Consider the following 52,771-nt stretch of genomic DNA (forward strand, 5'->3'; position numbering starts at 1 on the left):
ATTAACCCCCGACTTTTCCCTGAGCAAATATCTTACATTATTGAGCATGCCGCAGATCGATGGCTGTTTATTGATCCGCTATTTATGCCCCTAATCGAATCCCTGGCAGAATATCTAGATTCGATTGAAGGCATCATTGTGCTAACTGATAAAGCACATATGCCCACCACAAGCCTGAGCAATGTTTACTGCTATGAAACATTGATTGCAGCAGAGCCCACTGAATTTCACTGGCCTGAATTAGAGGAAGAGAGTGCAGCAGCTCTCTGTTATACATCAGGCACAACAGGTAATCCCAAAGGGGTGCTTTATTCCCATCGCTCTCTGATGCTGCATACCTACGGCGTATTGATGCCAGATTTTTTTGCGATTAGAAGGGACGAAGCCATACTGCCTGTTGTCCCCATGTTTCACGTCAACGCCTGGTCAATACCCTATGCGGCGCCTGCTGTTGGAGCAAAACTCGTGTTACCTGGCCCCAAAATGGGGTGTGGAAAAACACTCAGTCAATTAATTCAAAAGGAAGCCGTTACTATCGCTGCCGGCGTTCCAACTGTTTGGCTCGCCCTGCTCAAGTACCTGCGGGAAAGTGAAGAGACCCTACCCAGCTTGAATCGAGTAGTCGTGGGTGGATCGGCTTGCCCCTGGAGTATTATGGATGAATTCGAGCAAAAGCATGGCGTATATACCCATCACGCCTGGGGCATGACTGAAATGAGCCCACTGGGAACCTACAATGCCCGCATACCTGAGAACCTCTCTAAAGACGAAGCAAAGACCCTCAGGCTTAAGCAGGGCCGAGCGGGCTTTGGGGTCGAGATGCGTATTGTAGACCCAGAGGGAAATACCTTGGCACAAGACGGGCTGGCTTTTGGAGCCCTACAAGTGCGTGGTCCCTGGGTCTGTGAGCGCTACTATCAATCCAAAGAGTCAGCACTTACCGAAGACGGCTGGTTTGATACTGGTGACGTTGCCACGATCGATGCTGACGGCTACCTGACAATCACTGATCGTACTAAGGATGTTATAAAGTCCGGTGGCGAGTGGATTTCCTCTATTGAGCTGGAGAATTTTGCTATGACACAGGCGGGAGTAGCCGAAGCCGCTGTTATTGGGGTTGCCCATGAAAAGTGGGCTGAGCGGCCTCTCCTGATCATTGTTCCCGCTGAAGGCAAAACACTAAAAACTAAGGAGATTCTGGCATCCTTTAAAGGGCATTTTGCCAACTGGTGGATTCCCGATGACTGTGTCATTGCCAAGGAAATCCCCCATACGGCTACAGGCAAAGTCAGCAAAAAAGACCTTCGGGAAATCTATGCCGACTATTTATGGTCACACGAAGCCACAGTGTGAAGAGGATTAAGACGCTTTTGGCAGGCATCATCGCGGCATAGCAAAGCGTTGCACTGTAATAACGCAATTTTACCTGCCTCAAGTCTTGATTAAATTTTGACGGCGCTGAAATAGCGCCGTTTTAGAATACTTAACTTTCTACTAATACTTAAACCAGCGGTCCAAGACGATACACCAATTTATAATCAAGCCCTTTTTAGAGTGCTACTCCTTACCCTCTATTCCACCGGTTCCTCTGTAGGCGACAATCTTTGCTTGCTGACTATTAACCCTCATCGATTCATGGTTTCCGGGCTGACTGGATATCGGTTTATCTTCTATTGACTTACCTAGGCGCACTAGCCATCCAGAATTGTCTAGAATTATCTTGAGTAGAAGTATCTGACTGTGGATATCCTGGAATATCTCAGTCCATGTGAGGGGGAATAGGGAATTTACACTTCCTTGCGTTGGATGGCACTGGCTTACAATCTAGCCTTTATCATACTCCTCACAGCAACGGCATTTACTCATTAACGAGAAAGTCACAATGAAGAAATTATTCAGTTTGGTAATCGCTGCAATAATTGCCATTTCTGCAAATACCCTAGTTTGGGCAGATAATGACCATGCCGCACAACTTGCGGAGCGTTTAGAGGCAACGAAAGCCAAGCTTAACCTCTCTGATGAGCAGGTAGGAAAAGTAAAGCCAATCCTGGAATCAGCCAATGAACAACGCCGCCAAGTGCTTGCAAAATACGGCGTTAACATAGAAAGTCCCTCTGGCGCGATCCAAAAGATGAGCTTTCGCGAGAAGCGCCAGTTAGGCAAAGAAATGGCCGCTATCAGAAAATCTACACTCAGTGAAATGTCTACCGTACTGACGGATCAACAATTATCAGAGTTCAAAAAACTTCAAAAAGAAAATCGAGAAGCCTTCAAAGCTAAGCTTCAAGAGAGACAAAATTAGAATTACCTGGGTTCATAATGCCTATAAGATAGAGGAAACCGTGCTGAATAGCTCTACGCTCGCTCTGCGAAAGCCTCACCCAGCGAGGCTTTCGTATTCAGTTATATCCCTGTCATATTTCTCTGCTAGAAAGTGCCCCACAATTCATCACGGGCCTTTATCACATGTTAAAAAACATTCTATCAGTAGTGTTGATTGGCTTTTCTATAGCCGCAACACTAACCTGCGCGGACAACTTTGATCAGAGAAATAAACAAACTATTGTGGTAGCTCATAGAGGTGCCTCAGCCTACCTACCTGAACACACCCTCGAATCCAAAGCGCTGGCTTACGGTATGCGTCCAGACTATATCGAGCAAGATTTGGTACTCAGCAAAGATGATCACTTGATCGTAATGCACGATATTTATCTAGATAGCGTAACTAATGTCGCCAACGTTTTTCCCCAGCGCGCTCGCGATGATGGTCACTTTTACACTATCGATTTTACCCTGGCCGAACTTAAACAGCTTCAGGTATCAGAGCCCTTCATAGATAGTGAGGATGGACTTCAAGCAAAATACCCTGAGAGATTTCCAATATGGAAATCTAGCTTTAAGCTATCCACCTTTGAGGAAGAACTGGAATTGATCCAGGGGCTTAACCGATCCCTGGGCTACGATATTGGCATCTACCCGGAGATTAAAAAACCCTACTTCCATCACTGGGAAGGAAAAGATATTGCCTCTATAGCTTTGCAATCACTCAAGAAATATGGCTATACCGATCGCGATCACAAAGTTTTCTTCCAGTGCTTTGACGCAGAAGAGCTCCAGCGAATTAAATTTGAACTAATGCCCTCCATGGGGATGGATCTATCATTAGTTCAATTGATCGCCGCCACCGACTGGGGGGAAAAATTGGTCGAAGTGAATGGAGAAATTGAAAAGTACAATTATGACTGGATGCTGCAACAGGAGGGCTTGCACAAAATCGCCACCTACGCAGATGGGATTGGCCCCTGGTATCCTATGTTAATGGAAGTGACGGATGGCCAACCAAGGGCTAACAGTGTTGTCCGCCGGGCACACCGCAGACAACTAGAGGTTCACCCCTACACCTTCCGCGCCGATACAGGCAAGGTTCCCGAAGAATTTGAAAGCTTCGAGGACTTCCTGCATTTCGCTGTATATCAACTGCGCATTGACGGTCTCTTTACCGACCACCCCGACAGAGCCGTTAATTATCTTTCCCGGGGACATAGGGATCGTTAAAAATGAAATCAAAAAAAGGCCGCATAGCGCGGCCTTTTTTACTTAATCAAACTTGGAGAAGTCCGCTGGTCTCTTCTCCATAAAGGCCATAGCAGCCTCTTTAAACTCATCAGAGGCGAGGCGCTCCTTAAAGTAGCGGCCTTCCTCTTGAATAAACTCTAACCCTTTCTCTTGAGTTGCTCTGCGCAAAAGCTGCTTAGTTAAACGCAGGGCGGCCGGAGCTTTCCTCGCTAACTCAGCTGCGGCTTCACGTGCTCGAACTATGGCCTGTTCTGGCGCCACTGCGGCATTACAGATACCAATCTCAACGGCTTCCTGAGCACTAAAACGCTTGCTCAACAGTAATAGTTCAGAAGCTTTAGCATGGCCGGCGATCCTGGGCAATAAGTAGCTGGAGCCATACTCTGGACACAGCCCCAGGTCCACAAACGGCATCTGGAACATGGCGTCGTCTCCAGCAAAAGACAGGTCGCAATGCAACAGCATGGTCGTACCAATACCTACTGCGGGGCCATTAACAGCTGCAACTACCGGCTTGGGGAAGTGGTAAAGAGCACTCATAAACTGGAAAACCGGAGACTCCTCCCCTTCGGCAGAGCCGCCCAGGAAATCTGTCAGGTCGTTACCACTGGTGAATATGCCCTCAGCACCGGTAATAATCGCGACGCGAACATCCGGGTTTGTAGCTGCGCTATTCAATAACCCTGCCATCGCGGTATACATGGCCATAGTCAGGGCATTTTTGCGCCCGGGTCGATTAATCGTAATCTCGAGGATGCGGTCCTTAAGCTGAGCCTGAATTTCAGCGCATTCGCTTTGCATATTGTTCTCCGGGGTAAGAAGTAGATTGGGCTACTTCAGTAGCCTAATTATGGAACCCCAACGGAAGCCACTTTTAATCCGCTGTAGGCCATCTATTTAGGAGATTCATATTAACCGCTACTCCCAGAGGTTCGAGTTCCTAATCAACCACTTTCGTTGACGGGATTAACCCGGTCACCAGTGACCGGGCCCTCTAGGTAACCAGCAACAGTAATCAAACTTTATTGGCTGAATCCCGGCGCAGAGGTTGGCACATGCAATGAACGCCACCGCCCCCCGGAGTGATCATAGAAATATCTGGGTCGATAACTTCCAAACCATGTGCGCGACACTTCTCCGCCAGCCCAGTATTGGTCTTAGGCAGCATCACTCGATCGTTCCCCAGGGCAACGACATTCACTCCAAGTTCCAATACCTGCGGGAAGGGAATATCGATAATCTCTATATTTCGGCTTTTAAACCACTGCACCAGCTCCGGCTCAACGGCATCAATGCAAATCGCTGCCAGCTTTTCCGCAAGCATGGCTACCATCACATCAATATGCAGGAAGAACGGATCGAACTGGTAGCCTTTAACTTCCCAGCCCTCTTTTTCCACCCAACTTTTCATCTGCTCAAACCCCTGCGGGCTGGTGCGTTCGCCGGAGTAGCCACACAGAATGACGCCGGGCTCTAACACCATAAAATCACCGCCCTCCAGAGAGCCTGCGGTGATAATGTCGTAAATAGGGATATCCAGCTCTGCATATTTCTTCACTATGGGCGCCCACTCACCACGGCGCCAAGGGCTGAACATCTGAGTCACGATAGGCCCCCAAGGGGTCATTACCGAAGAATCGCGACCGTAAATTTGGTAGGGCAATGTGCTGTCCGCTGGAATTAGGTGCGTTTTCACTCCCGCGTGGCGGTAGGCATCGAGCATTTCTCCATGCTGTGCCACTGCCACCTTGTGATCAAACTTCATCCCAAGACGCTCAGCACGTCGTGCACTCGCATTGCCAGTGCGCCAACTGAAGTTATCCACAGGTCCAATTAGAACATCCCGCAGCACACCGTATTCTGAATCCATCCCCCACTCACTCAGGGGGGCCGTACCGCCGTTATCCTGACGGTACTTCAAAGTAAAATTACCCATTCGCCTATATTCCAACTTGTTATCAATTATGCCGAAACAAAGACAGTGCATCGCCTGCAGATCGCAGAAGCACTACCTTAACTGCTACCTATACCAATTCCGCACTGTTTATCATTGCATGAAGCAACACATTACAACCTGCCTCCAGGTGATCTGGTTCAGCCGACTCCGCCTCATTGTGCGACAGCCCTCCTTTACAGGGCACAAAGATCATAGAGACAGGGGCAACTCGGGAGACGTATACAGAATCGTGCCCAGCACCTGAGACCATCTTGCGATTGCTATACCCCAAGGTCTGCACAGCACTGCTAACCGAATCAATGCAATGCGTATCAAAGGCGACTGGAGGTGAGTACCACTCTTCGCGGATATCTATTCTGGTACCCGTCTGTTCCTGCACTTTTTCAGCTGCTTTATACAAAGCTTCATGCAGGTGGTTTAGCCCTTCGGGCAAGGGGTGTCGTAGATCCAGTGCCAATACAACCTCTTCGGGAACAGTGTTGCGACTACCCGGCGCCGCCCTTAGATCCCCGCAAGTCATACGTGCATCTTCTGAATACTCTCGAACTTCGCGATACAGGCGCTCACATAAAAGAGACATTGCCTGGACTGGGTCGCGGCGATCCTCCATCGGGGTGGGGCCAGCATGACAAGGCATCCCGTAAAAAGTTACGTCATACCAACGAATGCCCTGCACGCCGGTAACAACACCAATAACTTGATCCTGCTTCTCAAGAATTGGACCCTGCTCGATATGCGCTTCAAATGAAGCCTTAATAACCCTCGGCTGAGCGGGCTCACTACCTAGATAACCGATCCGCTCCAACTCTTCACCGATGGTGATACCCGATTTGTCCGCGCGGCTGTGCCCATACTCCAAGCTAAATTCGCCAGCCCAAACCCCAGAGCCTACCATTGCAGGAGAGAAGCGTGCCCCCTCCTCATTAGTCCATACAACCACCTCTAGCGGGGCCTTGGTCCTGATGCCCTGATCTTCTACAGTGCGCAGAACTTCCAGGCCGGCAAGTACGCCATATACACCGTCAAATTTGCCACCCGTGGGTTGGGTATCCAAATGAGAACCAGTCACTACCGCAGGCAAGCTGTTATCTGCTCCCGGTCGACGGGCAAAAATGTTGCCCATCTGGTCCACTCTGACCTCACAGCCTATATCTCGGCACCAGCGCACGAAAAGGTCGCGCCCTGCACGGTCTTCATCTGTCAGTGCTTGTCGATTGCATCCACCCGCTGGGGTCGCACCTATCTCAGCAATTTCCATCAGGCTATTCCAAAGGCGAGAGCCATTGACACGTAGGTTTTGTGCAGGGTTTTCCATTCAAAGAGCTCCGGGCTTTATAATGGGTCTAATATTAATCACTTTGCCGTAATTTTTGTTTTGATCCACACCGGCTAAAGAGAGCATTATTTTGTAACTGGTCAAAACACACTCAGGAAGCAGCTGACTATGACAATAACTTATAGCTCTTACCTAAAAGTAGACGAGCTTTTGCAGTGCCAGAAACCTCTTTCCGATGGCCCCGAGCACGACGAACTACTTTTCATTACTATTCATCAAAGCTACGAGCTCTGGTTCAAGCAAATGTTGCATGAACTGGATTTCCTGGTGCGACTGTTCAATGCAGGGGATCGCAATCGCGCTTTGCATACGCTAAAGCGTGTCGACACGGTTTATCGTACATTGATTCAACAGGTCGATATCCTGGAAACCCTCACCCCACTGGAGTTTATGTCTTTCCGCGATCGGCTATCCACAGCTAGTGGTTTTCAGTCGTACCAATTTCGCGAGTTGGAATTTCTTTATGGAGCCAAGGACCCGAAAAAGCTGGAAAACTATACCCCTGGCTCAGAGCACTACCAGCGCTTGATGAAGCGTCTTGAGGCGCCGACCCTTTGGGATGCTTTCCTAAACTTTTTGGTTCACGAGGGGCATAAGGTACCTATTACTGAGCTTGAAAGGGATTTTAGCCAAGTTGCGGAGCCTTCTTCAGCCGTCCAGAAAATACTGATCGATATCTATCGAAATGATCCGCTGGTAAGTGAAATCTGTGAGGCTCTGGTAGACATCGATACTTCGTTACAACAGTGGCGTTACCGACATGTAAAAATGGTCGAGCGAACAATTGGCAGGAAAATGGGGACTGGTGGCTCAAGCGGGGTAGGCTATTTACAGGGAACCCTATTTAGACCGGTTTTCCCCGACCTCTGGGCAATTCGTTCAGAATTCTGATATCGAATTTTATTTGAGGGGCACTTAAGTACCCCAATTTATGACCAGTTCAAAATCATAATTCACAAACGAAAAAAGCCAGCAATATGCTGGCTTTTTAAGCGCAGGTAACTCACCGGGAAATTTATTCCTCGTAAGGTACCAGGGAGACCTGAATACCCAGGCTCACTTCCTTCGCAGCATCCGCAATCTGTACGTAAGTATCCGCACTGGACTTGTTGTGCGCACGCACGATCACCATTGCCTGCGGGTTCTCCGCATACATTTGAGCGATACGGGCTCGTACCGCACGGCTGTCAATACGGCTGCCATCCGCCGTGGTGATTTCATCATTTGCGCTGACCACCAACAGAATATTCTGCTTGGTAGGATCTGGGTCAGTCTGGGTAGTCTCATTCGGATCAGGCACATTCACGTCCAGCGCCTTTTCTTTAACAAATGAAGCAGTCACGATAAAGAAGATCAGCATGATAAACACAACGTCCAACATGGGCGTCAGATCGATATCCGCCTTTTCTTCTTCTACGGCCTTTCCGCGTCGTCTACTCATAAAACACCGTGCAATTTTCAAATATCAGGGGTGCCGGATTGACCGGTCTAATCTGGTGGGCAAGATTGCCGCGATTTCGCAAGCATTGCAAGTGCGAGCGATAACACAGATAAATAAACCTTAAAAATCAATCAGTTACAGAATCAAACCAATTAAAAAGATCAAATTTTAAGCAAAAATTCCGACTAACGTCCTGCTAGATAGCTGTGATAGTCAGGCACCTCATGCTCGAAGGATTGGTCCATCAAAGGTGACTGTATCACCATATCTGCACTACTCTGGTTACAAGCCACAGGGATATTCCATGCTGCGGCAATACGCAGTAGAGCCTTGACGTCCGGGTCATGGGGCATGGGTTCAAAGGGGTCCCAGAAGAAAATCAGCAAGTCCACCTGCCCCTCACTAATCCTCGCTCCGAGCTGCTGATCCCCTCCCAGGGGGCCGCTTAAGAGCTTTTCAACACTCAAACCCGTCGCATCCTCAATCTTTCCACCAGTAGTGCCCGTAGCCAATAACTGGTGTTGTTTGAGCAACTCGTGATGCCTGAGACACCACTGAATCATGGCATCTTTACGGTTGTCATGGGCTACCAGAGCCACTCGCTTTGTCGCCGGCAGTGCCTTAGCAATAAATTCCATTAGAACCTCAATATCAAGAGTCTCTTCTATAGTATCTCAAATAAGCATCTATAGATTTTATTTTCCCGTAGGTTTAGTCCCAGTTATCGCAACCTAACTTCCTTAAATAGACCTCCCAAATTACTACAAGACGATTCATTAGGTTCACAGAAATACTGTGGATTAATTCAGAGACCGCTTTATTCATTATTATCTAGAGTAAGATCCCCCTGAACGCCCCCCTCGCTATAATGCAGCAGCAAGAAACCGGACCTTTATAAGGAGTAAGTATGAGCGTAGGAGCCTGGGAGCCACAGGTAAGTGGCCCACAGAATGAAACTAGTGAAGAATTCAACAGGGAGCAGTTGCTCAGACTTATCGAAATTGCAGAGTCAGATAAACCTTTTACAGAATCAGTAGGGGCGTTTGAAAAAGTACCCTCCACACTTATTCGCCTTCCCTTCCAACACTGGATCGAAGAGAGCGAACATTGGAACAGTGCCCAGCTGTGGCAACTGATTCGCTTCTTTACCTTGGCAGAAATGAATCTGCCAGGCTGGGACGCCGGCGCTGAGTCTGCAGTAATTCCCCTCGCCAAAGTACTCAAGCAACGCTCGACGCCATTAACAAAAGAACAACTGTTATGGATTCGCCAGAATTCCAACAATCGTTATTTGCCCTACGGGCCACTATAAAGCTACACGATTGACTCCATATCACCCCAGTGACAGAGATATTCTGTTACTGGGTCAGTCCTCTCCCCCTCTCCCATTGCAAAACTCATAAGGTTGCCTTTGGTAAGAGCAGCCACTCCAAAGCAGAAGCATTGCCCATAAAAATATCATTAAGATTGTTGATCAACGTACGGATAATCAGGACTGCATTCAAATAGCTTCTGGTATTACTTGCCTCTGAATAACTGCCCTCTACTCCTTTTATGACTAGCAGGGATGTCACGTGATAGCAAAACAAATGACTGGAGACCAAGCGCTCGCTTTCTCGGTAATTAAAAAGACCTCGACTGAAGAGCACAAACTAATACAGTTCCGTCCCATTATATACATGGTTATAACTAGATTTATCACTGGTTTACTTTCCGCCATGTAAAAGTAAACCTCGCAGCAGTAATGGCAGATCCCGGCAGCCAAGCCCCCAAATACCCCAACCGGTTGGTACTTATATACGGGGCACTAGATCCCGTACATGAGTGTGAGTTCTCCCCCAGTTTTTAATTCCTTACTAAATACCAGGGTACGGCAATAGGACTCAAGCTGTCTCTGACAGCTTGACACTTGCCAACTTTCCGCAATTTGAATATCACACTTCAATACGCAAGGTTACACAACCAGCTATGGAAGTTGCCTGCTATTTGTCGCAGGCTAAAGCTCGCAGTTAAGTTTTGTTAATCCGGCTCTCTGTTAATTGATGAACAGAAACTATCTGCCACTATCAAAATCCAACTATAAAAGCCAAAACAACTAAACCAACAGGTTCATAAAGCTTACAAAATTACTCAACTATTTAACGCCACAGATACTGACTTGATACAAGGAATATTGAAGTTAAAGAATCACCAGTAATGAGTGCTTTCAAGTTCCCAAAAAGATCAAAAACACAGTTCAAACGGCCCCCATTTGAAAAATATGTAAAAAAAAGCCATTTTTTTTACATTAAATAGAAAAAAACCATCTAAAGGACTTGCAATTAGGTATACAAATAAGCTGCAATTAGCGCCGCTAGCTTGGGGGGACTCACTATCAATTGTTTTCTGCCGAAAACATGCATCTTGGACGGTGCCTAATTCCGTTAAAGATGGCTGAGAATAATTGATAGGAATGCCCCCACTTACTAAAACAATTCATTTTGCAGGGATATTTAAATGGCTACTAAAAAAGCTGCTCAAGTCGCTACCAGCGACGTCGCAAAAATGGAAGCGGAGCTACGCTCCCTTACCGCTAAACTGGAAACTGCCCGCCTTAAGCAGGAAAAAGACCTGACTGTCAAAGCCGAGAAATTGGCAAACAGTGCCAAGAAGGCTGCCGCTAAAGCAAAAACTACTCAAGATAAAGTAGCGACTGTTAGAGCTAAGAAAAAGACTGCTGCTCAACAGCAACAGCTGAAAAAAGCGCGTGAAGCCGCCGCTGCAGCTAAAACTGCCGCAACTGAAGCCAAAACTGCCGCAACTGAAGCCAAAGATGCATTGGCTGAAATCAAAGCCGCCAACAAGCTGGCTTCTCAGGTAGCTAAGATCGTCGCTAAAGAAGAAGCTGCTATAGCTAAGAAACTGGCTGCTGCTGAAAAGAAGAAAGCCGCTGCCGAAGCGAAGAAAACTGCTGCTGCCGCTAAAAAAGCCGCTGCTGCTGACAAGAAGAAAGCCACCGCAGCTAAGAAAAAGCCCGGCCGCCCAGCTAAAGCTGAAGAAGCCAAGAAAAAGCCTGGTCGTCCCGCTAAGACTGAAGAAGCCAAGAAAAAGCCCGGCCGTCCCAAAAAAGACGCCACTGAAGCCAAAAAGAAGCCCGGTCGCCCAGCAAAAGCTGAAGCCGCTAAGAAAAAGCCAGGCCGTCCCAAAAAATCAGAGACCGCAGCCGCTGCAGCAACTGATGCTGCTCCTGTAAAACGCGGTCGTGGCCGCCCACCTAAGGCAGAATCCGCACAAAAGAAGCCCGGTCGCCCAGCAAAAGCGGAAGCCGCTAAGAAAAAGCCAGGGCGCCCCAAAAAAGCAGAAACCACAGCCGCAGCAGCAACTGAAGCTGCTCCTGTAAAGCGCGGTCGCGGTCGTCCGCCCAAGGCTAAGTAAGCCAGCGCTAAAGCAAAACTGATTTATTCAGTTAGTTTAAACCCTGGCTTCGCCAGGGTTTAAACAGATCTTACTGCATCCACAAGCCCTTCACCTGATGGTCCTCCCTCAACTCAATAATACAATCTGCCCAGCCCGGCATATCCTCTAGTAAGCTCCGCGTCACTCTTTCGTAGTGTTGTACAAACTGAACAATTTGTTGATCTGTCATCCCCATTCCGGAGCGAACCCTGAGTTTATGTTCCTGTAACTTACGCCATTCAACAATACATTCCATACTCGGCGCTTTGAGCATCACCCATACATCGATAAGCGAAAAAAGATCTCGATAAGGATCTTCCAACTGTTGATTAACATAGTTTCGCCATTCGCCAGTACTATCTTCCCTGCACTCCAGTTCATTGAGCGCTCCTTCATGCTCTTCTGAAGGCTTGGCCCCTAGGCACCATCCTTCGAAGATAACAACATCAACTTGCCCCCTGAATATGGGCCACAAGTGCTTAGGGACCCGATCATCACGTCCTTTATCAAACCTAGGTAATGCGATAGCAGAATCACTACAGGCCGCACATAGGGCCTTGAGCGTGCTGATTCCCAAGCCGATATCATGGGTTCCCGGCACACCACGAGTTTCGAGTAAAGGGTGTACCTGTGTAGCCAGCTTGCGGCGCTGTTCCAGAGTTAAATAGATATCATCCAGAGACAAAACACAGCAGCGATAGCCCATCGCCTGGTAAATACATTGCCACACATCTGCCAGGGTCGACTTGCCGGTACCCTGCCCCCCGCTAACCCCAATTATTAATGGATTACTGCGCTTATGGCGAGTCAGTACCCAAACTCCGAGGGGAAGAAAAAGTTGTTCGAGTACCTGGAGGAAATCGCATGGTAATTGATGCTCACGCAACAGCTCCTTAAACGGCCCCGATAAACTCTCCTTAAGCTGTCCACTACGCTCTAAAACTTCATTCGGCCATTTATCCTTATTCATAAATTCCCCGCTATAAAAACGGGGGCCTAAGCCCCCGAATTTTGTGATCACTAATTATGATTACAGTACTTATATAACCGTCACTAACTTGCTACCGACTCAATAACCCCCTCTGGATTACCCCTCTTCTTGGAGCGGCCCGGTAGTACTAACATAATGGGTGTGACCAATAACGTCAGCAAAGTGGAAAAGGTAAGCCCGTAAACAATTGCACTGGCTAGCTTCACCCAAAAAGAGGCTATCACTCCGTCGACAACAATATTGCGTCCGACCATATCCACACTGACGCCTAGCGCCAGGGGCAACAACCCGAGGATAGTTGTTGCCGTTGTCAAAAAGACCGGTCTCAACCTCTGTGTCGATGCCTTTACTGCTGCTTCCGTTGGCGTGAGGCTCGGCTCATTCATACGCACGAAATTATAGGTATCTATCAGTACAATATTATTGTTCACCACGATTCCAGCCAGCGCCACAATACCCACCCCAGTCATAATCACACTGAAGGTGCTTTGTGTTATTAGCAGACCAAGCATCACCCCCAAAGTGGACATAATCACAGATGAAAGTACCAATAAAGACTGATAGAAACTGTTGAACTGTGTTACCAACAGGATAAACATTAAAAACAGAGCCAGGAGGAAGGCTATGCCGAGGAATTGAAAAGACTCATTCTGCTCCTCATCCGCCCCACGGAATAGCAGCTCAACCCGGTTATCCACCGGATTAGTCTGCAACCACTTCCTTATTTCCTTCACTTTGTCATCCGGCAGAATCCCCTCTTGCGCATCAGCCTTAATTTGCATGCGAGTAATTCCGTCGATTCGCTCAATCTTATCGACCTTGGGCATGGCTTCCGTATGTACGAAACTGCTAATCGGAACGGTACCCTGCACGGTATTAACTTTTAGCTGATCGAGCGCGGCTATGCCTCTGGCACTTCTGGGGTACCTGATACGTATATCTACTTCTTCATCCGTATCATCGGGTCGATATTCTGCAACCCGGACGCCATTGGTAACCAACTGCACCGCCCTACCAACTTCAGTTAGATCGGCACCATATAGAGCAGCCTTCGCTCGATCGACTTTCACTTCCCACTCGATACCTGGTAGTGGCGCGGTGTTTACAATATCTCGCAACCCGCCAATTTCCTCCATTGCACGGTGCAGCCGCCAGGTTTCCAGCAGTAGCTGCTCATAGTTCTGACTGCGCAACTCCAGAACAATATCCTTGCCTACCGGCGGTCCTCCCTCCATTACATTTGCGGTTACTTTAATTCCAGCAAAATCTGAGGTGCGGGAACGGATATCAGCAAAAATGTCGCGGCTCCGCCGCTCGCGTTCCTCTGCGGGATAAAGCTCCACTAACATATTGGCGATTTGATCTGGGGAACGATCAGAATTTCCAGAAATTCCGCCAGAACCAATAGTAGTGTGAGCTATTCGGACCTCAGGCACACTAAGCACGGCTCTTTCCACTTGCACCACCAGGGCTTTTTTCTCCTCCATGGACAAATTGCCCTGGGCCCTAATTTCTACATTGCCATATTGCTCTTCTGTATCCGTGAAAAATTCAACACCCGCACCAAAATTGACAAAGCCAATAAAGATGGCAACCAGAATGGCAATAGTGGTTAAGAACCCTCCCAGGGGGCGCTGAAGAACCTTCTCAAGAATACGCGCATACCAGCCGGTAATTCCAGGCAGGGCTCGAGGTAAGCCATCCTCTAACTGGCTCAGGTAGTTACGAGTTGAGGCATCCATTGCGCTTTTGCCAAACAGTGAACCCAGCACAGGAGCAAAAAACAGGGCGTACAAGAGTGACCCCGCCAATACTGCAAACACTGTAACGGGCAGGTAACGCATGAAGTCTCCCACCACTCCAGGCCACAGCATGATCGGCAAAAATGCCGCAAGGGTAGTCGCCGTTGAGGCAACTACCGGCCAGAACATCCGGCTGACTGATGCAATATAGGACTCCCTTGCTGACAAGCCTTCAGCCATTTTCCGATCGGCAAACTCGGTAATCACAATGGAGCCATCAATTAACATACCGAGGGCCAGCAACATTCCGAACATCACCATAAAGTTAAACGAATAACCCAGATACCAGGTGATGATGGAACCAAACAGCAAAGAGAAGGGCACTCCCAGCCCCACCAGAATTCCCGAGCGAAAGCCGAGCGCGGCAACGACAATAATCATTACCAGTAGCATCGCGGTCAGGATGTTTCCCTGCATCTCACTGACCATATCCCGTGCGAAATCAGATTGGTCAAAAACAAACTCAACCATAATTCCCTGTGGCAAAACACCAAATTCAGCCTGAACAACTTCCCGGACTCGATCTGCGACATCGACAGAACTGGCATCGTTGCGCTTTTCAACATTAATAGCGAGCCCCGGGCGACCATTGATACTGGTGTAGCTCACTGCATCCTTGAAGGTTCTGCGAATATCTGTAACAGCACCCAAGGTCACAACCCCATCGCGTGACTTCTTGAGCGGAATTTCATAAACATCCTGAGCGGTCTCAATCAACCCAGGGACTTTCACTGAAAAACGGCCCCGATTGGTTTCCAGCTCCCCTGCAGGAATTAACAGATTGTTCCCCAATACCGCGTTGATTAACTCCGCACTGGTGATTTGATAGTGCTCCAGTCGCACCGGATCAATCACTGCCTCAACGACCTCCTCCCTATTACCATGGAGATCTGCGCCGAGCACCTCAGGGATACTCTCTATCTTCCGCTTAAGCAATTCAGCTGAGCGCAGCAAAACCCGTTCATTCACTTGCTCGCCGGATAGGGTAACGACGATGGTGGGGAAAGGTTGAGCGGATACTTCCTCCACAGTGGGTTCGTCGGCATCCCGGGGCAGCTCAGCCCTGGCCCGCTCTACAGCATTGCGAATATCATCGACGGCATCATCTACACCAATGGCAGAATCAAATTCAATCACGATATATGCAAGGGATTCCCGGGCGACAGCAATCACCTCGACAACCCCTTCCACCGCACGAATTTCCTTCTCCAGAGGGCGGACCAGCAGGCGTACACCATCCTCTGGGGAAATTCCCTCGTGAGTGACCTGTACAATTACAAATGGGGGGTTCACCTCAGGGCTTGATTCAATTGTCATCGCTGCCCGAGCAACTATGCCAATTAAAACAATCAGCAGCATCAGGCATATTGTGCTGCGATTTCTCTGAATAGCGCTTTCCAACAGCTTCATCGCGAATCCCCCTTGGGAATCACTGAAGTTTCGGATACCGGAGTCACCTCAGCGGAATCTACTGGGGAAGCTTCCTTCGCTTGGTTCTCCCGGGAAAACTCTTCCCCAGTTTTCAGTATTTCCGCACGAACCAAATCTCCCGTAGTGACATATTCTTGTCCCACAGTAATCAGAGTGACTGTGTCGGGCAGTCCAGAAACCCAGACGCCGCCATCACCATCCCCAACCAATGAAACATTGATAAATTGCACTTGGTTTTTATCATTAAGAGTCCGCACCCCCAATTCACCGCTATCATCCAGCGTGAGTAGAGAGGCATTAATATGGTGGGCCGTAATTTCACCGGTCGGGAGGACCAGCTGACCACTCAAACCTCCGGGAAGTTGATTACCTGGATTATCTACTGCTACCTCCACTCGGTAAGCCCGAGTAATTTCCTGCGCCTGTTGACTGATATAACGGAGGTATCCGTCTACTAACAGCCCTCTTTGTAATTGGGCTCTGGCCGGCCCTCCCTCAACAAGGCTCCCCACTTGATCCTCTGAAACTTCGCCAACAATTAAGATGGGATCCAAGTCAAGAATGGTCGCGCATTCCTCTCCCCGGCGAATAAAATCTCCCAGCTCCACCGCTCGGCTATTCACTACTCCAGCAAATGGTGCACGACTTTGCAGTTTCTCTACCGTCACTTTGGCACGTGTGTACTCCGCCTTGGTTCGGGCAAGCTCAACTTGCTGCTGGGCCATTGCTGTATCCGACTGCAATCCTTTTTTCTTAAGTTTCTCAGCACCGGCAAAGTCTATTTCTGCTTTACGTTTTGCCGCTTCAGCTAATGCCAGTTGCTCAATACGATCTTCAGCCTCGATTTCACAAATGACATCCCCTTGTCTAACTGTCTGCCCTTCCGCAACTGGAAGTGCAGCAATAATGCCATCCAGTTCAGCGCGCAAACGTACATGCCGGTTAGCCTCAGTGCGCCCATTCACTAGTATCTGAGTGGCGTATGGGCTGGACTCAATGATTTGGGCTTGAATTCGCAATTCAGGCTCTGGCTTCTTGGCAGTTACCTCTTTAGATTCTGACTGCTCATCCTCTGCATCGGAGAATAACTGCCCACTCAGCAGCCATAAAATAGCGATCACCGAAACAATAATTGCCATCCGGTAATTGCGCCTTGACCAGATTGATGCCAATACATTCATAACTTACTAAACCTGTTGGGCAATGATGCGCCATCGCAAAAGGGGTCTTAAATCCAATCGAAGGGATCTGCGATAACAACTGAAGCGAAGCGATTTTTACACAATCACAGCGACATATAAAAAGCTCCGCTGTGTCCTACTCGAATTCTGTCAATAAATACGTGGTTAATGTCGGGCAAATGAAATATACGAGTGATCTACAAATTTAGACTGGAATCAGCAGATAGTCCCCCCTAAAGAAAGGTGTACACATGTGCCAATAAAAATAAGTACAAAGAGGAGGGAGAGCAGTCAGGAGCGAGGGAATAATTCTCCCGCCCTTGGTTTGAACGGGAAATCTCTACGACAGCATAGATTCCAGAAATCCAAGCATGTCGGATTCATCATCAACCAGCTCACCAGAACCAAACTCCGCATTCCAGTCGAGCAGAATTTGAGCCAAAGCTTTCGCCTGTTCTGCTAAGGCAATTAACTCTTCCCGGCTATTTTTTGGTCCTGTATAAAGTTTCAGCTTTCTATGGCTATTCGCCAACTGATGCCCCGGATACTTGGACCTATAGACCTCCAGTTTCCAACGCAATGAATGCACCATATTGCGATAGAAAACCAGTTTTGCTGGCAACTGTAAAAGTGATAAGTCTTCCAGGTCACCAAACAGTGTACAATCAACGCCCAGAACCTGAGTATCCTGGCTATTATTCGCGGCAAATACATCGGCACTACGGGGCTCCGCTAATAGCATCGACAAATCACCAAACAACTCTCCCGGGCGTATGACCGCCAAAGGACGCTCATTTCCCGATGCCTCCTCAGCTGAGGGACTATTCACCTTCACATGTAACTCGCCGCGTAACAAAAAGTAGACCCATTGATCCACATCCCCCGCACGCAGCAGCTGTTCACCCGACTGAAGACTGACCAACCGGGAGCGCTTTAGCAATACATCGTATTGCCACTCACTTGAGGCACGAATATCCCGAAATAGGTGAATGACATTGAGAAGACGATCCACAGCATCCCGTGGATACTCACTAAGAGGTTTAATTTCCATGCACAATTCAAATTTAGTGAAAACTATTCCATTTTCGAGCAAAGAGTGACCTCAGCCACTCTGCAAAGCGCCATTCTAAACGATATCGACCTATCACACCTGTTTATAGGTGTGATAATCGTTTCTTTACAGCCCCATTATCTTGGGCGAATGAGGACAGTCTGTCCCTATCAGGGTTGAACTCAGTTCCAGTTACAGTAGAGTTAAGCGCAGTGGGTAGCACATTGTACTCCCACAAGCTTTGGGCGCGCACTTTTTAATCTGACTTGTGTGCATTGGGGTTGGGGCCCCTGAATTCTTACATAGCGGAACATTTTGCTCTTGCTACTGAGACACCGTAGAACAATGAAATCGATAAAAATTGTCCTCTCTCTTTGGGTGGTTACATTTGCTCTGGCCGCAAAAGCAGCACCACTTTTAAATGGTCTAGCACTAGAAAAGCAGTTTAATAAAGATATTTATATCGCTGCAATTTACTCTGAAAGCCTGACCCGAGACTCCACTACATTACTCGATAACAACATTCCTCGGCGCTTGGAGGTTCGTGTTATCACCAAAAGTCTGCCGGCGCGGCGACTCCGCAATCAATGGATGGAAGCCATTGCCATTAACAACCGGGGCGATACGCTCAGCGGTCAGGCAGAAAACATGGTGACCTTTGCCAATCTGTTTAACGGGCGCTTTGCTCACGGTGATCAATTGAGTATCGAGTTCGCCGCCGATACCGGCTCGACAACAATCTCCCTTAACAGTATTCGCCTTGGAGAGATTGCTGACCCGGATTTCTTCAATACCTTGCTTCGAGCCTGGATTGGTCCTGTCCCCCCATCCACCGACTTCAAAGATGGATTGCTATCAGCAGGCCAAGTCTCGGGCAATCTGGTAACCACTTTCGAGTCCCTCGCCCCGACAAGTGAGCGAGTTGCAGAATTACAGCTCAAGAAAATAAGCCGAGAGGAAGCCGAAACCGCAGCAGTCGAGGAAGCTCCAGCTGAAACCTCAGTACCGAAACCTGCTATTCAAATAGCCGATCTGCCCCCTCCTACGCTAGCCCTTGCGGCAACCGCCCCTGCGGCTGCAGTGCCATCTGGTACAGGAAGTCCTGAAGGGGCAAATGAGCAGAATCCACAACTGGAGGAAGTTGCTCCCACACAGGCTGAGGATGAAGTTGAACTGATTACCCTACCCCCTGAAGGTGGCCCGGCATTAGCTGCCGATACAGAAGATATGATGGAAGATGAGGAAGAAGCTCCACTGACAGCTGATATGATCCTAGCACGTCAAATCTATCATTCCAGCTTACTGCGCCACACCTTCCGTTACATTCGCTACCCCAAAAGGGCCCAAGAACGAGGCCAGGAAGGTAGTGTTCGCTTAAATGTGACGATCGGCTCCCAGGGACAGTTGATAGATATCCAACCGATCCAGGAGTCCCGCTTCTCCAGTCTCAACCGAGAAGCCCAAGCTGCCGTTCGCCGAGCGGAGCCTTACCCTGGTGTACCTATGCAATTAGGTGCTGATAGCTACAATTTTTCAATTCCTATCACATTCCGCTTACCAGACTAGTAAGACACCTAAACTCCAAGCTCTGCTCAACAGGGCTTGGAGAGTTCAACTCACTTCAACACCCCCTATCCCCCGCTAGGCGCAGCCCCCTTGCCCAGGCTCCCCCTGCTTTTAGTATGCTCTACGGACATTCAGCCAAAAGAGCAAAGATGAAAAAATTACTATTACCACTCGCTATCGCTGGTACCCTGATCGGAGTCCAGGCTCCCCTCTTCGCAGTCGCTCATGACCACACTAACAGTAAAGCTTCCATTGAACAGGTAAAGCTCTCCTCAGGTATTGACCTAAATGCCATGGATACCAGTGTGCGTCCCCAGGACGACTTCTTTGCTTATGTAAATGGCACTTGGCTGAAGAATACTGAGATCCCTGCGGACAAGTCCCGCTGGGGGGATTCTCTATTCTGAGAGATCAAAGTACCGAGCAAGTCAAAGCTCTGATTATGGAAACCAGCCAAGGAGCCAAGGACCCCGATGCCAAGCAAATCGGAGATCTCTACAACAGCTTTATGAATAAAAAGCTGATCGAGAAAAAAGGCCTTTCCGCTGTATCCGGCGAACTCGCCAAAGTCGATGCAATTAAAAACCGCAAGGATCTTACCGATTTCTTCGCCTATGCGGATACCGTCGGCTACGATGTACCATTTGGTGGAAGTATCTGGCAGGATCTGAAACAAGTAGAAAACTACATGACCTTTCTGTGGCAGGCAGGCCTTGGACTCCCTGATCGCGACTATTACTTCGAGGACACTGAGAAGAGTAAGAAACTCCGCGAAGCCTATGTAACCTACCTCACTGATCTTCAAGATCTCGCAGGACTTAAAGAAGCTGACGACTTTGCCAACAAGATCTTCAAACTTGAGGAAAGCTTGGCAAAACACCATCGCAGCCGCGTTGATAACCGAGACCCGGAAAAGTATTACAACAAGAAAACTGTTGCTGAACTTAAAGAGCTAATGCCCGTTGTAAATTGGGACAGCTACCTGGCCAAAGCTCAATTGAAGAAGGCGGATAGTTTTATTGTCGGCCAGCCTGAGTACCTGGAAGCGGCCAATGAGATTATTGCCAATACTGAACTGGCAACCTGGAAGCGCTATCTGAAAGTTAAAGTACTCAATGCAATGGCGCCCTACATGCATGACGAAATCGCACAACTGCGCTTTAACTTCTATGGCACCACTGTTCACGGTATCGAACAGATGGAACCCCGCTGGAAACGCGGCGTGCAATTCGTCAATGGCTCTGTAGGCGAGCTGGTCGGTAAGCGCTATGTAGAAAAACACTTCCCGCCCGAAGCTAAAGAGCGCATGATCGTACTGGTTGACAATCTCAAAGCCGCATATCGCGATTCTATCGAATCCCTCGATTGGATGGGTAAGGATACAAAAAAGCAGGCTCTATTTAAGCTTAACAATTTCACCACCAAAATTGGTTACCCGGATAAATGGCGTGATTATAGTGATTTAACTGTTAGCACCGACGACCTGGTTAGTAATGTACTCGCAGCCAAACTGTTTGAATCCTCTTATGAGCGTAATAAGTTAGGCAAACCTATCGACCGCGGCGAGTGGAGTATGAGCCCACAAACAGTGAACGCTTACTATAACCCAGCCATGAATGAAATTGTGTTTCCCGCAGCCATTCTACAACCACCATTCTTCAATATGAGTGCAGACGATGCAGTCAACTACGGCGGTATCGGCGGTGTGATCGGCCACGAGATTGGGCACGGGTTCGATGATAAAGGCAGTAAATTTGATGGGCGCGGCTATCTCAACAATTGGTGGACCGACTCCGATCGTGACAATTTTGAGCAGCTGACCAGCAAGCTCGTATCTCAGTACAACGCCTACGAGCCGCTTGAGGGTGAGCACATCAACGGCGAGCTGACCCTGGGCGAGAATATTGGCGATTTATCAGGCCTGGGAATTGCCTATAAAGCTTATAAAATGTCTTTAGATGGAGAAGAAGCACCTGTTATTGACGGCTTTACTGGCGATCAAAGGGTATTTATGGGCTGGGCTCAGGTGTGGCGCAGCAAGATGCGCGATAAAGCCCTCAGTGGCCGTTTGAAGGTAGATAGCCACTCCCCCGCTGAATATCGTGTGAAAGGCGTACTGCCAAATATCGATGCTTTCTACGAAGCATTCGATATTAAGGAAGGCGATGGTATGTACCTGCCTGAAGAGGAAAGGGTAACTGTCTGGTAAATCGGTGCCCTCACCTGGCCGCCCATGCGGCCAGGTTTCCCCTCGAACAATTCTACCTCTCCCTCAACAACCCCTAATCTATCGTACCAATGTACCCACTATCACGGGGGATACCTCCCGTCGGCAGTATGACTTACCATTAGCTCACTTAAATAAGAAGAGAGTTGCCAATGGCTAACCAGTCTCAGTTTCATCTTCTCACTAGCCGCCGCTTTTTGCCGTTCTTCTGCACCCAATTCCTGGGCGCCTTCAATGACAATGTCTATAAAAATGCCCTAATTGTCATGATCGCCTTTCGCCTGGTGGAAAGTGAAGCGAACGCACTAATTAATCTGGCTGCTGGTTTGTTTATTCTTCCCTTTTTCTTATTTTCTGCCTCCGCCGGTCAGATCGCAGACAAATACGACAAGGGGAGGTTGATACGCTGGATTAAGCTAGGGGAGATCGGTATCGGTGCACTGGGCGTTTTCGCCCTTTTTAGCGGAAGCAACGCACTCTGTTTAACTGTGCTCTTTCTCCTGGGCATACAGTCCGCCTTTTTTGGCCCGGTGAAGTACGCGATTATCCCTCAACACTTGAAGCGTTCCGAACTGATAGGGGGCAATGCTCTGGTGGAAATGGGGACATTTGTGGCCATTTTGACGGGAACAATTGTCGGTAGCCTACTTGCGGGCCTCTCAGGCCAAGGTCAGCAGGGAATCCTTTACTTAGGCCTGGTAATTATGGGCGCAGCTACCCTGGGATATCTGGCCAGCCGCTCAATCCCCACAGCGCCAGCCCCCACACCCAATCTCAAAATAAACCCTAACCCCATTACTCAAACCCATAAAATACTCCGTGCCAGCGCGAATACTCCCTCAATTTTCTACTCCATTATTGGAATATCTTGGTTTTGGTTAATGGGGGCCGCGTATCTGACACAAATTCCCAGTTTTACCAAGAATGTCCTAGGTGGCAGTGAATCAGTGGTTACATTGCTGCTCTGCAGTTTTACCATTGGTATTGCCATTGGGTCTTTAATCTGCGAGCGCCTATCCAGTGGATTTATTGAACTTGGCTTAGTGCCTGTTGGCGCGGCTGGCCTAACCATAAGTGGCATTGCTCTGGGTATTGTCGGGGGGAACTTCACCGAACTCCACGAAGCCAGCTTTACCGCATTTCTAGGTACTGACGGTGCATTCTCTATTCTCAGTTGCCTGGTGCTACTGGGCATATTTGGTGGCCTCTACATAGTCCCTCTCTACACCATGATTCAGGACCGTTCTGATCCGGCAATTCGTGCACAAATTATCTCTGTAAACAATATATTGAACGCCCTCTTTATGGTGGTTTCGGCTCTGCTTGGAATTATGTTCCTCAATATATTGGGCGCGACCATTCCACAGTTCTTTCTTGTTATTGCACTTATGAATGCAGCTGTCGCCATCTTTGTGTTCGCCAAAGTGCCAGAATTTGCTATGCGATTTTTGATCTGGGCCCTTTCCCACACTATGTATCGGGTAAAGCACCAGGGACTTGAACAGATACCTGCAGAGGGACCAGCCTTAATCGCTTGTAATCATGTGAGTTATGTCGACGCACTACTACTCGCTGGTGCTGTCCGCCGCCCTATCCGCTTTATTATGTATAAGCCGATCTATGAAATCCCAATTTTGCACTTCGTCTTCAAAACAGGCAGGGCAATTCCAATTTGCTCCAAGCAGAAAGACCCTGAAGGGTATGAACAGGCTTTTCAAGCCATTGAGGAAGGGCTAAAAGATGGAGATCTTCTCTGTATATTCCCCGAAGGCCAGTTGACTAAAGACGGAGAACTACAGCCATTTAAAGCCGGCATAGAAAAAATTCTGGAGAGAACCCCCGTCCCTGTAATTCCTATGGCCCTCCAAGGTCTCTGGGGAAGCTTTTTCAGCCATAAAGACGGCCATGCTTTCACTACATTGCCCAAGCGCTTTTGGTCGCGGGTGAGCGTCGTTGCCGGCAGGCCTGTCGAAGCAGCCGGTGCCAAGGCAGAGGCTCTATACCGCCAGGTGCTGGGCTTGCGCGGAGAGAAACGCTAGCCGCCCCTTTTTCTTGACCAACAAGGGTATGTGCCTACTTCACTGGTAGGCACATAAATTCTTCTCCTGCCCCACAACGCCAGCCCCCTCCTTAAATCATTCCGATCACCTATTCTGATAGCGAGAATAGAAATACATAGCTGCTAAGGGCGGCATAGGGACGAAGGCCTAACCATGGCGCAAAGCAACCAGTTCAAGCTCCTCGCCAGTCGCCGCTTTATGCCACTGTTTCTCTCACTATTAGGTAGTGTTTTTAACGACAATCTATTCAAAAACTCCCTGCTAGTCTTACTGGCATTTCATTTAGCCAAAGCAGAAGCCAATACACTGATTAACCTCGCCAGTAGCCTCTATTTCATACCGTATTTTCTATTTTCACTCACCGCTGGACAATTGGCTGATAAGTATGAAAAGGGTCGGGTCATCAGAATTATTAAAGCCATCGAAATACTAATCGGTGTCCTCGGGGCCGTTGCACTACTCACTGACAACCAAGTTTTAAGTTTTATCGTATTAATACTTTTTGCCACCCACACAGCTTTCTTTAGCCCTGTCAGATATGCCATCTTACCGCAGCACCTAAAACAGTCAGAATTGCTTGGAGGCAATGGCTTAGCCCAGGTTGCATCCTTTTCCGGAGTGCTTATTGGAACAATTGTCGGCACCCTTCTCGCCGGTGATGTGGGCCAGGGAAAACCAGGGCTTTTATATCTGAGCCTGGTGATGGTCACTGTCGCTGTACTTGGCTATCTCGCCAGTAGGGCAATCCCCCCGCTCCTTCCTCAGCCCCCAATTTGAAAATAGATTGGAACCCCATCAGCCAAACCCTGAGAATTATGCGGGAAGTGATTAAAACACCCACAGTTTTTTACGCAATTATTGCAAACTCCTGGTTCTGGTTATTTAGCACGGCATATCTAACCCAGGTTCCCAGTTTTGTAAGAAATGTGCTTGGCGCCAGTGAACCAATAATCACGATACTACTCTGCTGCCTAACTGTTGGCGTTGCTGTAGGCTCACTAATGTGTGAAAGCTTGTCTCGCGGGCGTATTGAACTGGGCTTGGTGGCAGCCGGCGGGCTGGGAATGACTGTGGCGGGACTTTGGTTGGGCATCCTATCGGGAAACTATCAGATGCTCTCCAACGCATCCCTTAGCCAATTTCTACAGAGTGACGGTGGACTGAGCATCTTATTTATCACGACTTTTATCGGCGTTGCCGCTGGTATTTTTATCGTACCGCTATACGCCATTATTCAGGAAAGGACAGCAGAACAAATTCGCGCGCAGGTTATCTCTGTCAATAATGTCCTTAATGCCGTATTTGTAGTCATTATTTCTTTTTCTATTATTGGGTTACTCGGGCCTGCGGGAATGACAATTCCCCAAATATTTTCTCTGCTGGCCGTACTAAATTTCGCCCTTTTAGTACTCCTACTTTTTCGAATGCCGGTAATGTTATTCGATACCCTTACTTGGCTAACCTATATCCTGCCCAGGCGCACAAAATATGAGAGACTTGAGCAAATCCCCACCGAAGGCTCAGCACTTCTACTTGCCCGTTACTCTAACCTGCTAACACCATTTATTATTAGCGGAGCAACACAACGCAAGATTCGCTTTATCCCCAGCGACGCCATTATTAACAGCCCAAGGCTTCATGCACTTTTACGAAAAAGTGACTATTTCCCAAAAAACTACTATGAAAACGAAGCTTCAGAACTCAAGAGAAAGCACATTGCCATTCAAGAAGCGGAGGCCAACAGGGATCTTCTGTGTATTTTGATTGAAGAAAGCAACAGGAAAGAGATTGCGGAGCTAGTCACGCTACTCAAGGAGAGTTTTCAAGGCACATCATTGCCTCTTATCCCGGTATCACTCCAAAGTTCGTTTGGCCATAAACGAAACCTGAAGAGAATAGTGCAGGTTGGCAGCTCAATACCGCTTGCAGAAATTTCTCCAGAACGGCTATCCGATATCCTCAAGGGTGGCGAATAAAGAGGAGAAAAAAGGGATAAACAGGAGGCAGGCTATCAAAAATAGGGTACCCACAAGTTGCGAGTACCCGAAGTCCGCTTAGGCCGCTTTCGCAGAACTGGAATCTGAGCGGTTGCCTTTCAGCAACAACCACAGAGCAGCAACCAGTATCGCCCCCTGAACACCAACGCCTTGCCAAGTTGGGTTAATGCCCAGCCAGTCAAAACTGAGGTTTACCGGCAGCGGAGAAATTGCAATCCACGCCGCTTCTTGCAGTGCGGAGACTGCCTTGCCGGCAAGTACGAATGATAATAAAAGCAGCAAATAGGTCGTCATAGAGAAGAACTTGCCAATAGGCAGACGCACGGAGAAGCGCACAAAAGTAACACCCAATACAACCAGCAATACCGCACCAGCAGCGAGGCCACCCCACAGGGCGCTGTACTGGCTGGAAGCAGTTTGTACCAGTAAAGCTTGGTAGAAGAGGATGGTTTCAAAGATTTCGCGATATACGGCGACAAATGAGAGCCCGGTGATGCCCCACAGGGCGCCAGCGCTAAGGCTGCGGTTGATGCTGTTCTGGATATATTGCTGCCACTGATCGGCCTGTGTTTTACTGTGCATCCAGAAACCTACATAGAAAAGCACAATAGCAGCTAGAAGCGCTGCGACTCCTTCCATAACCTCCCGGCTGGCGCCACTGATGGAAACCAAACTCTGCGCGGCAATCCAAGTAACAACACCTGTGACCGCGGCGCTGATCCAACCGAAGTGTACAAATTTCAACGCATCGCGGCGACCGGTTTTGACCAGGATGGTTGTCAGTGCAATCACAACCAGCAGCGCCTCGAGGCCTTCGCGCAAAAGAATCAGCAAGCTTTCAATGAACAGTATACCCGCAGAGAGAGTTGTCTCCTGCATTAAAGATTCGGCGCGCCCGAGTTGCTCAAGAATTACCTGTACCTGAGCCCCGACTTGCTCGGGGTTACTATCGGCATTCAGTTGACTGCGCAGCCCCAGCAGCTCCCGCTCAGTGGCTTTACGCAGATCGGCATCGAGGGAATCCAGAGAACTCTCCGCCATCTCAAAACCGTCCAGGTAGGCACTAATAGCTAGGGTGCGGGCGTGATCGTAGTTACCTTCCTGGTAGGCCACCAGGGACTTTTCCAGTTGCGCACGGGCTATCTCAATCGGCTGGGTGCCGAGGCTCTCTTCACCAGCAAAGAAGGGTGTGGGGTCGGCACGCAGGGAGCCAACTGCCGCGCCGGACAGTTCCGGGCGATCACTCTGCAGCACATTGGGGCTGTACATCACTATATCCTGCAAGCTCGGCTCAGCGCCTTCGCCCTCCCCCACTTCACCTTGGAAAGCCAGGCCGCCAACATAAAATGCCAGGGACCAGCGCTGCTGCTCATTCAGGTTTTTGAAGGCGGTCATTGCAGTGCCATCGATACCGTTACTGATAGCATCGTAAAGGCCCAACAGGGAGCGATTTTCAGCGCGCTCCAACTCGTAGAAGTTTGTAGGCGCCGGCTCCAACTGTGCCGCTAAGGGGCCATCCCCTCTACCCTCAATACCATGGCAGGTAACACACTGCGCCTGGTAGATAGCGCGACTCTCATCCACATTCAGCAATGCAGTGGGCAAAGATAGCTCGGGGGCGATAGATAGTAGCCCCTGACGCAACTTGGCGGTATGCGCTTGCACTTCCTGCACATTGGCCTTGCGGAGAATCGCCGCTTGCAACGCATCCGCCTCGGTGCGGATCATCGCCGCTTCGGGCGACTCTTGCAGTTGTGCGCCGCGATCGATCAGTACCGAGGCGAACTCCTGCATCTCTGCAAACTCATCGTCACTAATGATCTCCCCGTCTGCCACCGCTTCCGGGTAATCCACACCGATGTACTCTGCCATCTGCATCAGCTGGCGCAATTCCTGCTCTGAAAGACCGGAGGCCTGGGCTTGGACGGGTAGAACCGTAATGGCCAGTAGCGCCACTAGCAGGCGGGCCAAGTGTAAGGTGAGGCGCATGGAGAATCCTTTACTGTTATTGCAAAAGGGTTTTATCAATCTGGCGCATAATATAATTGGTAATCATTCTCACAATAAAGCCTGCAAAAGGGCTACTCCCAAATAAAGCGGTTGCAAAAAAGATTGTGCACAACTAAATTTAGCAAAATACAAACCGTCGAGGCTCTCCCAATGACCGATCTCTACTCAATTCCTGTGCAAACCGCTGATGGGCAAAAGACCACTCTGGCCGATTACAAAGACAAGGTGGTGCTAGTTGTTAACACGGCCAGTAAATGTGGCTTCACCAAGCAATATGCGGGCCTTGAGGATTTATATAAAAAATACAAAGACCGTGGATTTACCGTCTTGGGCTTTCCCTGCAATCAATTTGGCAAGCAGGAACCCGGTAGCGATGAGGAAATTCAGGAGTTTTGTGAACTGAACTTTGGAGTCAGCTTCCCCGTCTACGCCAAGCTGGACGTCAATGGCGATGAAGCTCACCCGCTGTTTGTGGAGCTCAAGAAACGTGCGCCGGGCCTATTGGGAACCGAGGGCATTAAGTGGAATTTCACGAAGTTCTTGATCGGCAAGAATGGCGAGAATGTTAAACGCTACGCGCCGAAGGATGCACCAGCATCCCTGGAGACAGAAATCGAGCGCATGCTCTGATGGTTGTCTGTGATGACGATTCCGGCGAGCTGGCACTGAACCGCCAGCTATGTTTTGCCCTCTACGCCGCATCCCGAGCAATGACCCGCGCCTACCAGCCGATGCTAAAGGAATTGGGGATCACCTATCCGCAATATCTGGTTTTAATGGTTCTGTGGGAGTGGGCCAACACCAAGGCGCCATCGGAAGAAGAGCAGAGCGTCAGTGCACTGGGGCAGAGGCTGATGCTGGATTCCGGCACCTTGACCCCGCTGCTCAAGCGGATGGAGCAAAACGGCCTGGTCAAGCGTCGCCGCAGCAATCTGGATGAACGGATAACCCTGATCACTGTGACAAAGGAAGGCCTTGCCCTTAAACCAAGAGCCAGAGAGTGGGTGACAGCACAGCTGGACAACAGCCGTATCAGCCGCAGCGAGGTAGAGCAACTACACGGAGACTTGTGGCAGTTTCTGCATAAATTGACCGATACCGCCCCTTAAGAGCGGGCCCCATTGAAAGCTCCAGTGGGGCCGCCCACCAAAGCAAGGATAAAAACATCAAAAACCCGACATAAATGAAAATAATATAACAAAATAGGAAAATTAAACGCCAATATTAGGATCAGCATTGACCTTTAACTTGATTACACTTCATAATGCCCTGAATCCGACCTAACGCGGAAACTGTTGTATATGAAGACTCCATTTATCACTCAGCGCCAGTCTTTTCTTGCCCTAGCTTTCTCGCTACGACTGCCCCTGCGCGGCATATAATTTTTCTCCCCCCACCCCCAACAGAATTCCAAACTTTATTTGAGCGATGCATAGACAGCGGCAAGGCCCCCTGTTTAGCCTCAAAGCAAATAAGGAGAACAAACGAAAATGAGCACTAAAAAAGATAAGTTAGTCATTTTTGATACCACTCTGCGCGATGGTGAGCAGAGTCCTGGCGCCTCTATGACGAGAGAGGAAAAAATTCGCATCGCCCGCATGCTTGAGAGAATGCGTGTCGATGTCATTGAGGCTGGATTCGCGATTGCCAGTCCCGGAGACTTCGAGTCGGTCAAGGCCGTCGCTGAAGCCGTTACCGAATCACGGGTTTGCAGCCTTGCCCGAGCGGTCAATGCCGATATCGTGCGCGCTGGCGAAGCCCTGAAGAATGCCAACGCCTCGCGTATCCACACATTTATTGCCACTTCTCCAATCCATATGAAATACAAGCTGCAAATGGAACCGGAAGCGGTGTTGCAGCAGGCAGTGAAAGCGGTTCAAACAGCGCGCAACTTTACTGACGATGTGGAATTCTCCCTTGAGGATGGCAGCCGCTCCGAGCCGGAATTTATGTATCGCATCATCGAAGCGGTTATTGCGGCAGGAGCCGGCACTATCAATATTCCCGACACCGTTGGTTACGGAGAGCCGGAAGAATATGGGGCTATGTTCCGCCGCGTTATCGAAAACGTTCCCAACTCCGACAAAGCCATCTTTTCGACCCACTGTCACAACGACCTGGGCCTCGCCGTTGCCAACTCCCTGTCGGCCGTGATGAACGGTGTGCGCCAAGTGGAATGCACCATCAATGGCTTGGGAGAGCGCGCCGGTAATGCCTCCCTGGAAGAAATCGTTATGGCAGTACAAACCCGCCAGGATCTCTACCCGGTAGAAACAGGGCTGGATACCAGCCACATCGTGCCCACTTCGAGAATGGTGTCGTCGATTACCGGCTTCCCGGTACAGCCCAACAAGGCCATTGTCGGTGCTAATGCCTTTGCCCATGAATCCGGTATTCACCAGGATGGTGTTCTGAAACACCGCGAGACCTACGAAATCATGCGCGCTGAAGATGTAGGCTGGGGTCAAAACCGTCTGGTTCTCGGTAAACACTCCGGCCGGGCTGCTGTCCGCGCCCGCTACGAAGAGCTGGGGGTAGAATTCGCCGATACCGAAGAATTCCAGCAGGTATTTGCCCGCTTTAAAGACCTCGCCGACAAGAAACATGAGATCTTTGACGAAGATCTGCAGTCTCTGGTGAGCGGAGGCGAATCCCCAGTGGAACGGTTCCAACTGAGCGACCTGGATGTGCGCACCAAAATCGGTTCAGCCCCCCAGGCCTTTGTCAGCCTCACCATTGACGGAGAACTCCGGCAGACTGAAGCCAGCGGTGGCGGCCCCGTAGATGCCACCTTCAAAGCTATTGAACAGCTGGTAAACAGTGGCGCCGATTTAAAACTGTATTCTGTAAATGCGGTCACCCAGGGAACAGACTCCCAAGGGTCCGTTACAGTGCGCCTGGAAAAGGACGGCCGCCTGGTCAATGGCGTTGGCGCGGATACGGATATCCTGATTGCTTCAGCACAAGCCTACATGGATGCGTTAAACTTGCTCGCCAGCAGTGAGAGTAAGAAACAGGGCGTATAAGTGAACGAGCTTCAGCGAGCGGAATATTTATCAGTACTTGGGGTTCCAAGCTATGTGCCCCGATTCGTATTGCCGCTCGCACCCGATCCTCGCCAGGCCGAACTGCCTCCCGCCGAAGAGGCTCCTGGGACTCAGCAGCCTCCGGTTGCAAGTGGAATAGCTCAAAATCCACTGCCCCACTCAGCAGATCAGATAATTACCCAGCCGGTGCAGAGTCTGGAGCGCAACGCCCGTGTGCTAGATGAAATAAGCGCTCTCACCGACCAGACAAAACGCCCACAAGAGACGGTGGCAGTGACACCGGCTCCTGTTGCCCCCCCCAGCACAATGTTAAACCTTTTGTTTTGAACTGCTGGCGTATTGGGGAAGAACTCCTGGCCGTGGACAGCCACGAGCCCGGTGCAGCTCTCCCCCTGGAAGCCCTGTTCAACAATATTCTCCGCGCCTTGCACTGGCACCAGCTCCCCCGGCAACAGGAACGCCTGCAATGGCCTTTAACAGAAAATCGCTTTGGTCCAGCCGAAGACGCCTCACAGGCTCGCGATACATTCTCCAGCTGGTTAGAGGCCTCTTATTCTCGCATGCCGGTTAAATCCATCTGGCTGATGGGTAGTGAGGCTCAAGATTTTTGCACTCCAATCCCTTTGGAAAGCCAGGTTGTCGAATGGCAGAGGGCCCGCTTAATTAGTACGCCCAGCCTCTCGCAACTATTGCGAGCCCCCGAACTTAAACGCCCCCTGTGGAATCTGTTGCGCACTAGTTATCCGACTGAAACCCGCGCAGAATGACCAATTTAAATTACACTGAGCTACAGTTGCGCTCCGCCGTTGCCGACGACTGTGCATCTCTGGCCCAGTTGGCAAAAAGTGCCCACAGTCATCCGTGGAGTGAAGCCCAATACCAGCAGAGTCTCAGCGCTGGCCACTACTGCTGGGTCCTGATCCAAGGCGATGACATTATCGCCTGTTGCGTGATCAGTAGTCTGTTTAACCAAGCAGAAATCCTGGATATTGCCGTATCCCCAGCGCGACGCCGACAGGGCCTCGCTGAGGCACTACTAAACAGCGTGAAAACGGAATTGCCCAGCGAAATTGAACGAGTTTTGCTCGAGGTGCGGGTATCCAATCTCGCTGCGCGCTCCCTCTATCGCAAACTGGGTTTCTCTGAAGACGGGATACGCAAAAATTATTACCCCGCGCAAAACGGCATGCGCGAGGACGCTGTACTCATGAGTCTCGCTCTGAATGACACTCAGTCGTAGAATGAGCCTCTCATTCGGAATTCCCGCCTTACCGACAAGGCCTTGAACGGCAGGCAACCACTCCTGCTCTGTAACACTATTCCCGACTTCCCAACCCCCTCGTTGGATTGACAAGAGTTATACATGTCTCTATCAAAAAGCAGCCCATCACTGCTGGAAGGCTCAGTTTCCAGTCACTTACAGAGACTGGCGCTACCCATGGTCTGGGGAATTCTCGCCGCCATGTCCTTTAATATCGCCGATACCTATTTTGTCTCCCAGCTGGGCGATGGCCCCCTGGCAGCGATGAGTTTTACCTTTCCGGTAGTGATGGCCATAAACAGCTTTGCTATCGGCCTCGGCGCAGGTACCTCTTCGGCTGTGGCCCGGGTTTACGGCGCAGGGGATATAAAGAACGTTCGCCGCCTGGTAACTGACGCATCTGTACTGGCACTGCTGATTGCTATTGTGATTACTGCAATCGGCCTGGCCACCATGCGCCCTCTATTTGAGCTGCTGGGCGCCGGCCCCGATATGCTTCCGCTTATTGCCGATTACATGATCCCCTGGTATCTGGGAACCATCTTTGTCATTGTCCCGACCGTCGCGCTCGCTGCTCTTCGCGCCATTGGTAACAGCGCGGTAACCGGCCGTATTATGGTGGCGGTAGCCCTACTGAACCTGATTCTCGACCCCATTTTGATTTTTGGGCTTTTCGGCTTTCCCCGGCTTGAGCTCCAGGGAGCAGCTATCGCTACGATTATCGTGCGCGCCCTGAGCTTTATTGCTGCACTTTACTTCATCATCAAAAAAGAACACCTAATGACAGCCCCACAATGGCGGCTGAGCGGCCTACTCGAATCCTGGCGCAAAGTGTTGGCTGTCGGGCTTCCCGCTGTGCTCACCAATGTCATTATTCCCGTATCCGGAGGTGTTGTCGTTGCACTCGTTGCCGTGCACGGCGAAGATGCCGTCGCAGGCCTGGGAGTCGCACTCCGAGTAGAACCCCTGGCACTCATTGTGTTTTACGCACTTTCCTCTGTGGTCGGCCCCTTTATGGGACAGAACGCCGGGGCGGAAAAGACCGACCGCCTGCGGGAAACCGTGAGCGTACTGGCAAGATTCTGCCTGGTATTTGGAGCGGGACTGGCGGTGCTTCTCTACTTTGTTGCAGAACCTATCGTAAGTCTGTTCAGTGATTCCACTGAAGTTCTCGCCGTCGCTGTTGCCTACCTGACCCTGGTACCTCTCAGCTATGCCGGCTACGGCTTTGTGATGTCTGCCAATGCCGCATTCAATGGACTCGGGAAACCGCTGCCTGCAACTGTTATTTCTTTCCTGCGGGTACTGGGCCTCTACCTGCCCCTAGCCTGGATTGGAAACAGCCTGTGGGGCATGACCGGCCTGTTTGTCGCTACAGCAGCATCAAACCTGATTCTCGGCTTTGTTTCCTGGTGGTGGCTGCGCCGCGATACGCACCAGCGCACAGCAGAGACAACAACCAGCCCCGAGCTGTCAACCAACTGATCAATCTATGGGCCGAATCACTCCTGATTGGGCCCATATCTATCCCCCCCCCAAAAAAACACAACACAAGGAAATCAGTGCCTTAACGGGCAGCGTACACATTACTTCCCATTTTTGCCGATAACTTCAAATTCCTCCAAACCCCGGCAGACAGCAGCATAGCCCGCCTTCTTCTCTTACTACGAAACATGGATGGTGATTCGATGAGGCTTCAGGAGAGTTTCCCCTTTCAAACCCGTACCCTATTAATCAGCGCACTGACAATACTTCTGGTTTGTACACCATTAACAGGGTGCGACAACGACGATTCAGACCCACCTCCATCAGACGACGATACTGGCGATGACAGCAGCCCCTGGGTGCTAAATACCGACGATGAACGGGCGCCTTACATCTATGAGAGCAATAGTAATGAGCAGGTCCTGGTCAATGTGCAAAGCATCGAAACTGTTACTGTCGACGGCAGGGAATACAGTCAAGTCACTGCATCCGGCATCCCGGATTATGAAATTGAAATCACCACCGCTATTTACAACGAGCTAATCAATCGCCCCAAGGCAAACACCGACTTTGTCTATGGCAGCCCCACAGTACAAATTGGCGATATCGTGAGTTTTGGCCAGGATATCGGCTTTAGCAGTAATCCAAATACCTGCTACGCCGAAGCAGGGTTTGGGTTTTGGCCGCCGGGCCCGGTCTGCCCAGAAAATGTTTCCCACAACAGCTATTTTCCAACTGAGCCAGAGGTCTCGGAAGAAGACTGTGAGAGTGGACTCGGACCGCAGGGTTATTGGGTCAACGGAACCTCTATCTACCAGTGGAGCGATGGACAGTCTGTGAATGGTACCTGGCACACTTTGGCACCTGTCGCTGAGATGTACGATGTTGATATTTGTGGTGGACACGCTGCCCGGGGAGACTATCACCACCACTTCTACAGCGATTGCCTGGCCGACTTGGTTGGAGATACTGGAGATAGCCACTCCCCCGTCTACGGGTTTACCGCCGATGGCTATCCCATTTATGGCCCTTGGGAGGCCGATGGTGTACTGGCAATAAGTAGCTGGGTCACTAGAGACTATGACGATGCCGACTCTAATAGCGGCTGCGGGATTACAGGCGAGCGCCGTTGTTTACTGGTAGATGAATACGATTTATCACAGGGCACAAATTCACTTGCCCAATCCGGCCCCAGTACCAGCGATACATTTACGTCCCTATCAGGCAACCTTTTTCAAACCACCAGCGGTTTTTTTTACGAAGACTATTACTGGGACTCCAATTTGACCGACCAGGAAGGCGCTTATCTGGATCAATACAATGGGCACAGTGACAGCGAACGTGGTTATCACTACCACCTAACGGTAGAGCTGAATGATGAAGGGCAGCTGACACCATCATTCCCCTATACCTTTGGGCCCCGCTTTTACGGCAAACTCGATGACCAGACAATTGTGAATGTTTGCTCCGATGAAGTCGGGGAGGTTTTCCCCCTGGCCCACCGCCCATGTAGCTAGGCCAGAAAGAAAGCAGCTATTTACTACATTTTGTTTCGGTCCGGAATAGATCAACAATTTCAGACCGAAACACACTCCCCCGATAAATTTCCAAAAGCCAATAGGGAACCAATCAGTCAGCTAAAATCTCATTGAGAATTATATTCTCTCCAAGAAAATAAAAATAAAAAATTATAACCCTAAAAGAAACGATTAAATAACCTAGTTTTTGCCTTTTATCGCTAAAAAAAAATCCATACTTATGACTTTACGCACAAAGTAAAAAAAAGGTCCAAGAAATTTATCACACCGCAAATCAGGTCAATATTTGTCCACATTTTCTCCACTTTTATACGCTAATTTCAGACTCACCCCCTCCTAATTCACGGTGTGATATGAAATTAACGGAAATTTTTCAAAGGGATCGACAGTCCATTTTGCCCTATGCAATATCTTTGGTACTGCTTTCCGGTGCACTGCAGGCATGTGGTGGAGGCAGCAGCTCTTCATCTGACTCATCAGACACTACAGCGGAAGACAGTAGCAGTGATTCAGATTCCAGTAGCGATGACGGCTCGTCAGATGATAGTGGCAGCTCAGACTCAAGCGCCGACAGCGGGGTTTGGATTTTAAATACTGATGATGAGCGCGCACCCTATACCTATGAAACTAACAGCAATGAACAAGTATTGGTAAATGTTCAAAGCGTTGAATCTGAAACTGTCGACGGTAAAGAATATACTGTTGTTTCTGCAACTGGCATTCCAAATTACACTATCGAAATTACACAAACCGTTCTCGATGCTCTACTGGAACGCCCAAAAGCATCTTCTGATTTTCTAACAGGCAGCCCCTACGTAAGCGTCGGAGATATTGTCAGTTTTGGTCAGGATATTGGTTACCAAAGTAATTCTTCTTGTGGCGCTGAAGCTGGCTATGGCTTTTGGCCGCCTGGGCCCGTTTGCCCTGAAAATGTTTCCCACGTTGGTTATTTTCCCGTTGACCCTGAACCCGCAACTGATAGTTGCGAAACCGGTTTAGGCGTACAAGGTTATTGGGTAAACGGAACCTCTATTTATCAATGGAGTGACGGGATGAGTGTTGATAATACATGGCATACACTCGCCCCCCTCGCTGAAGCCTACGATGTTGATATTTGCGGTGGCCATGCGGCAAACGGCGATTATCATCACCACTTTTACAGTGAATGTCTCGCAGAAATGGTCGGCGATATTGGTGACGACCACTCTCCAATTTATGGCTACACTGCCGATGGCTATGCAATTTACGGCCCCTGGGAAAGTGAAGGTGAATTGGCGGAAAGTAGTTGGGCTATTCGCGATTACGACGATACCTCATCCGAAAGTGGCTGTGGTGTTGCCGGCGAACGCAGCTGTTTATTAGTCGATGAATACGATATTTCCCAAGGTGTAGAAACCACTTCTAATACTGGCCCAACCACCAGCGATTCATATACCTCGGCCTCTGGAAATGAATTTGAAACAACTGCTGGTTTTTTCTATGAAGATTATTATTGGGATGAAGAACTTACGGCCCAAGGTGGAGTCTATTTAGATCAGTACAATGGCCATTCGGATGATGAGCGAGGATACCATTATCACCTTACGGTCACTGTCGATAGCGATGGACAATTAATCCCCGCCTTTCCCTTCACTTTTGGACCGCGTTTTTACGGAAAATTGGACGACCAAACTGTTGTCAGCCGATGCTCAACAACCGTAGGGCGGTAACCAATAAAGATAAATTGAGGTAACCTTCTCGTGAAAATTAACGGGTACTTTCTTGCCGGCTCATTAGTCTGGCTATCTGCAGCCACTGTTGTGGCTCAACCTAATCCCAGCTCGGGGCATAACAACGATCAACGTTCGGTTAGGGAAGTACCTGTTCGTAATAGCAACGGAAGAAACTGGCAAAATAATAATTCGGAAAACACTAGAAATAACAATGCAGATTCCTCCACCAACTCAAACGACGATGTAGCAGAGGAAGAAAACTCAACAGATACTACAGTAGATAATTCATCAGAAACGTCTATCGATGAAACAGAAGATACATCTGGTAATAATGGGGACTCGTCTACGGACGTAAACGAAGACAATTCCGACTCCTCAGATAATTCCACCATTTCAGACGACGAGGAAAATTCAACAACAGGCGACTCAGACATTACTTGGATTGTCAATTCAACGGACGAACGTGCGCCCTATATTTACGAAAATAACAGTAATCAGCAGGTACTGGTTAACGTGCAAAGTGTTGAGCCTGTGACCGTTGCCGGAAAAGAATATACCCGTATATCAGCTACCGGTATCCCGGACTATCAAATTGAAATAACACAGGAAATATTAGACGCACTCATTAACCGCCCAAAAGCCTCTTCAGATTTTGTCAGTGGCTACCCCCAGGTGCAGGCAGGTGAGGTTGTTAGCTTTGGCCAGGACATCGGCTATCGCAGTAATTCCAGCTGCGGCTCTGAGGCAGGTTACGGTTTCTGGCCCCCCGGCCCCGTCTGTCCCGAAAACGTTTCCCATGTAGGCTATATTCCTGCTGAACCAGAAGCATCCACAGATAACTGTGAAACTGGGCTTGGCGTACAAGGCTACTGGGTAAATGGGACCTCTATTTACCAGTGGAGTGACGGGCAGTCTGTAAATAATACATGGCACACCCTGGCCCCCATGGCAGAAGTTTATGACGTGGATATCTGTGGTGGCCATGCGGCCAACGGCGATTACCACCATCACTTTTACAGTGACTGTCTAGCTGAAATTGCCGGAGATACCGCAGATGGCCACTCTCCAATTTACGGCTACACTGCCGATGGATACGCAATTTATGGCCCTTGGGAAGACACAGGTGTTCTAGCTAAAAGCAGCTGGGCAATCCGGGATTACGATGATCCTCGCTCTGATACCGGGTGCGGTGTTGCCGGGCAACGCAGCTGTCTGCTAATAGATGAATATGATATTGATCGCGGTGTTTCCAATACAAATAACACCGGCCCCACTACCAGCGGCAGCTACACTTCTCAATCCGGAAATGAATTTGAAACTCCTGCAGGTTTTTTCTACGAGGATTACTACTGGGATGAAAGCCTTACGGCGCAAGGTCGCGAATACTTGGATCAATTCAATGGACACACTGACAGCGAAAGAGGTTATCACTACCACCTGACAGTGACGCAAGACAGCAATGGCCAATTAGTTCCAGCTTTCCCATTTACCTTCGGCCCGCGCTTTGCCGGCAAACTGGATGACCAAACTATCGTCAATCGGTGCTCAACCACCGTTGGTCGCTAACTCATATTCAAACTTGGGAGTAAGAGTTAAATGAAAATGCACAGGTTCTTTATCGCTGGGTCTTTGGCCTGGATCGTTTCAGCCTCTATGACCGCGTATGCGGCACAGCCAAATCCTCACGCGGGCCACAATGGCGATCAGCATCCAGTGATAGAGATACCTCTGCATGTTGCCGCCCCCAGAATCGAACTGGACATGAGCCGCGACGATATGTCCGGCTATAACCTACATATTGACTACGATCGGTTTGAACTGGAATCTCCTCGCTTTGCCAATGATGATTCTGAGCAGTTTCTAGAGGGGCACGCCCACCTTTACATCAATGGGGAAAAAATCCAACGCCTTTATGGCTCAGATTTACATATTCCCGGAAAATTACTAAAGCCCGGTTTTAACCAAGTCACTGTAACTCTCAACGCACACGACCATAGCACCTGGAGCCGTGGTGGAAAGCGAATACTGGCAACCTTATTTGTGCAACTCGATAAGAAGGAACTAGTACTTCATCGTTTTTCAACATCACCTCTTGGGGGCAACAAACAAATTGCCAAACTTAGTCAACCTAAAAGCTAATTGAAGGCCGGAGGTCTTCTGAAGAAAACGCTCACACTAAAGTAGAAGAATATATTATGAATCGATATTCAACGATTAAACACCTATTAGGTATCCCACAATAAAATACCTATATTTTATTTAATTGGTGGAACATCGACTTTAAATCCAAGGCATAAATCAGAAAAAATCAGGAGTTAATAGCGGGTATAAATTCAAGCTGGCTGGCCATCCACATTTCGTTCACTTTTGTACGCTAAGTTCGAGGCGCAACCTCTCCTCAAGCCATGGTGTAATATGACAATAATGAAAATTCTAGACCGGACTGGCCAACCGGCATTCTCTTATGCACTAGCGTTAATAATATCTCTCGGAGCACTACAGGGATGCGATAGCAGTTCGTCCTCTGATGATGACAACTCCTCTGAAACCTCTTCTGATGACTCAGATTCCAGCACTGATACCGGTGTCTGGATCATGAATACCGACGACGAGCGCGCTCCCTACATTTACGAAAATGATAGCAATGAACAAGTTTTGGTAAATGTCCAGAGTGTTGAGACTGAAACTGTAGATGGTAAGGAATATACTGTTGTCTCAGCAACAGGGGTCCCCGACTATGAAATTGAAATTACCCAGAGCATTCTCGACGGACTACTTGAACGTCCATTTGCCTCCTCTGACTTCGAGACAGGCAGCCCCACAGTAAGTGTCGGGGATATTGTCAGTTTTGGGCAGGATATTGGCTACACAAACATAGGCACCTGCGACGTTGATGCTGGCTATGGATTTTGGCCCCCGGGGCTTGTTTGCCCAGAAAACGTCTCTCATGTTGGATATTTTCCTGCCGAGCCCGAACCCGCCACAGAAGACTGTGCAACCGGACTCGGAGTGCAGGGCTATTGGGTAAATGGCGTCTCTATTTATGACTGGGGAGATGGCCAATCTGTGGATGGTACTTGGCAAACCCTGGCACCAGTCGCGGAGATCTACGATGTTGATATTTGTGGTGGACATGCTGCAAATGGAGATTATCACCACCACTTTTACAGCGACTGCCTTGCCGACCTCGTCGGCGATATAGGCGATGACCACTCCCCAATTTACGGCTATACCGCTGATGGTTATGCAATCTACGGCCCTTGGGAAGGCGAGGGGGAACTCGCAGAAAGCAGCTGGGCAGTGCGCGACTATGACGACCCCACTTCAGAGAGTGGTTGTGGAGTTGCAGGTGAGAGAAGCTGCCTGTTGGTGGATGAGTATGACCTTTCTCAGGGGGTTGAAACAACATCCAATACCGGCCCTACGACAAGTGACTCTTATACATCTCTTTCCGGCAATGAATTCACAACAACCGCTGGCTTTTTCTATGAGGACTATTATTGGGATGAAGATCTGACCAATGAAGGTGGAGTTTATTTAGACCAGCATAACGGCCATACAGATGACGAGCTAGGATACCACTACCACCTGACAGTAACTGTCGATGATGACGGCGAGCTGGTTCCCGCTTTCCCCTACACTTTTGGGCCCCGCTTTTATGGCAAGTTAGATGACCAAACCATTATCAGTGAATGCTCAACACAGTAACTTGATGTGCTGACATTTAAAACTGAGTTGTTTGATTTGGGCAGCAGATATCTCCATGGAGCCGCAAAAAGCGCTGCGGCTACCCTCTCTTCCCGAAGATCAATACCTGGCGGGGGAGATGTTTGGAGATAACGGCCCTTTAAACAGATAACACGAGCACCTTGGGGTATTCACAACGACAACTCACGACTAAATATTAAGTGCTGCCCCCAAACCTGGGATTGAGACTATTATGAAAATTCTACGAACCCTAATAGTGGGATCCATTATTTGGGGACTAGCTAACTCCGCCACAGCACAGCAAGATCCACATGCTGGCCATAAAGGCGATCAGCACCCTGTAGTTGAGATACCCCTACACAATGCCGCACCTCGTATCGAACTGGATATTCGCCGCGATAAAATGTCTGGTTATAACCTTCATATAAACTATGATCGGTTCGAGCTGGAGTCCCCTCGCTATGCCAATGACACCTCAGAGCAATTTCTAGAAGGCCATGCCCACCTTTATATCAATGGCAAGAAAATACAACGAGTATATGGTCCAGATTTACATCTACCTGACAAACTGTTTAAACCAGGGTTCAATCAAATCACCGTTACCCTTAATGCCCATGACCACAGCACATGGAGCCGCGGAGGAAAGAGGATTCTTGCAACCCTGTTTATCCAGCTCGACAAGCGTGAGCTTATATTACACCGCTTTTCCACATCACCCATAGGGCAAGGCTCCGGTATTGACCTGCCCAGCCGGTGACAACCAACCGGTAAACACACGTAAGAGCTATTCTTATTCTTACATATTTCAGGGCATGGAGGCCCCAACAACAGCTTTGGATTACCAAGCCAATCTCAGCTCACCCCACCTACCCTTATCGGGAGGCAGGTTCATTGGGTGTCAAAAGATTGCTCTGGCATTTGCTGTAAGTGTAGGCTTACTCTCCTGGCTAGTATTTTCCGAATGCCGGCACAGTAAACTACACTCAAGCCCTCTATGAACTCAGGCTATTGGAGTCCCAAGCTATCGGCTATGTCGCTAAATATTCGCTATAAACTCAGTCTCGCTTTCTTATTAACTACTGCAATTACTGTTGGCGGAATGTTCGTATTCTTTCAATGGAGCTTTAATCATGGCTTCATGAACTATATCCAGTCCCAGGAATTGCGCGAAGTGGGCGATCTGGTGGATGAGTTACAGAGTATCTACGCCAGCGAGGGGAGCTGGCAATCCATGGATGGCAATGGCTTGCGCTGGCAACAGCTTCATATGCAAGTTATGCCCAGTTACTTTGGGGATATGTCACCCCCACCTCACCCACGCCGCCCACCTCCGAGCAGGAGAGGCCCTCACCGGCCACCGGAACCCCCACCTGAACACTCCGGGGGCAAATCACTAAGCGGTCGTCTAACCCTATTAAACAAAGAGAAAAGGCCCCTGATAGGCCGTTTTTCAGGGTCTGAGAATATGGCGATGCAGCCATTGGTCGTAAATGGGGAAACTGTTGGTTACCTAGCTATCAACCCACTACCTGTGCTCGATGACGACTTAGCAGTGGGATTTGTGAAAGAGCAATCACAAACCTTCGCTATTATTTCTATTGCCACTTTCATTCTGGCACTGGCAATAGCCCTACCCCTTGCCTGGCAGTTGGTCAGGCCTATTCGCAAGTTAACCGAAGCCACATCCCAACTGACATCGGGCAACTTCAAGATCCGCATTGACATAGAACAGAGGGATGAACTGGGCCAGTTAAGCGCTGACTTTAATCGCCTCGCTGCAACTTTGGAGGCCAATGAACATGCCCGAAACCGTTGGATGGCAGATATTTCACATGAACTGCGCACACCTCTTGCAGTATTAAAAGGGCAGATTGAGGCCATTCAGGATGGTATCAGATCAGCTTCACCAGAGAACATGCGTATACTACATAGCAAAATTCAACAATTGAGTCGCTTAATAGATGACCTCTATGAGTTATCGCTCTCTGACGCAGGCGCTTTGAGTTACTGCAAATCCGACATTTCCCTGGAAAAAACCCTACGAAGCATTATCGAAGACTTTGAAATTCCATTCGAACAGAAAGATATTTGTTTAAGTAGTAACCTCCAACTATCGGAAGACAAGCTTGTTTATGCAGACGAAGCACGCCTCAACCAGTTATTTAGCAATCTGTTAACCAATAGCCTGCGCTATACCGATAGTGGAGGACAACTTAAAATAGCAGCTCGCTGTGAAGCCCGAACAGCCATTATTACTTTGGCCGATTCTGCTCCCGGTGTTGCTAGTGCTGATATACCACACCTGTTTGAGCGTCTGTATAGGGCTGACAGTTCCCGAAGCCGTGAGACTGGCGGTGCGGGTTTGGGATTATCAATTTGCCAGAATATTGTTACAGCCCATGAGGGTAGCATTTCTGCAACTCCGTCCACGCTGGGCGGCCTTGAAATTAGTATTTTTTTACCCCTCAGCCAAAGGATTAAATGGTAGGAAGTTATGAGCGCCAAAATATTAATAGTTGAAGACGAAACCGAGCTTGCGCACTTACTACTGGAGTATCTTCATGCTGCCAACTATCAAGCCGAGATCATTTCCGATGGTAATCAGGTTATTCCCAAAATGGAATCCATGAAGCCAGATTTAATCCTTCTCGACCTGATGCTACCCGGGAGGCATGGGATGGAAATATGCGAAGAAATTCGCCAAAAAGGCAATGATGTTCCCATTATTATTATGACAGCGCAAATTGAAGAACCCGATCGTTTGCGTGGCCTTGAGTCTGGAGCCGACGACTACGTATGCAAACCCTACAGCCCCAGAGAGCTTGTGGCCCGAGTAAAAGCAGTATTGCGCCGTCGACCGTTAATGGAGCAAACCCAAACAAATGGCATTGACTTAGATAGAAATACCGGACAACTGCGAATTAGCGGCAAAGACGCCAACCTTACTGCGCTGGAATTCCATCTATTTGACCTGCTTTACAGTGAGCCCGGTCGAATTTTTTCCCGTGAACAAATCATGGATCGCATCTATTCCGATTACCGTGTAATCAGCGATCGAACTATTGATAGCCATATCAAAAAAGTACGCAAGAAAATATCGGTGCTTATGCCCGATAAAGAGTTAATACACTCTGTCTACGGTGCTGGATATAAGTTTGAGATAAATTAAAATTAAGACTACCTGGGGGCAAGCAGCCCCCAGGGTTTAACCTTACAAAGCTTCAGTTGCCAATTTTAGCCATTCGGCAGTTTTTTCAGTAACCAATGGGGTAATCACATCCCGCACCCTCTGGTGGTAGCGATTCAGCCATTCCCGCTCGGTCTCAGTAAGTAGTGCCACGTCAATCAAATTACGGTCGATCGGAGCTAACGTAAGTTCTTCAAATTCTAGGAAATCTGGATAATTTTCGCTCTTTTTCACAAACACCAAATTTTCAATACGGATGCCGTACTGCCCAGTGAGATAAAACCCCGGTTCATTGGAAACGATCATCCCCGGCTGAAGAGCAACACCTGTTACAGCTTTACCTATCCGCTGTGGACCCTCGTGAACACTTAAGAAACTGCCAACACCGTGACCGGTACCATGGGCATAATCCAGACCCACCTCCCACAGCGAGCGACGTGCAAGCGCATCAATTTGCTCTCCACAAGTCCCCCTGGGGAATCGCAAAGTCGCAATTGCAATATGTCCCTTTAAAACCCGGGTAAAATTTTCTTTTGCCGAAGGTGGGAACTCACCCAGAGCGACTGTTCGGGTAATGTCGGTGGTGCCATCTGGATATTGGCCTCCAGAATCGCACAGATATACCCCTTCTGGCTTCATAGCCAAACTGGATTCAGGGCTCACCCGATAGTGAACAATGGCCCCATTCGGACCATAGCCGGAAATTGTCTCAAAACTGTTGCCCTGAAAGCCTTCGCGAGCCTCTCTTTTACTTCGTAAAAGCTTTACTGCGGACAATTCGTCAAAATGGCCTGTGGCAACCTGTTCAGGTATTTCCGCCAGGAATTCACACACCGCAGCACCATCCCTTTCGTGTGCAGCCTGGCTGCCTGCCAGTTCAATCGCATTCTTACAGGCCTTGGCTTCAGTGACCGGGTCACCTTCCAGCATTAGTTCAATATCCAGTGCCCGCAATTGCTGTAAAGTCCAACTGTTGCTAATCAGGGGATCTATCCATATTTTATTGACGTGGCGGCGCTTAATATTTTCAAATAATTCCCCTTTGGCCACGACTAGACTTACATCTTTATCCAAGTGCTCAATCAACGCATCCCCTACAGCGCCCTCCCCCAAGTAAAGAGTGGCACTGCCATCCCGGTAAAGTACTGCATTAGCCAAGGCCACTGGTAAGTGTGGAATATCCTCTCCACGGATATTAAAAAGCCAAGCACAGCTTTCAGGGTTTGGTAGCCATAAAGCATCGGCTCGTTTTTCTACGAGACGTCGGACAATCCTCTGCCGTTTCTCTTTGGAATGCTCACCAGTAAAGATGAAGGGGTGTGGGCGCGCAGGCCCACAGGGAGATGCAGGGCGGTCATTCCAGATGGCATCAACGGGGCTCTGCTCCATCGGCTGCAGTTGGATATCCCTTTCGGCCAATCGCTTCTTGATCAAGGCCAATCCCGGCTCCGTGTGCAGTCGCGGGTCATACCCCAGAGACTGACCGGCATCCAGCTGACTACATAGCCACTCAATGATCGCGACTTGACTGAGGCTCATTAACTCAATGGGTTGATCACCAAGTTGTTGCTGCGCCTGCAAGGTATAGCGACCATCAACAAACAATGCCGCTTCTCGACTGCCTACCGCAGCCATTCCTGCGGAACCAGTGAAACCTGTCAGCCAGGGCAGTCGCTCATCTGCCGCAGGCACACTTTCATTTTGGTACTCATCAGCCCGGGGTACCAAGAAAGCATCGACACCCTGCCGCTGCAACTCTTCCCGCAATGCCTTTAAACGCTCCCGGCTCATAACCTCTCCCCTTCAATAACTGAGTTTGCCACTGCACCGCTAAAAGCACCTCGATGACTGTTGGCCACAACAGAGTACAGTGTTAATCCAAATGGATTTGAGCAAATTGTCCAGGTGTGCCAGTCCCGCTGGCAACTCAGCCCATTGACATGACCCCATTCGCCGAGCTGGTAAACTGACAAGTCTAATTTCGCAGTATACCGCACCCTCGGAGCAACGCCTGCGTGTATAATACGCCCCTATTTTTTTCGAATATCCAGTGATCGAATCTTAAAGTATGGGTCAAAGTTCTTCCCTGGCAGGCTTTGCCGGCCGCCGCACCTTCGCCATTATTTCCCACCCGGACGCCGGTAAAACAACCGTGACCGAAAAGCTTCTTTTGTTCGGGAATGCAATTCAGCAAGCGGGCTCCGTTAAGGGGAAAAAAGGTCCCCACGCACGCTCTGATTGGATGACGATGGAACAGGAACGCGGTATTTCTGTTACCTCTTCCGTTATGCAGTTCCCCTACAAAGAGAGGACTGTAAACCTACTGGATACACCGGGGCACGAAGACTTCTCTGAAGATACCTACCGGGTACTCACAGCCGTCGACTCCGCACTGATGGTGATTGACGGGGCCAAAGGTGTGGAAGACCGCACCATCAAGTTGATGAATGTGTGCCGCTTGCGAACAACGCCGATTCTCTCATTTATCAACAAACTCGACCGGGATATTCGCGACCCGATCGAGGTAATGGATGAGATTGAAGAAGTTCTGAATATCCAGGCTGCCCCTATCAATTGGCCTTTGAGTTCAGGAAAAGGTTTCAAGGGGGTCTATAACCTCTACACCGATACCATCCATGTATTCTCCCAGGGTCAGGGCCACAGAATTCCCGATGATATTCAAATTAAGGGGCTGGACTCCGCTGAGGCTGACGCACTACTTGGCGAGTACGCCGAGGATATTCGGGAAGAGATTGAATTGGTTCGTGGAGCCACTCATGAGTTTGACCTGGAAGCTTATCTTGCCGGTGAATTGACCCCGGTATTTTTTGGTACGGCCCTGGGTAATTTTGGTGTAAGGGAAATGCTCGATGGTTTCGTTGAGTGGGCGCCCCCTCCTCAATCCCGGGAAACCAAAGAGAGAAAAGTAGAGCCCAGCGAAGATAAGTTCTCCGGCTTTGTTTTTAAAATCCAAGCAAATATGGACCCCAAACACCGCGATAGAATTGCCTTTATGCGTGTCTGCTCCGGCACCTACAATCGCGGTATGAAAATGAAGCATGTGCGCATTGGCAAGGATGTAAAAATTGCCGATGCGGTGACATTTATGGCTGGCGACCGAACCCACGTAGAAGAGGCCATTGCCGGCGATATTATTGGTTTGCACAACCACGGTACTATCCAGATCGGCGATACCTTTACCGAGGGCGAAGCACTGAAATTTACCGGCATTCCCAATTTCGCCCCGGAGCTGTTCCGTCGCATACGTTTAAAAGACCCTCTAAAATTAAAGCAATTGCAGAAAGGACTTCAACAGCTTTCTGAAGAGGGGTCCACCCAGGTATTTTTCCCACTGGATAACAACGACATTATCGTGGGCGCAGTTGGTGTACTACAGTTCGAAGTAGTCGCCTACCGATTGAAAGACGAATACAAAGTTGAAGCCATCTACGAAAACGTCAACGTGAATACTGCGCGCTGGGTAGATAGTGAAAGTGCCAAAGAACTAGAGAATTTCAAGCGCAAGGCCAGTACCAACCTGGCACTCGATGGCAGCGGACACCTGACCTACCTGGCACCGACGCGTGTTAATTTACAATTGGCTGAAGAGCGCTATCCGGAAGTTCGCTTTTATGCCACGCGGGAACACTAAAGCAGCAAGGCTAAATACCTTTGCTAAAACCTTAGTGTGACAGCAGTAAAAAGAGGCAAATAATGAGTCAGTTTGTAGAAATACCTACTGAAGTACCCAATGAAGTACCTCAGCTGGGCAATCGCATCACCAAAGCTATTGGCAAGTTGATAATCAAGATGCTCGGCTGGCGAATGGATGGGGAAATCCCTCCAGAAAGGAAAGTCATGGTGGCTTTGGCTCCCCACACATCCAATTGGGATTTTGTGGTTGCCATGCCATTTATTATGGCCTTGGGTATTAAAATTTCCTGGCTCATGAAGAAGGAAGCTTTTTTCTTCCCGTTTAAACGGCTATTTATGTGGCTTGGAGGTGTTCCTACCGATAGGCGCGCCGCAGGTAATATCGCTCTACAAGTTGCATCGAGTTACCGGGAAAATGAAAAAATGTGGGTGGGGATTACTCCCGAGGGAACTCGCAAAAAAGTAGGGCGCTGGAAGAGCGGTTTTTTAAGGATTTCCTATACTGCCCAAGTGCCTATTTTGCTTGTTGCCTGGGACTTCCCCAATAAGCGTATTTGCATTGACTCTCTGTACCAGCCCAGCGGCAATCTGGAACAGGACATGGCAGAGATCCAAAAGCGCTTTAGCAAGTATCAGGGGTACTACCACGATGATGAAAGTACTCTTGAAAAGGGGTAACCAGTCCACTCGTGATACAGTTAAGTAGTGAGCTTTCTACTTATACCTACCTGATACTGACAGTAATCGCCTTTACCGCAGGCTTTGTCAGTGCGATCGCCGGGGGAGGGGGAATAATCACCCTCCCCGCTTTACTCTGGGCGGGCATTCCCCCTCTCGATGCTCTCGGTACCAATAAGTTTCAAAGCGTCTTTGGCACCCTATCATCCACCATTAACTTCTTGCAAAAAGGCCAGTTGAATTTACGCCCCCTCTGGCCAGGACTACTTGCTGCAATTATCGGTTCCTGCCTAGGCACCTTAACAGTCGCTTCACTTGGGGAGGCTGGCCTCAATACCTTACTTCCCATCCTGCTCATTGCTATTGCCCTCTACTTTATTCTATCCCCCCGCATTTCCGACATTGATTCAAAACCCAGAATCAGTAACGTTACTTTTAATCTAGTTGTCGGCGGTGGGCTCAGTTTTTACGGGGGCTTCTTTGGCCCCGGGATGGGGTCTATCTGTGCAGCCGCCTTCGCAGCGCTACTCGGCTACAATATGCGTGCGGCTACGGCATCAACAAAACCTATTGTGCTCGCTACCAATGTGACCTCTATGCTAATTTTTATCGCTGGAGGCCATATTTTTCTCTTGCTCGCTATCGCTATGTCTTTTGCCCAGGTTGTAGGAGCTCGTCTCGGCTCCAACCTCGTGATTGCAAGAGGTGCCAGTATTATCAAACCGGTAATCATTGTTGCCACCATTGCTGTGGCAATAAAACTATTAGTGGAGGATTGATATCGTGACCTGGCTGGCAACGCTTATTCTTTCTTTCATTGCCTTTGTTATTGTGGTTTGGGTTCTTATGCACCTGCGCAGACCCAGATTTCGAATGGACCGGGGCAGTTTTGTTAAGGGCCTTGAAGATGTAATCACCGGGCAAGCCAGCGATACTGAATGGCGAGCACTCCTCGCCTGCCCAATGCGACACGACCCAAAGCTTGAAGAGATGCGACAACGTTGCCTCAATATTGAAGACAGCGAATATACTGGCGAACCGCCCTACTTATTTACAGAAAAAGGCCTGCGTAAGTTACGTGAAATTCGCGAGCAACTGATCGCGGCCTCATCAAATAACGAGCCAAAAGCTTAAGACTGAAGAGTATTAACAAAGGATAGACCGATGTTGAAACCACTGCTTTCCCTTACCGGGGGACTGATCACTACCATGGCACTGGGAATAGCCCAGGCAGCCCCTCTGTCACAGGAAGATGTATCTGTGGCGGAAGTGTTACGTGACCGGGCACTGGAAAGCTCCGACGCCTACAGTATTGTAGAGTCTTTGACCGTCGAGGTTGGACCACGACGGACAGGCACTGAGGGCGATGAAAGAGCCGTTGCCTGGGCACAAGACAAAATGAAGGCATTTGGCTTTGATCGCGTCTATACCGAGCAAATTGAGGTACCCCGCTGGATTCGTGGCCATGCTCACGCCGAAGTCATATCCCCTTTCCCCCAGCCACTAGTTGTCTCCTCCCTCGGCTATGGCGCCGCCACTCCTGAGGGAGGGTTAACAGCGGAAATTATTGAGTTTCCCGATGTGCAGGCCCTGTTGAAGGCCCCGGCCAGCCAAGTGAAAGGTAAAATCGCTTTTATCAATAAGCGTATGGAGAGAGCGCGCACGGGGGATGGCTACGGCCCTGCAGCGCAAGGTCGCAAGCTGGGAATGCGTGCTGCCGCTGAAAAAGGAGCTGTTGCCATGCTGTTGCGCTCCGTAGGAACCGACTCAGACCGATTTGCCCACACCGGTATGATGTCGGTTGATGATGTGGAAAACCCAGTTCCTGCACTCGCACTTTCCGCTCCTGATGCAAACCTGCTCGAGGCTATGCTCCAACGCGGCAAGCCAGTCCAGGTAAAACTTGAAGTTGAAACTGAGCGACTGAGTGACGGCCCTTCTTTTAATGTCATTGGTGAAATTACTGGCCGTGAGAAACCTGAAGAAGTCATGATTATCGGTGCACACCTGGATTCCTGGGATGAAGGCACCGGGGCCTTGGACGACGGAGCTGGGGTTGCCATTGTTATGGAAACTGCACGTCTCATTGCTGAGCTGCCACAGCGCCCCCGTCGTACATTACGAGTCGTGCTGTTTGGTGCAGAGGAAATTGGTCTGGTAGGTGCTAAGCAATATGTTGAGGCGCACGTAAAAGAGCTGGACAATATTATTGCCGTTTCCGAGTCAGACTTTGGAGCAGGGAAAATCTGGCGTTTCGATACCCGCCTCCCTGAGAGCAAATTTGATATTGCAGATCAAATGATGCGACTCCTCGCACCGCTGGGTATTGAGCGCGGAAATAATGAATCTTACGGTGGCCCAGATAGCAGTGTGTTTGTTGCGCGCGGTGTACCAGCCTTTGGTCTATACCAGGACGGTACCGACTACTTCGATTATCACCACACACCCAACGATACCCTGGATAAAGTCGACCCTGAGAATCTTCGCCAGAATGTAGCGGCCTGGGTTGTAATGTCTTTCCTGACCACCGAGATGGAAGGAGACCTGGGACGAGTACCTACTGCCTCTGAATAAATAAGAGATACAGACGACATTTTTAAAGCCCCACTTTGTGGGGCTTTTTTTATCCCCAAACTTTTCTTCTCTCACATACTGGCGTACCAATCAGCCGCAGTAATCCACAGATTTATCGCTCATAACACTGTTAATAACTGATGTCCGTTTTATGGCGTCTTTGTTACCAACAGAAACCATGGATAGAGCTGTGTATAACTCCGGGATATCCCCTGCCAGCCCCGTGGTTGCTTGGCTCTATTGAAGGCGGGTAAAAAAGCAGCACTTTTTGCGCGGATTTCCACAGCCAGGTGTTACTAACAGAAAGTCTGGATAGAGTTGTGCATAACTTTAATAAACGGGCTACAGGCCCCGTGGTTACAGGGGATTACTGCAGAGACTAAAAAATCACCGATGTTTTTACCGGCTAAATTTAATTTTTGGCGGGAGTGGTATGGGTACTTTTCTGGTTTTTACGCGAGTTATTTTTGTTGGATTATTTTTTGAGTGAACGCAAAGGCGTTTGCTACGGAGGTCGGTAAAGACCTATTTTTATAGGCTTTTTAGGAGAGCGTCTGTTTAAGCTGCTCAGGTAGTTTTAGGTTTTTCTTTTTTTAATTACTGACTGATTTTTTAAATAGAAAGTTGAGCATTAAAGTTTTTCAGAATTACTTTTATTTTTTCTATTTAATTTTTGCCAAGTACTTTCTGCTCTCTCTCTTTCTTCCCTTTCTTAGTTTTTTTATTTTTGTTTTTTAAAATATTTTTCAGCCATAAAAAAAGGGCCACCCTGTTGGGTGGCCCTTTTCGGATTAGAAGCCTGACGATGACCTACTCTCACATGGGGAAGCCCCACACTACCATCGGCGATGTTGCGTTTCACTTCTGAGTTCGGCAAGGGATCAGGTGGTTCCACAACTCTATGGTCGTCAGGCAAACTGGCTTGGGTTGGCGTTGGTCTTATAAGCAATGTGCTTGGCCTGCCGTGTTATCGCTGTTTGCCTCGGTCATGATGGTGACCGGCGATAACCCCAAATAAGTCGGTAAAACAATCTGTAGTAATACACCGCAAGCGATCGTATGTCTCTAACTCACAATCCGCTAGCTTAGCTAGTCGTTAGTAACCATCTCTGTTGTATGGTCAAGCCGCACGGGCAATTAGTACTGGTTAGCTCAACGCCTCACAACGCTTCCACACCCAGCCTATCAACGTGGTAGTCTTCCACGGCCCTTCAGGAGGCTCAAGGCCTCAGGGAGATCTTATCTTGAAGGAGGCTTCCCGCTTAGATGCTTTCAGCGGTTATCCCGTCCGAACATAGCTACCCGGCAATGCCACTGGCGTGACAACCGGAACACCAGAGGTTCGTTCACTCCGGTCCTCTCGTACTAGGAGCAACTCTTCTCAAATCTCCAACGCCCACGGCAGATAGGGACCGAACTGTCTCACGACGTTCTAAACCCAGCTCGCGTACCACTTTAAATGGCGAACAGCCATACCCTTGGGACCGGCTTCAGCCCCAGGATGTGATGAGCCGACATCGAGGTGCCAAACACCGCCGTCGATGTGAACTCTTGGGCGGTATCAGCCTGTTATCCCCGGAGTACCTTTTATCCGTTGAGCGATGGCCCTTCCATACAGAACCACCGGATCACTATGACCTACTTTCGTACCTGCTCGACATGTCTGTCTCGCAGTCAAGCGCACTTATACCATTATGCTCATTGCATGATTTCCGACCATGCTGAGTGCACCTTCGTACTCCTCCGTTACTCTTTGGGAGGAGACCGCCCCAGTCAAACTACCCACCATACACTGTCCTCGATCCGGATAACGGACCAGAGTTAGAACCTCAAACATACCAGGGTGGTATTTCAAGGACGGCTCCA

42 protein-coding genes, 2 rRNA genes and 1 pseudogene (2 of these 45 cut by a window edge) are annotated in these 52,771 nt (G+C 49.2%); 32 read left to right on the forward strand and 13 right to left on the reverse strand.

Going from position 1 to position 52,771, the window contains the following annotated elements; genetic code table 11:
* The 3 genes from P0078_RS10340 to glpQ form a co-directional block, all read left to right on the forward strand.
* Positions 1-1,353, forward strand: partial view of a long-chain fatty acid--CoA ligase gene (locus tag P0078_RS10340; RefSeq protein ID WP_282934295.1) — the 3' portion only. Its footprint begins 279 nt before the window's first position; only the last 1,353 of its 1,632 coding nucleotides appear in the window; its start codon lies off the left edge, out of view; the stop codon is at positions 1,351-1,353.
* A gap of 529 nt (positions 1,354-1,882) precedes the next feature.
* The gene (locus tag P0078_RS10345) at positions 1,883-2,302 is read left to right on the forward strand and encodes a hypothetical protein (RefSeq protein WP_282934296.1); all 420 of its coding nucleotides are present in this window, start codon (positions 1,883-1,885) and stop codon (positions 2,300-2,302) included.
* A 164-nt stretch (positions 2,303-2,466) separates the two neighbouring features.
* Entirely contained in the window at positions 2,467-3,555 is a 1,089-nt protein-coding gene (gene glpQ, locus P0078_RS10350) for a glycerophosphodiester phosphodiesterase (RefSeq protein ID WP_282934297.1), read from the forward strand.
* 42 nt (positions 3,556-3,597) lie between these two features.
* On the opposite strand, the gene P0078_RS10355 is transcribed toward glpQ, so the two are convergent.
* The 3 genes from P0078_RS10355 to P0078_RS10365 all read right to left on the reverse strand — a co-directional run bounded on the left by P0078_RS10355 (position 3,598) and on the right by P0078_RS10365 (position 6,848).
* The gene (locus P0078_RS10355; protein ID WP_282934298.1) at positions 3,598-4,377 is read right to left on the reverse strand and encodes an enoyl-CoA hydratase; all 780 of its coding nucleotides are present in this window, start codon (positions 4,375-4,377) and stop codon (positions 3,598-3,600) included.
* Positions 4,378-4,591: 214 nt separating this feature from the next.
* A complete protein-coding gene (locus tag P0078_RS10360; RefSeq protein ID WP_282934299.1) occupies positions 4,592-5,512 on the reverse strand; it encodes a dimethylarginine dimethylaminohydrolase family protein in 921 nt (306 codons plus the stop codon).
* Between the two features lie 88 nt (positions 5,513-5,600).
* Positions 5,601-6,848, reverse strand: a complete 1,248-nt coding sequence (locus P0078_RS10365; protein WP_282934300.1) for a Zn-dependent hydrolase — start codon at positions 6,846-6,848, stop codon at positions 5,601-5,603.
* Between the two features lie 129 nt (positions 6,849-6,977).
* On the opposite strand from P0078_RS10365, the gene P0078_RS10370 reads away from it, so the two are divergent.
* Positions 6,978-7,760 carry a tryptophan 2,3-dioxygenase gene (locus P0078_RS10370; RefSeq protein WP_282934301.1) on the forward strand — a complete coding sequence of 261 codons (783 nt, stop codon included), beginning with the start codon at positions 6,978-6,980 and terminating at the stop codon, positions 7,758-7,760.
* A 124-nt stretch (positions 7,761-7,884) separates the two neighbouring features.
* On the opposite strand, the gene P0078_RS10375 is transcribed toward P0078_RS10370, so the two are convergent.
* A complete protein-coding gene (locus P0078_RS10375) occupies positions 7,885-8,310 on the reverse strand; it encodes an ExbD/TolR family protein (protein WP_282934302.1) in 426 nt (141 codons plus the stop codon).
* A gap of 185 nt (positions 8,311-8,495) precedes the next feature.
* Positions 8,496-8,948 carry a methylglyoxal synthase gene (locus P0078_RS10380; RefSeq protein ID WP_282934303.1) on the reverse strand — a complete coding sequence of 151 codons (453 nt, stop codon included), beginning with the start codon at positions 8,946-8,948 and terminating at the stop codon, positions 8,496-8,498.
* 269 nt (positions 8,949-9,217) lie between these two features.
* Between P0078_RS10380 and P0078_RS10385 the strand changes: the two genes are divergently transcribed.
* On the forward strand, positions 9,218-9,622 hold the full coding sequence (locus P0078_RS10385; RefSeq protein WP_282934304.1) for a hypothetical protein: 405 nt from the start codon (positions 9,218-9,220) through the stop codon (positions 9,620-9,622).
* A 1,184-nt stretch (positions 9,623-10,806) separates the two neighbouring features.
* Positions 10,807-11,724 carry a hypothetical protein gene (locus P0078_RS10390; RefSeq protein WP_282934305.1) on the forward strand — a complete coding sequence of 306 codons (918 nt, stop codon included), beginning with the start codon at positions 10,807-10,809 and terminating at the stop codon, positions 11,722-11,724.
* A 70-nt stretch (positions 11,725-11,794) separates the two neighbouring features.
* Here P0078_RS10390 and P0078_RS10395 read toward each other — a convergent pair whose 3' ends face one another.
* The 4 genes from P0078_RS10395 to P0078_RS10410 form a co-directional block, all read right to left on the reverse strand.
* The gene (locus tag P0078_RS10395; RefSeq protein WP_282934306.1) at positions 11,795-12,715 is read right to left on the reverse strand and encodes a phosphoribulokinase; all 921 of its coding nucleotides are present in this window, start codon (positions 12,713-12,715) and stop codon (positions 11,795-11,797) included.
* An 83-nt stretch (positions 12,716-12,798) separates the two neighbouring features.
* A complete protein-coding gene (locus P0078_RS10400; protein ID WP_282934307.1) occupies positions 12,799-15,948 on the reverse strand; it encodes an efflux RND transporter permease subunit in 3,150 nt (1,049 codons plus the stop codon).
* Positions 15,945-17,108: an efflux RND transporter periplasmic adaptor subunit gene (locus P0078_RS10405; protein ID WP_282934308.1), complete on the reverse strand. Its 1,164-nt coding sequence runs from the start codon at positions 17,106-17,108 to the stop codon at positions 15,945-15,947. The genes P0078_RS10400 and P0078_RS10405 overlap by 4 nt, the downstream gene beginning before the upstream one ends.
* 382 nt (positions 17,109-17,490) lie before the next feature.
* Positions 17,491-18,201: a Crp/Fnr family transcriptional regulator gene (locus P0078_RS10410; protein WP_282934309.1), complete on the reverse strand. Its 711-nt coding sequence runs from the start codon at positions 18,199-18,201 to the stop codon at positions 17,491-17,493.
* A gap of 345 nt (positions 18,202-18,546) precedes the next feature.
* Here P0078_RS10410 and P0078_RS10415 point away from each other — a divergent pair, with 345 nt between their 5' ends.
* The 6 genes and pseudogenes from P0078_RS10415 (at position 18,547) to P0078_RS10440 (ending at position 26,030) form a co-directional block, all read left to right on the forward strand.
* A complete protein-coding gene (locus tag P0078_RS10415) occupies positions 18,547-19,767 on the forward strand; it encodes a TonB family protein (protein ID WP_282934310.1) in 1,221 nt (406 codons plus the stop codon).
* Positions 19,768-20,060: 293 nt separating this feature from the next.
* A pseudogene (locus P0078_RS24575) lies at positions 20,061-21,145 on the forward strand (M13 family metallopeptidase); the annotation flags it as partial.
* A gap of 234 nt (positions 21,146-21,379) precedes the next feature.
* Positions 21,380-21,976: a M13-type metalloendopeptidase gene (locus tag P0078_RS24580; RefSeq protein WP_353057070.1), complete on the forward strand. Its 597-nt coding sequence runs from the start codon at positions 21,380-21,382 to the stop codon at positions 21,974-21,976.
* A 170-nt stretch (positions 21,977-22,146) separates the two neighbouring features.
* Positions 22,147-24,033, forward strand: coding sequence for an MFS transporter (locus P0078_RS10430; protein WP_282934313.1), 1,887 nt, complete (start codon positions 22,147-22,149; stop codon positions 24,031-24,033).
* Positions 24,034-24,207: 174 nt separating this feature from the next.
* The gene (locus P0078_RS10435; protein WP_282934314.1) at positions 24,208-24,831 is read left to right on the forward strand and encodes an MFS transporter; all 624 of its coding nucleotides are present in this window, start codon (positions 24,208-24,210) and stop codon (positions 24,829-24,831) included.
* On the forward strand, positions 24,828-26,030 hold the full coding sequence (locus P0078_RS10440) for an acyl-[ACP]--phospholipid O-acyltransferase (protein WP_282934315.1): 1,203 nt from the start codon (positions 24,828-24,830) through the stop codon (positions 26,028-26,030). The genes P0078_RS10435 and P0078_RS10440 overlap by 4 nt, the downstream gene beginning before the upstream one ends.
* Before the next feature lie 78 nt (positions 26,031-26,108).
* Here P0078_RS10440 and P0078_RS10445 read toward each other — a convergent pair whose 3' ends face one another.
* Positions 26,109-28,040, reverse strand: a complete 1,932-nt coding sequence (locus tag P0078_RS10445) for a cytochrome c/FTR1 family iron permease (RefSeq protein WP_282934316.1) — start codon at positions 28,038-28,040, stop codon at positions 26,109-26,111.
* A gap of 171 nt (positions 28,041-28,211) precedes the next feature.
* On the opposite strand from P0078_RS10445, the gene P0078_RS10450 reads away from it, so the two are divergent.
* The 15 genes from P0078_RS10450 (at position 28,212) to P0078_RS10520 (ending at position 43,981) form a co-directional block, all read left to right on the forward strand.
* The gene (locus P0078_RS10450; RefSeq protein WP_282934317.1) at positions 28,212-28,691 is read left to right on the forward strand and encodes a glutathione peroxidase; all 480 of its coding nucleotides are present in this window, start codon (positions 28,212-28,214) and stop codon (positions 28,689-28,691) included.
* Positions 28,691-29,170, forward strand: a complete 480-nt coding sequence (locus tag P0078_RS10455; protein WP_282934318.1) for a MarR family winged helix-turn-helix transcriptional regulator — start codon at positions 28,691-28,693, stop codon at positions 29,168-29,170. Before P0078_RS10450 ends, P0078_RS10455 begins: the two co-directional genes overlap by 1 nt.
* A 381-nt stretch (positions 29,171-29,551) precedes the next feature.
* Complete coding sequence (locus P0078_RS10460; protein ID WP_282934319.1) at positions 29,552-31,087, forward strand: 2-isopropylmalate synthase; 1,536 nt, start codon at positions 29,552-29,554, stop codon at positions 31,085-31,087.
* Positions 31,088-31,435: a hypothetical protein gene (locus P0078_RS10465; protein WP_282934320.1), complete on the forward strand. Its 348-nt coding sequence runs from the start codon at positions 31,088-31,090 to the stop codon at positions 31,433-31,435.
* The gene (locus tag P0078_RS10470) at positions 31,432-31,875 is read left to right on the forward strand and encodes a uracil-DNA glycosylase family protein (RefSeq protein WP_282934321.1); all 444 of its coding nucleotides are present in this window, start codon (positions 31,432-31,434) and stop codon (positions 31,873-31,875) included. The genes P0078_RS10465 and P0078_RS10470 overlap by 4 nt, the downstream gene beginning before the upstream one ends.
* Positions 31,872-32,348: a ribosomal protein S18-alanine N-acetyltransferase gene (rimI, locus tag P0078_RS10475; RefSeq protein WP_282934322.1), complete on the forward strand. Its 477-nt coding sequence runs from the start codon at positions 31,872-31,874 to the stop codon at positions 32,346-32,348. The genes P0078_RS10470 and rimI overlap by 4 nt, the downstream gene beginning before the upstream one ends.
* Positions 32,349-32,471: 123 nt before the next feature.
* Entirely contained in the window at positions 32,472-33,854 is a 1,383-nt protein-coding gene (locus P0078_RS10480; RefSeq protein ID WP_282934323.1) for an MATE family efflux transporter, read from the forward strand.
* Positions 33,855-34,057: 203 nt separating this feature from the next.
* Complete coding sequence (locus tag P0078_RS10485; protein WP_282934324.1) at positions 34,058-35,371, forward strand: YHYH protein; 1,314 nt, start codon at positions 34,058-34,060, stop codon at positions 35,369-35,371.
* Between the two features lie 374 nt (positions 35,372-35,745).
* Positions 35,746-37,101 carry a YHYH protein gene (locus P0078_RS10490; RefSeq protein WP_282934325.1) on the forward strand — a complete coding sequence of 452 codons (1,356 nt, stop codon included), beginning with the start codon at positions 35,746-35,748 and terminating at the stop codon, positions 37,099-37,101.
* 30 nt (positions 37,102-37,131) lie between these two features.
* Positions 37,132-38,670, forward strand: a complete 1,539-nt coding sequence (locus tag P0078_RS10495) for a YHYH protein (protein WP_282934326.1) — start codon at positions 37,132-37,134, stop codon at positions 38,668-38,670.
* Positions 38,671-38,700: 30 nt separating this feature from the next.
* Positions 38,701-39,243, forward strand: coding sequence for a hypothetical protein (locus tag P0078_RS10500; protein WP_282934327.1), 543 nt, complete (start codon positions 38,701-38,703; stop codon positions 39,241-39,243).
* Positions 39,244-39,519: 276 nt separating this feature from the next.
* On the forward strand, positions 39,520-40,812 hold the full coding sequence (locus P0078_RS10505; protein WP_282934328.1) for a YHYH protein: 1,293 nt from the start codon (positions 39,520-39,522) through the stop codon (positions 40,810-40,812).
* A 232-nt stretch (positions 40,813-41,044) separates the two neighbouring features.
* Positions 41,045-41,569 (forward strand): hypothetical protein, encoded by a 525-nt coding sequence (locus tag P0078_RS10510; RefSeq protein ID WP_282934329.1) that lies wholly within the window; start codon positions 41,045-41,047, stop codon positions 41,567-41,569.
* A gap of 273 nt (positions 41,570-41,842) precedes the next feature.
* Entirely contained in the window at positions 41,843-43,300 is a 1,458-nt protein-coding gene (locus P0078_RS10515) for an ATP-binding protein (RefSeq protein ID WP_282934330.1), read from the forward strand.
* A gap of 6 nt (positions 43,301-43,306) precedes the next feature.
* Positions 43,307-43,981 carry a response regulator gene (locus P0078_RS10520; RefSeq protein ID WP_282934331.1) on the forward strand — a complete coding sequence of 225 codons (675 nt, stop codon included), beginning with the start codon at positions 43,307-43,309 and terminating at the stop codon, positions 43,979-43,981.
* A 42-nt stretch (positions 43,982-44,023) separates the two neighbouring features.
* On the opposite strand, the gene P0078_RS10525 is transcribed toward P0078_RS10520, so the two are convergent.
* Positions 44,024-45,790, reverse strand: coding sequence for an aminopeptidase P family protein (locus P0078_RS10525; protein ID WP_282934332.1), 1,767 nt, complete (start codon positions 45,788-45,790; stop codon positions 44,024-44,026).
* A 277-nt stretch (positions 45,791-46,067) separates the two neighbouring features.
* Here P0078_RS10525 and P0078_RS10530 point away from each other — a divergent pair, with 277 nt between their 5' ends.
* From P0078_RS10530 to P0078_RS10550, 5 genes are all read left to right on the forward strand, one after another.
* On the forward strand, positions 46,068-47,651 hold the full coding sequence (locus P0078_RS10530) for a peptide chain release factor 3 (protein WP_282934333.1): 1,584 nt from the start codon (positions 46,068-46,070) through the stop codon (positions 47,649-47,651).
* Positions 47,652-47,713: 62 nt separating this feature from the next.
* Positions 47,714-48,331 carry a lysophospholipid acyltransferase family protein gene (locus P0078_RS10535; RefSeq protein WP_282934334.1) on the forward strand — a complete coding sequence of 206 codons (618 nt, stop codon included), beginning with the start codon at positions 47,714-47,716 and terminating at the stop codon, positions 48,329-48,331.
* 11 nt (positions 48,332-48,342) lie between these two features.
* The gene (locus tag P0078_RS10540; RefSeq protein ID WP_282934335.1) at positions 48,343-49,110 is read left to right on the forward strand and encodes a TSUP family transporter; all 768 of its coding nucleotides are present in this window, start codon (positions 48,343-48,345) and stop codon (positions 49,108-49,110) included.
* A gap of 4 nt (positions 49,111-49,114) precedes the next feature.
* Positions 49,115-49,465 (forward strand): hypothetical protein, encoded by a 351-nt coding sequence (locus P0078_RS10545; protein WP_282934336.1) that lies wholly within the window; start codon positions 49,115-49,117, stop codon positions 49,463-49,465.
* A 30-nt stretch (positions 49,466-49,495) separates the two neighbouring features.
* Entirely contained in the window at positions 49,496-50,905 is a 1,410-nt protein-coding gene (locus P0078_RS10550; RefSeq protein ID WP_282934337.1) for a M20/M25/M40 family metallo-hydrolase, read from the forward strand.
* A gap of 797 nt (positions 50,906-51,702) precedes the next feature.
* Here P0078_RS10550 and rrf read toward each other — a convergent pair.
* A 5S ribosomal RNA gene (gene rrf / locus P0078_RS10555) occupies positions 51,703-51,818 on the reverse strand.
* A gap of 203 nt (positions 51,819-52,021) precedes the next feature.
* A 23S ribosomal RNA gene (locus tag P0078_RS10560) occupies positions 52,022-52,771 on the reverse strand; it runs 2,132 nt beyond the window's last position.

Source organism: Microbulbifer sp. VAAF005 (assembly GCF_030012985.1).
Lineage (GTDB): Bacteria > Pseudomonadota > Gammaproteobacteria > Pseudomonadales > Cellvibrionaceae > Microbulbifer.

What these genes read in the sequence shown, in the direction of transcription:
- P0078_RS10345 (WP_282934296.1), top strand. Translation starts at nt 1,883, where the DNA reads ATGAAGAAATTATTCAGTTTGGTAATCGCTGCAATAATTGCCATTTCT.
- glpQ (WP_282934297.1), top strand. Translation starts at nt 2,467, where the DNA reads ATGTTAAAAAACATTCTATCAGTAGTGTTGATTGGCTTTTCTATAGCC.
- P0078_RS10355 (WP_282934298.1), bottom strand. Translation starts at nt 4,377, where the DNA reads ATGCAAAGCGAATGCGCTGAAATTCAGGCTCAGCTTAAGGACCGCATC.
- P0078_RS10360 (WP_282934299.1), bottom strand. Translation starts at nt 5,512, where the DNA reads ATGGGTAATTTTACTTTGAAGTACCGTCAGGATAACGGCGGTACGGCC.
- P0078_RS10365 (WP_282934300.1), bottom strand. Translation starts at nt 6,848, where the DNA reads ATGGAAAACCCTGCACAAAACCTACGTGTCAATGGCTCTCGCCTTTGG.
- P0078_RS10370 (WP_282934301.1), top strand. Translation starts at nt 6,978, where the DNA reads ATGACAATAACTTATAGCTCTTACCTAAAAGTAGACGAGCTTTTGCAG.
- P0078_RS10375 (WP_282934302.1), bottom strand. Translation starts at nt 8,310, where the DNA reads ATGAGTAGACGACGCGGAAAGGCCGTAGAAGAAGAAAAGGCGGATATC.
- P0078_RS10380 (WP_282934303.1), bottom strand. Translation starts at nt 8,948, where the DNA reads ATGGAATTTATTGCTAAGGCACTGCCGGCGACAAAGCGAGTGGCTCTG.
- P0078_RS10385 (WP_282934304.1), top strand. Translation starts at nt 9,218, where the DNA reads ATGAGCGTAGGAGCCTGGGAGCCACAGGTAAGTGGCCCACAGAATGAA.
- P0078_RS10390 (WP_282934305.1), top strand. Translation starts at nt 10,807, where the DNA reads ATGGCTACTAAAAAAGCTGCTCAAGTCGCTACCAGCGACGTCGCAAAA.
- P0078_RS10395 (WP_282934306.1), bottom strand. Translation starts at nt 12,715, where the DNA reads ATGAATAAGGATAAATGGCCGAATGAAGTTTTAGAGCGTAGTGGACAG.
- P0078_RS10400 (WP_282934307.1), bottom strand. Translation starts at nt 15,948, where the DNA reads ATGAAGCTGTTGGAAAGCGCTATTCAGAGAAATCGCAGCACAATATGC.
- P0078_RS10405 (WP_282934308.1), bottom strand. Translation starts at nt 17,108, where the DNA reads ATGGCAATTATTGTTTCGGTGATCGCTATTTTATGGCTGCTGAGTGGG.
- P0078_RS10410 (WP_282934309.1), bottom strand. Translation starts at nt 18,201, where the DNA reads ATGGAAATTAAACCTCTTAGTGAGTATCCACGGGATGCTGTGGATCGT.
- P0078_RS10415 (WP_282934310.1), top strand. Translation starts at nt 18,547, where the DNA reads ATGAAATCGATAAAAATTGTCCTCTCTCTTTGGGTGGTTACATTTGCT.
- P0078_RS24580 (WP_353057070.1), top strand. Translation starts at nt 21,380, where the DNA reads ATGAATGAAATTGTGTTTCCCGCAGCCATTCTACAACCACCATTCTTC.
- P0078_RS10430 (WP_282934313.1), top strand. Translation starts at nt 22,147, where the DNA reads ATGGCTAACCAGTCTCAGTTTCATCTTCTCACTAGCCGCCGCTTTTTG.
- P0078_RS10435 (WP_282934314.1), top strand. Translation starts at nt 24,208, where the DNA reads ATGGCGCAAAGCAACCAGTTCAAGCTCCTCGCCAGTCGCCGCTTTATG.
- P0078_RS10445 (WP_282934316.1), bottom strand. Translation starts at nt 28,040, where the DNA reads ATGCGCCTCACCTTACACTTGGCCCGCCTGCTAGTGGCGCTACTGGCC.
- P0078_RS10450 (WP_282934317.1), top strand. Translation starts at nt 28,212, where the DNA reads ATGACCGATCTCTACTCAATTCCTGTGCAAACCGCTGATGGGCAAAAG.
- P0078_RS10455 (WP_282934318.1), top strand. Translation starts at nt 28,691, where the DNA reads ATGGTTGTCTGTGATGACGATTCCGGCGAGCTGGCACTGAACCGCCAG.
- P0078_RS10460 (WP_282934319.1), top strand. Translation starts at nt 29,552, where the DNA reads ATGAGCACTAAAAAAGATAAGTTAGTCATTTTTGATACCACTCTGCGC.
- rimI (WP_282934322.1), top strand. Translation starts at nt 31,872, where the DNA reads ATGACCAATTTAAATTACACTGAGCTACAGTTGCGCTCCGCCGTTGCC.
- P0078_RS10480 (WP_282934323.1), top strand. Translation starts at nt 32,472, where the DNA reads ATGTCTCTATCAAAAAGCAGCCCATCACTGCTGGAAGGCTCAGTTTCC.
- P0078_RS10485 (WP_282934324.1), top strand. Translation starts at nt 34,058, where the DNA reads ATGAGGCTTCAGGAGAGTTTCCCCTTTCAAACCCGTACCCTATTAATC.
- P0078_RS10490 (WP_282934325.1), top strand. Translation starts at nt 35,746, where the DNA reads ATGAAATTAACGGAAATTTTTCAAAGGGATCGACAGTCCATTTTGCCC.
- P0078_RS10500 (WP_282934327.1), top strand. Translation starts at nt 38,701, where the DNA reads ATGAAAATGCACAGGTTCTTTATCGCTGGGTCTTTGGCCTGGATCGTT.
- P0078_RS10505 (WP_282934328.1), top strand. Translation starts at nt 39,520, where the DNA reads ATGACAATAATGAAAATTCTAGACCGGACTGGCCAACCGGCATTCTCT.
- P0078_RS10510 (WP_282934329.1), top strand. Translation starts at nt 41,045, where the DNA reads ATGAAAATTCTACGAACCCTAATAGTGGGATCCATTATTTGGGGACTA.
- P0078_RS10515 (WP_282934330.1), top strand. Translation starts at nt 41,843, where the DNA reads ATGTCGCTAAATATTCGCTATAAACTCAGTCTCGCTTTCTTATTAACT.
- P0078_RS10520 (WP_282934331.1), top strand. Translation starts at nt 43,307, where the DNA reads ATGAGCGCCAAAATATTAATAGTTGAAGACGAAACCGAGCTTGCGCAC.
- P0078_RS10525 (WP_282934332.1), bottom strand. Translation starts at nt 45,790, where the DNA reads ATGAGCCGGGAGCGTTTAAAGGCATTGCGGGAAGAGTTGCAGCGGCAG.
- P0078_RS10530 (WP_282934333.1), top strand. Translation starts at nt 46,068, where the DNA reads ATGGGTCAAAGTTCTTCCCTGGCAGGCTTTGCCGGCCGCCGCACCTTC.
- P0078_RS10535 (WP_282934334.1), top strand. Translation starts at nt 47,714, where the DNA reads ATGAGTCAGTTTGTAGAAATACCTACTGAAGTACCCAATGAAGTACCT.
- P0078_RS10550 (WP_282934337.1), top strand. Translation starts at nt 49,496, where the DNA reads ATGTTGAAACCACTGCTTTCCCTTACCGGGGGACTGATCACTACCATG.